The organism is uncultured Marinobacter sp., assembly GCF_913055835.1.
In the GTDB taxonomy this organism is placed as follows: Bacteria; Pseudomonadota; Gammaproteobacteria; order Pseudomonadales; family Oleiphilaceae; genus Marinobacter.
The window spans coordinates 1-49,115 of the sequence record NZ_CAJXKQ010000035.1 but is presented as its reverse complement, the minus strand read 5'-3'; the positions used below and the strand labels follow the sequence as shown (position 1 = coordinate 49,115).

35 protein-coding genes and 2 pseudogenes are annotated in these 49,115 nt (G+C 57.6%); 28 read left to right on the top strand and 9 right to left on the bottom strand.

The features are described 5' to 3' along the window. The 3 genes and pseudogenes from QZ534_RS16010 to recD form a co-directional block, all read left to right on the top strand. A pseudogene (locus tag QZ534_RS16010) lies at positions 1 to 1,467 on the top strand (exodeoxyribonuclease V subunit gamma); the annotation flags it as partial. Beyond that, complete coding sequence (gene recB, locus QZ534_RS16005; RefSeq protein WP_296935816.1) at positions 1,464 to 5,186, top strand: exodeoxyribonuclease V subunit beta; 3,723 nt, start codon at positions 1,464 to 1,466, stop codon at positions 5,184 to 5,186. The pseudogene QZ534_RS16010 and the gene recB, both read left to right, overlap by 4 nt. Continuing rightward, entirely contained in the window at positions 5,183 to 7,450 is a 2,268-nt protein-coding gene (gene recD, locus QZ534_RS16000; protein WP_296935814.1) for an exodeoxyribonuclease V subunit alpha, read from the top strand. The genes recB and recD overlap by 4 nt, the downstream gene beginning before the upstream one ends. On the opposite strand, the gene QZ534_RS15995 is transcribed toward recD, so the two are convergent. Beyond that, positions 7,447 to 9,270, bottom strand: coding sequence for an ABC transporter ATP-binding protein/permease (locus QZ534_RS15995; protein ID WP_296935812.1), 1,824 nt, complete (start codon positions 9,268 to 9,270; stop codon positions 7,447 to 7,449). The two genes, recD and QZ534_RS15995, sit on opposite strands and share 4 nt — an antisense overlap. A 300-nt stretch (positions 9,271 to 9,570) precedes the next feature. Between QZ534_RS15995 and QZ534_RS15990 the strand changes: the two genes are divergently transcribed. The 4 genes from QZ534_RS15990 to QZ534_RS15975 all read left to right on the top strand — a co-directional run bounded on the left by QZ534_RS15990 (position 9,571) and on the right by QZ534_RS15975 (position 15,539). After that, entirely contained in the window at positions 9,571 to 11,301 is a 1,731-nt protein-coding gene (locus tag QZ534_RS15990; RefSeq protein ID WP_296935821.1) for an ABC transporter transmembrane domain-containing protein, read from the top strand. 89 nt (positions 11,302 to 11,390) lie between these two features. Further along, positions 11,391 to 12,668, top strand: a complete 1,278-nt coding sequence (gabT, locus tag QZ534_RS15985; protein ID WP_296935811.1) for a 4-aminobutyrate--2-oxoglutarate transaminase — start codon at positions 11,391 to 11,393, stop codon at positions 12,666 to 12,668. A 279-nt stretch (positions 12,669 to 12,947) separates the two neighbouring features. Further along, the gene (locus QZ534_RS15980) at positions 12,948 to 14,678 is read left to right on the top strand and encodes a carbohydrate-binding module family 20 domain-containing protein (protein WP_296935810.1); all 1,731 of its coding nucleotides are present in this window, start codon (positions 12,948 to 12,950) and stop codon (positions 14,676 to 14,678) included. A 96-nt stretch (positions 14,679 to 14,774) separates the two neighbouring features. Next, the gene (locus QZ534_RS15975) at positions 14,775 to 15,539 is read left to right on the top strand and encodes a VC0807 family protein (protein ID WP_296935809.1); all 765 of its coding nucleotides are present in this window, start codon (positions 14,775 to 14,777) and stop codon (positions 15,537 to 15,539) included. A 95-nt stretch (positions 15,540 to 15,634) separates the two neighbouring features. On the opposite strand, the gene gyrB is transcribed toward QZ534_RS15975, so the two are convergent. The 5 genes from gyrB to dnaA all read right to left on the bottom strand — a co-directional run bounded on the left by gyrB (position 15,635) and on the right by dnaA (position 23,261). Continuing rightward, positions 15,635 to 18,049 carry a DNA topoisomerase (ATP-hydrolyzing) subunit B gene (gyrB, locus tag QZ534_RS15970; protein WP_296935808.1) on the bottom strand — a complete coding sequence of 805 codons (2,415 nt, stop codon included), beginning with the start codon at positions 18,047 to 18,049 and terminating at the stop codon, positions 15,635 to 15,637. Positions 18,050 to 18,106: 57 nt separating this feature from the next. Next, positions 18,107 to 19,234 carry a DNA replication/repair protein RecF gene (recF, locus tag QZ534_RS15965; protein WP_296935807.1) on the bottom strand — a complete coding sequence of 376 codons (1,128 nt, stop codon included), beginning with the start codon at positions 19,232 to 19,234 and terminating at the stop codon, positions 18,107 to 18,109. Positions 19,235 to 19,360: 126 nt separating this feature from the next. Further along, positions 19,361 to 20,632 (bottom strand): AarF/ABC1/UbiB kinase family protein, encoded by a 1,272-nt coding sequence (locus QZ534_RS15960; protein ID WP_296935806.1) that lies wholly within the window; start codon positions 20,630 to 20,632, stop codon positions 19,361 to 19,363. Between the two features lie 15 nt (positions 20,633 to 20,647). After that, entirely contained in the window at positions 20,648 to 21,751 is a 1,104-nt protein-coding gene (gene dnaN / locus QZ534_RS15955; protein WP_296935805.1) for a DNA polymerase III subunit beta, read from the bottom strand. A 55-nt stretch (positions 21,752 to 21,806) separates the two neighbouring features. Next, on the bottom strand, positions 21,807 to 23,261 hold the full coding sequence (dnaA, locus tag QZ534_RS15950) for a chromosomal replication initiator protein DnaA (protein WP_296935804.1): 1,455 nt from the start codon (positions 23,259 to 23,261) through the stop codon (positions 21,807 to 21,809). A gap of 645 nt (positions 23,262 to 23,906) precedes the next feature. On the opposite strand from dnaA, the gene rpmH reads away from it, so the two are divergent. The 5 genes from rpmH (at position 23,907) to mnmE (ending at position 27,920) form a co-directional block, all read left to right on the top strand. Beyond that, entirely contained in the window at positions 23,907 to 24,041 is a 135-nt protein-coding gene (rpmH, locus tag QZ534_RS15945) for a 50S ribosomal protein L34 (RefSeq protein ID WP_008172542.1), read from the top strand. A gap of 14 nt (positions 24,042 to 24,055) precedes the next feature. Next, positions 24,056 to 24,463 carry a ribonuclease P protein component gene (gene rnpA / locus QZ534_RS15940; RefSeq protein ID WP_296935803.1) on the top strand — a complete coding sequence of 136 codons (408 nt, stop codon included), beginning with the start codon at positions 24,056 to 24,058 and terminating at the stop codon, positions 24,461 to 24,463. Further along, positions 24,463 to 24,756, top strand: coding sequence for a membrane protein insertion efficiency factor YidD (gene yidD / locus QZ534_RS15935; protein WP_296935801.1), 294 nt, complete (start codon positions 24,463 to 24,465; stop codon positions 24,754 to 24,756). Before rnpA ends, yidD begins: the two co-directional genes overlap by 1 nt. Positions 24,757 to 24,760: 4 nt before the next feature. Continuing rightward, positions 24,761 to 26,479, top strand: coding sequence for a membrane protein insertase YidC (gene yidC / locus QZ534_RS15930; RefSeq protein ID WP_296935799.1), 1,719 nt, complete (start codon positions 24,761 to 24,763; stop codon positions 26,477 to 26,479). A 70-nt stretch (positions 26,480 to 26,549) separates the two neighbouring features. After that, on the top strand, positions 26,550 to 27,920 hold the full coding sequence (mnmE, locus tag QZ534_RS15925; protein ID WP_296935797.1) for a tRNA uridine-5-carboxymethylaminomethyl(34) synthesis GTPase MnmE: 1,371 nt from the start codon (positions 26,550 to 26,552) through the stop codon (positions 27,918 to 27,920). Positions 27,921 to 27,922: 2 nt separating this feature from the next. Here the strand turns inward: mnmE and thpD are convergent, their stop codons facing one another. Continuing rightward, the gene (thpD, locus tag QZ534_RS15920) at positions 27,923 to 28,858 is read right to left on the bottom strand and encodes an ectoine hydroxylase (RefSeq protein ID WP_296935796.1); all 936 of its coding nucleotides are present in this window, start codon (positions 28,856 to 28,858) and stop codon (positions 27,923 to 27,925) included. Positions 28,859 to 29,022: 164 nt separating this feature from the next. Then, positions 29,023 to 30,843, bottom strand: a complete 1,821-nt coding sequence (locus QZ534_RS15915) for an acyl-CoA dehydrogenase C-terminal domain-containing protein (RefSeq protein ID WP_296935795.1) — start codon at positions 30,841 to 30,843, stop codon at positions 29,023 to 29,025. A 246-nt stretch (positions 30,844 to 31,089) separates the two neighbouring features. Between QZ534_RS15915 and QZ534_RS15910 the strand changes: the two genes are divergently transcribed. The 3 genes from QZ534_RS15910 to QZ534_RS15900 are packed head-to-tail and all read left to right on the top strand — an operon-like array spanning position 31,090 to position 35,934. Continuing rightward, positions 31,090 to 31,650 (top strand): DUF3833 domain-containing protein, encoded by a 561-nt coding sequence (locus tag QZ534_RS15910; protein ID WP_296935793.1) that lies wholly within the window; start codon positions 31,090 to 31,092, stop codon positions 31,648 to 31,650. A gap of 39 nt (positions 31,651 to 31,689) precedes the next feature. Further along, positions 31,690 to 32,784, top strand: coding sequence for an efflux RND transporter periplasmic adaptor subunit (locus QZ534_RS15905; protein WP_296935792.1), 1,095 nt, complete (start codon positions 31,690 to 31,692; stop codon positions 32,782 to 32,784). A gap of 3 nt (positions 32,785 to 32,787) precedes the next feature. Beyond that, complete coding sequence (locus QZ534_RS15900) at positions 32,788 to 35,934, top strand: efflux RND transporter permease subunit (protein ID WP_296935790.1); 3,147 nt, start codon at positions 32,788 to 32,790, stop codon at positions 35,932 to 35,934. Positions 35,935 to 35,946: 12 nt separating this feature from the next. Here QZ534_RS15900 and QZ534_RS15895 read toward each other — a convergent pair whose 3' ends face one another. Then, positions 35,947 to 37,212: an EAL domain-containing protein gene (locus tag QZ534_RS15895; protein ID WP_296935789.1), complete on the bottom strand. Its 1,266-nt coding sequence runs from the start codon at positions 37,210 to 37,212 to the stop codon at positions 35,947 to 35,949. 231 nt (positions 37,213 to 37,443) lie between these two features. Between QZ534_RS15895 and QZ534_RS15890 the strand changes: the two genes are divergently transcribed. The 13 genes and pseudogenes from QZ534_RS15890 to QZ534_RS15830 all read left to right on the top strand — a co-directional run. Next, the gene (locus tag QZ534_RS15890) at positions 37,444 to 38,742 is read left to right on the top strand and encodes an MFS transporter (RefSeq protein ID WP_296935787.1); all 1,299 of its coding nucleotides are present in this window, start codon (positions 37,444 to 37,446) and stop codon (positions 38,740 to 38,742) included. A gap of 339 nt (positions 38,743 to 39,081) precedes the next feature. Further along, a complete protein-coding gene (gene mnmG / locus QZ534_RS15885; RefSeq protein ID WP_296935785.1) occupies positions 39,082 to 40,968 on the top strand; it encodes a tRNA uridine-5-carboxymethylaminomethyl(34) synthesis enzyme MnmG in 1,887 nt (628 codons plus the stop codon). Positions 40,969 to 40,977: 9 nt separating this feature from the next. Then, complete coding sequence (gene rsmG, locus QZ534_RS15880) at positions 40,978 to 41,622, top strand: 16S rRNA (guanine(527)-N(7))-methyltransferase RsmG (RefSeq protein WP_296935784.1); 645 nt, start codon at positions 40,978 to 40,980, stop codon at positions 41,620 to 41,622. Between the two features lie 50 nt (positions 41,623 to 41,672). After that, on the top strand, positions 41,673 to 42,467 hold the full coding sequence (locus QZ534_RS15875) for an AAA family ATPase (protein WP_008172572.1): 795 nt from the start codon (positions 41,673 to 41,675) through the stop codon (positions 42,465 to 42,467). 60 nt (positions 42,468 to 42,527) lie between these two features. Then, positions 42,528 to 43,403 (top strand): ParB/RepB/Spo0J family partition protein, encoded by an 876-nt coding sequence (locus QZ534_RS15870; RefSeq protein ID WP_296935819.1) that lies wholly within the window; start codon positions 42,528 to 42,530, stop codon positions 43,401 to 43,403. Between the two features lie 271 nt (positions 43,404 to 43,674). Next, positions 43,675 to 44,073 (top strand): F0F1 ATP synthase subunit I, encoded by a 399-nt coding sequence (locus QZ534_RS15865; RefSeq protein WP_136630339.1) that lies wholly within the window; start codon positions 43,675 to 43,677, stop codon positions 44,071 to 44,073. Between the two features lie 19 nt (positions 44,074 to 44,092). Continuing rightward, complete coding sequence (gene atpB, locus QZ534_RS15860) at positions 44,093 to 44,965, top strand: F0F1 ATP synthase subunit A (RefSeq protein WP_069182395.1); 873 nt, start codon at positions 44,093 to 44,095, stop codon at positions 44,963 to 44,965. A gap of 75 nt (positions 44,966 to 45,040) precedes the next feature. Continuing rightward, positions 45,041 to 45,298 (top strand): F0F1 ATP synthase subunit C, encoded by a 258-nt coding sequence (atpE, locus tag QZ534_RS15855; protein WP_012138088.1) that lies wholly within the window; start codon positions 45,041 to 45,043, stop codon positions 45,296 to 45,298. 69 nt (positions 45,299 to 45,367) lie between these two features. Beyond that, a complete protein-coding gene (locus QZ534_RS15850; protein WP_174805021.1) occupies positions 45,368 to 45,838 on the top strand; it encodes a F0F1 ATP synthase subunit B in 471 nt (156 codons plus the stop codon). A 15-nt stretch (positions 45,839 to 45,853) separates the two neighbouring features. Then, a complete protein-coding gene (locus QZ534_RS15845) occupies positions 45,854 to 46,390 on the top strand; it encodes a F0F1 ATP synthase subunit delta (RefSeq protein WP_296935779.1) in 537 nt (178 codons plus the stop codon). A 28-nt stretch (positions 46,391 to 46,418) separates the two neighbouring features. After that, positions 46,419 to 47,963 carry a F0F1 ATP synthase subunit alpha gene (gene atpA, locus QZ534_RS15840; RefSeq protein WP_136630338.1) on the top strand — a complete coding sequence of 515 codons (1,545 nt, stop codon included), beginning with the start codon at positions 46,419 to 46,421 and terminating at the stop codon, positions 47,961 to 47,963. A gap of 75 nt (positions 47,964 to 48,038) precedes the next feature. Further along, the gene (gene atpG / locus QZ534_RS15835; RefSeq protein ID WP_008172593.1) at positions 48,039 to 48,902 is read left to right on the top strand and encodes a F0F1 ATP synthase subunit gamma; all 864 of its coding nucleotides are present in this window, start codon (positions 48,039 to 48,041) and stop codon (positions 48,900 to 48,902) included. 55 nt (positions 48,903 to 48,957) lie between these two features. After that, positions 48,958 to 49,115 (top strand): annotated as a pseudogene (locus tag QZ534_RS15830) (F0F1 ATP synthase subunit beta); the annotation flags it as partial.

Genomic DNA, 49,115 nt, shown 5'->3' with positions numbered 1-49,115 from the left:
CGCTCCCGGCCGCCGGTGGATTTCGACCTGATGGCCCAGGATTACCGCCCGGGGGACCGCTCCCGCCGGGAAGACGATCGCTACCTGTTCCTGGAAGCCCTGTTATCCGCCCGGGAGCAGCTCTACATCAGCTGGGTAGGCCGCAGCATCAAGGATGATTCGGAACGGCCGCCGTCGGTTCTGGTGGGGCAGCTTCAGGATCATCTGGACAGTCTCTGGTCTGTGGCAGGGCAACCCGAAACCAAGGTCATCGAGGCACTCACTACCCAACACCCGTTGCAGCCGTTCAGCCGGAGCTATTTCCCGAAAGCCAACGGGCTGGAAGCGGGTGGAGAGGGGGAAAACAGTTCACCCCGTCCCCTGGCCGAGGTGTTGGAGGCACGCCGGTTGTTCACCTACGAGCGGGAATGGCGCAGTGCTCACGGTGTTGAGACTAACCAAGACGTGCAATCTGCACTTTCGTACCAGACACCCGAAGAACCCATCAGCCTGAACGATCTGGCGGCTTTCCTGAAAAAGCCCATCGACACCTTTTACCAGCGTCGACTGCAGGTACGCTTCGAGGATGTCGAGGACGACGATACCGACAACGAGAATTTCGAGCTGGACGGCCTGGACCGCTGGCGTCTGGACAACGAGCTGATCCAGGACGGGCTGTTGAAAGCCAGCAGCGAAGAGGAACTGCACGATCGGTTGCAGGCAACCCTGGACCGCATGGCCCGACGCGGGGACCTGGGTATGGGCGTGACCGAACACCGCCTGCGCTCCGAGCTGGCCGGGCGATTGCCCGATCTGTTCGAGCGTTACCAGAGCGCACTGGTTGACTGGCCGGAGGCGGTTGCTGAACCGCTATCCTTTGACTACCGGTTTGAAAACGCCCTGGGTTCGGTGGAAGTCGCGGATCTGATCGACAATGTGCGCTGCAATGCCGGGGGCGAGCTATGCCGTCTGGTAGTCGCCAGCTCCAGCCTGCTCACCGGCTCCGGGTCGAGCAAGAAGGTGCGATACGCCAACCTGATGCGGGACTGGCTGATCCATCTGGCAGGCCAGCTCGGCGGTCAACCTTTTGAGACCCTGGTTCTGGGCAAGGAGGAGGGACGGAAATTCCGCTTTGCTCCATTGCATCCAGAGCAGGCCAGGCCGCTGTTCGAAGCGGTGCTCAGCGGATGGATGGACGCCACCACCCGGGCGCTGCCTATTCACTGCGAGGCCGGCTTTGCCTGGATCACCAGTTTCTACGGCAGCAAAAAGTACGTCGGTGACCATGAGCGAGCCATATCAGAGGCGCAGCAGGCCTATACCATTGCCCTGGAGCGGGACACCGGTTACCTGAGAGGAGCCTATGAAACACCGGAGCTGCTGATGGCCAGCGGTGAATTCGAAGCCCTGCTGCATCAGCTCTACGTGCCGGTTTGGGAAGCCGAGCAGGACAAATCGGCTGCAGATCAGATCGGAGGCCTGGAATGACCGAGCAGATGACCAACCGGAATCCGAACCTGGATCCCCTGGCACTGGCCCTCAACGGCAGTGCCCTGATCGAGGCCAGTGCCGGCACCGGAAAAACCTTTACCATTGCCATTCTGTACGTGCGCCTGGTGCTTGGCCACGGCCAGTCGCCCGACAGCCCGCTGCAGAACCTGCTGCCTCCCAACCTGCTGGTGGTCACTTTTACCGAGGCCGCCACCAAAGAACTGCGTGACCGTATCCGCACCCGACTGACCCAGGCCGCCGAGGTGTTTTCCGACGCGCCCGACGAGCCCAATCCACCCGCGGAAACGGCACTGATCTACCAGCTACGGGATGAAAGCTACCCGGATCCGGCCAGCTGGCCGGAATGCCGCAAGAAACTGCTGCTGGCGGCAGAGTGGATGGACGAAGCGGCGGTATCGACCATCCACAGTTTCTGCAACCGCATGCTTAGCGAGCACGCCTTCGACAGCGGCAGCCTGTTCAAGCTCACCCTCGAAACCGACCAGAGCGAATTGCTGGACGAGGTCGCCCGGGATTACTGGCGCACCTTTGTCTATCCGTTGCCCCCGGCGCTGATGGACGAGGCCCTGAGCCACTGGAAAACTCCCGGGGACCTGCGCCAGGGGGTTCGCAACCTGATTGACGATCCCCAGAGCCTGGGCACACCGCCGGACAGCGTTCACCAGGCCATTGATCAGGTGGTCAGGCGGCGTCTGGAGCAGTCACAGGCCCTGAAAGCCCACCCCTGGCGCCAGTGGCGCGATGACGTCATCGAGCTGCTGAACGATCTGAACAAGAGCAAGCGACTTCATGGCGCCAGCAAGAATGCCATGATCAAGGTCTGGGATTTGCTGGTTGCCTGGGCGGAATCCGATGACCTGCTACCCGAAAAAATCGACAGCGCTGCGGGCTTTAAGAATCAGACCCCCGAGGGGCTCGACAAGATTCTAAAAGGCGATGAGTCCGCCCCCCATCATCCTGCCTTCGACGCCATCGAAGCGCTGCTGGATTTCAGCCAGAACCAGCCCAGCGCCAAATCCGACATTCTGCGCCACGCCAGCCACTGGATAGCCGAACGGCTGGAGTCAGAAAAGCAGAAACGCTCGGAAATGGGCTTTGACGATCTGCTCACCCGGCTGGACGATGCCCTGCACGGGCCGCGGGGCGACCAGCTGGCGGCCACCATCCGTCGGCAGTTTCCGGTGGCCCTGATCGACGAATTCCAGGACACCGACCCGGTGCAGTACCGTATCTTCGACCGCATCTACAACGTGGCGGGCAGTGACCACGGTACCTGCCTGCTGATGATCGGCGATCCCAAGCAGGCCATATACGGTTTCCGGGGTGCCGATATCTACACTTACCTGCAGGCCCGGCAGGGCGTGAAAGAACGCACCTACACACTGGGTAAGAACTTCCGCTCCGCCAAATCCATGGTGGCAGGGGTTAACCGGGTCTTTGAACACAGCGACCAGCACAGCCGGGACGGCGCCTTCCTGTTCGGCAGGGGCGATACTTCACCGCTGCCGTTCCAGGGTGTGGACGCCAATGGCACCAAACGGGTCTGGGCGATCAACGGGGAAGAACAGCCCAGCCTGGTGTTCTGGACCCACGAATCCGGGGAAGAGGACAGGGACGGCAATCCAAAAGGTATGGCCAAGGGCACTGCCACGGCCGATGTGGCGGAAACCTGTGCCAGCGAGATCGCCCGTTTGCTGACTCTGGGCCAGGCCGGGCAGGCCGGATTTGCCTTGCCGGATAATCCGGAGGACCTGGAGCCGGTTGCCCCGAAAGATATCGCAATACTGGTCAACAACCGCAATGAGGCCAGCGCAGTGCGGGACGCCCTGGGCCAGCGGCGTATCAAGAGTGTGTACCTGTCAGACCGCGATTCGGTGCTGACCTCCCGGGAATCACAGGAAATGCTCTGCTGGCTTCGGGCATTTGCCGAGCCCCGACAGCTGGCCTATATCCGCGCAGCCCTGGCCACACCCACCCTCGGTCAGTCCTGGCATGCCATGAATCAGCTGCTCACCGACGAGCTCGTGCTGGAACGGGAAATCGAGCGCTTTATTGGTTACCAGCAGCAATGGCAGAAGCAGGGTGTGCTACCCATGCTGCGAACCTTCCTGATGGATTTCGAGGTGCCGGGCCGGTTACTGCAACGCCCTGACGGCGAACGGCGGTTGACCGACATTCTGCACATTGCCGAGTTGCTGCAGCAGGACAGCCTGCAACTGGACGGCGAGCATGCCCTGGTGCACCACTATACCCAGATTCTGCGGGCAGCCGACGAGGAAGACGAACACCGTACCCTGCGGCTGGAAAGTGATGCCGGCCTGGTGAAGGTGATCACCGTGCACAAGTCCAAGGGCCTGGAGTACCCGCTGGTGTTTCTGCCCTTTGGCACAGCTTTTCGCGCCCAGAGTGAAAAGCAGGCCTTCGTGCGCTATCACAATGAGCAGGGCAGGCTGGTCACGGTATTCGACCCGTCGCCGGACGACGTGGCCAGGGCTGACCGGGAGCGCCTCGGCGAGGATATCCGCAAGCTCTACGTGGCCCTGACCCGGGCCCGCTTCGCCACCTGGGTCGGCACGGCGGCCCTGGACAACTGGCAGCAAAGCGGACTGGGCTACCTGATTGCCGGCGAAGGGCACAGCCGTATCAGCGACTGCCTGGGGAAACTGGCAGAGGGCAGAGCAGAGATCCGGATAACCCCTTTACCGGATCCGGACGATACGCACTACCACGAACCGGCGCCCGAAGCTCTTGGCCCGGCCATGGTCTCTTCCCGCGAGGCCAGAGAGGACTGGTGGATTGCCAGCTACTCCTCCATCGAATACACCGGCATGACCGGCACCGGGATCGCGTTTACCGGTGAGGTGGAAGATGCCCAGACCCAGAACCTGCTGGAAGAAAGCACCCTGGACGAAGAGGAAAACCCGACTCAAATGGCCAACCAGCGCAACCAGCATAACTTTCCGAAAGGCGCCGGACCCGGCACCTTCCTGCACGAACTGCTGGAATGGTGCACACAGCAGGGGTTCCAGCGGGTTGTGGATAACCCGCCGCTGCTTCATGAGCAGCTGACCCGGCGCTGCGGCACTCGTGGCTGGAACGAATGGGTGAAGCCGCTGGAGCGCTGGTTGCTGGCATTGATCAGCAAACCATTGAGCCTCGACCGGGCCGGTGCAGAAACCGTCTGCCTGGCGGACCTGATCACCCTGCGCCCGGAACTGGAGTTCTGGTTTGAAAGCCGCAACGTCAGTATCCGCAAACTCGACGAGCTGGTAACCGCGCACACCCTGAATCGCGCGGACCGGCCCCAAGTCGAGGAGACGCGATTCAACGGGATGCTCAAGGGGTTTATCGATCTGGTGTTCGAACACAACGGGCGCTATTACGTGCTGGACTACAAATCCAATACCCTGGGCGAAGACGACAGCGCCTATACCGATCAGGCAATGGGCAACGCCATCCTGGATAAACGCTATGATCTGCAATACGTGCTCTATCTGCTGGCCCTGCACCGGCTACTGAAAGCCCGTTTGCCGGATTACGACTACGACCGACACATTGGCGGCGCGGTTTACCTGTTCCTTCGGGGCATTGATTCCGGCACGGGTGGCGCCTTTACCGACAAACCGCCCAGGGCCCTGATTGAACAACTATATGCCCTGTTTGATGGCGAGTCCGTCGGGGAGGTGGCCGCATGAGCCGTTCTCGCTCCCACACCGGAAAGACCGACCACCAGATTGATCTGTTTGCGGAGGAGACCGCTGCGGAAACGCCGACCGTACCGGCTGCCGGTGATACCACCGTCGATATCAACGATCTGTTCTCCAGCCCGGATAAAATCGAAACCCTGCTGCTGCACTGGCAACAGGCGGAGTGGATCCGACCGCTGGATGTGGGTTTTGCCCGGCTGATCCGGGAGCTGTCGGAAGAGCAGGGCGAACGCCCACACCCGCTGGTTCTGCTGTTGGCGGCACTGGTATCCCACCAGGTGGGCCGTGGCCATGTCTGCGTTGATCTGGGCAATCTCCTAGCCGATGTCGAGCACACCCTGTCACTGCCGCCGGAGGAGTCAGTTCACGAGCCGCTCACCGATGCCGGCACCAACGAGCCGGACCGGTCCAAGCCCTCCGACGTGCTTGCACTTGTAACGCTTCCGGATTGTCTGAGCATACTGGAAAGCGCCTGCGCCGTAAGTGATGGCTCACATACAACACCTCTGGTGCTGAACGGGACCCGGCTGTACCTGCGCAGATTCTGGCGCTACGAACAACGCATTGCGGAGGGCATCCGGCACCGCCTGGCTTTGCCATCGCCCCTGGCAGATCCGGAATCCGGTCCGGCCCGCACCCTGTCTCTCGCTCTGGATACGCTGTTCCAGTCCTCAGAACCGGTGGATTACCAGAAACTGGCCTGTGCCCTGGCGGCCCGAAACCGTTTCGCCGTGATCACCGGCGGGCCTGGCACCGGCAAGACCACCACCGTGGTCAACCTTCTGGCGGCACTTCAGGCCGTCGCCGGGGAATCACCCGAGCGGGCCGGTCGCAAATACCGGATCCGACTGGCAGCCCCCACCGGCAAGGCGGCCGCCCGCTTGAACGAATCCATTGGTGGTGCGGTCAGCCGCTTGCCTCTTGCCAAGCTGCCGGGCAACGTGGAGCTTGCTGATATTCCCACCCGCGTCACCACCTTGCATCGGTTGCTGGGCAGCCGGCCGGATACCCGCAAATTCCGCCATAACCGGGACAACCCGTTGCTGGTGGATATCCTGGTGATCGACGAGGCCTCGATGGTGGACGTGGATCTGATGGCGTCGGTGTTCGATGCCCTGCCCGCCAATGCCCAGCTGATCCTGCTGGGCGACAAGGACCAGCTGGCCTCGGTGGATGCCGGTGCGATACTGGGTGAGCTCTGCCAGCGGGCCTTACAGGCCCACTACACACCGGCAACGTCGCAGTGGCTGGCCGCCATAACCGACAGTGAAATACCAGCGTCGCTGGTGGACCAAACCGGCCAACCCATGGATCAGGCCGTGGCCATGTTGCGAAAGAGTTACCGGTTCCAGCAAGACAGCGGCATCCGTGCGTTTGCGGAAGCCGTGAACACCAGTGCCCTTGATAGCGCCATGCTGCGCCAGATCCGGGAAGCGGCTTTCGACGATGTCATTCTGCTCAACGGCCAATCCGGAAAACCGGATCCGGAAGACACCCTGGATCTGGTGTGCCGCCATGCCATCACCGGCTCGCCCGAAGCATACCGTAATGCCGGGCAGGGTCGGCAGTTGAAGGGCCACCCCCTGCCGCCACCGGTTGGCTATCGCCATTATCTGGAGCAGTTACAGAATCACGGCCTGACCGTGGACAGCTCCCGCGAAGACTGGGATGCGATGGCGGCGCAACTGCTTGAAGCCTTCAGTGACTTCCAGGTGCTCTGTGCCCTGCGCAAGGGCCCCTGGGGCGTGGAAGGCCTGAACGACCGGATCGCGCGGCAGCTATTGGCTGAAAAGCTGATCCCACGGGCCGAAGGCTGGTACCCGGGCAGGCCGGTGCTGATTACCGGCAACGACTACAACCTGGGCCTGATGAACGGCGACATTGGCATTACGGTCAGTGTGCCCTGGGACCGGAGTGAATCCGGTGAACCCCGATACACCCTGCGCGTGGCGTTTCCAGATAGTGACACCGCTGGCGGTATCCGCTGGATCTCCCCCAGCCGTCTGCAGCAGCTGGAAACCGTGTACGCCATGACAGTACACAAGTCCCAGGGCTCGGAGTTCAACCACACCTGCCTGGTGCTGCCAGACCGGCTCAGCCCGGTCCTTACGAAAGAACTGGTCTACACGGGCATTACCCGGGCCAGAAACTGGTTCAGCCTGATTGCCGGCAACGTGCATGTTCTCGAAGACGCAGTCGGGCAGCAGATGGTTCGTGCCTCGGGCCTTGCCGAAAGGCTCAGGGCAGACTAGCTGCCAGCGTCCTCCTGGCCATCCTTGCTGTTGTCGTTACTGCTGTGCTGCTGCGCCCACAGATGGGCGTAGTGGCCGCCGTCGGCCAGCAATTCGCCATGACTGCCGCTTTCGACAATACGCCCGCCATCCATCACCAGGATGGTGTTGGCATCCCGGATGGTCGATAGCCGGTGAGCAATCACCAGCGTGGTCCGCTGCTGGCTGACTTCGTTCAGCGCCCCAAGGATGGCCTGCTCCGAGAGTGAATCCAGGGAGGATGTGGCCTCATCCAGGATCAGCAACGGCGGGTTCTTCAGAATCACCCGGGCAATGGCCACCCGCTGCTTTTCACCGCCGGAAAGCTTCAGGCCGCGTTCGCCCACCTTGGTTTCGTAACCCTCCGGCAGGCTGTGGATAAAGTCTTCCAGGTGGGCCATCCGGGCGGCCCGATAGACCTCTTCCTCGCTGGCTTCCGGCCGGCCATAGGCCAGGTTTCGGTACAGGGTATCGTTGAACAGCACGGTGTCCTGGGGCACCACGCCAATCGCCGAGCGCAGGCTGTCCTGGGTCACGGTCCGGATATCCTGGCCATCAATACGGATGGCACCCTGATCGACCTCGTAAAAACGGAACAGCAGGCGGGCCAGGGTGGATTTGCCGGCACCACTGGCCCCCACCACCGCCACCTTATGACCGGCCGGGATGGTGAAATTCACATCCCGCAGGATCGGCCGGTCCGGGCGATAGGCAAAGTGGATATGCTCGAACCGCACTTCGCCTTTTTCCACCGCCAGCTCGGTAGCGTCCGGGGCATCTTCAATGGCCGGTTTGTCCCCCAGCAGTTTGAACAGGCGCTCGACATTCACCAGTGCCTGCCGGATTTCCCGGTAGACAAAGCCCAGAGCGTTCAGGGGAATGAACAGCTGGAGCAAATAGGCGTTGATCATGGTGAAGTCACCCAGGGTGATCTCACCGCTGGCCACTTCCCGGACCGCCATGGCCATGATCACGATCATCGCCAAACCGATAATCAATGCCTGACCGGAATTAAGCGCGGCCAGGGACAGGCGATTCTTCAGCCGGGCCTGCTCCCAGTCGTCCAGATCAACATCGTAAAGCTGCGCCTCATAACGTTCATTGTTGAAGTACTTGACGGTTTCATAGTTCAACAGACTGTCGATGGCCCGCGAATTGGACTGGTTATCCCGGGCGTTGGCTTCGCGGACGAATTTGGTCCGCCATTCGGTGATCTTGATGGAGAAGACCACATACACCACCACCGCCACCAAAATGGCCACCACATAACCCACGTTGAACACCACAAACAGGATGCCGACCACCAGCAGGATTTCCAGCAGGGTAGGGACAATGTTGAACAGGGTAAAACGCAGCAGAAAGCTGATGCCGTTGGTGCCCCGCTCGATATCCCGGGCCAGGCCGCCGGTCTTGCGGTCCAGGTGGAAGGCCAGTTCCCGCTGGTGCAGGTGCTGGAACACCCGCAGGGACACCCGCCGCATGGCCCGTTCCGCCACCCGGGCGAAGACGGCATCCCTGAGCTCATTGAACAGGGTGGCGCCAAAGCGCAACGCGCCGTAGGCCACCACCAGGATCACAGGAATCCACAGGAGCATGTCCGCACCCCGGTTCTGGTCCAGATAGTCGACGATGTATTTCAGGGCGATGGGCGTGGCTACCGTCGCCAGCTTGGCCAGCACCAGCAAGACGAGGGACAGGACCACCCGACCTCGGAATTCGGCGAGGTAGGGCCAGAGGCCTGAAATGATTTTCCAGTCCGGTTTATGATCTGCCGGGTAGTCGTTGTCAGCGTAGGCGCGCACTGTGGGAGTATCCTTTGGCAATGTTGTCGGATTACGCTGGGCTAATCCGACCTACGGTTTATGGTCTGACTCGGGCCTCGGGCGCTACTGGCTTCGGGTAGGTCGGATTAGCGCAGCGTAATCCGACAGTGCTCTCCACACCAACAACAGTTGATGCTCTACAACAGGAGTTCCTGCCAGTGAAGACCCGGGGAGCTCAGGTATGATGAGTCCTGTTCCAAGAGAAAACCGTATTGAAGCTGGAGTCTACAGTAGTCCACACCATGGAGGCACATCATTAACGCTCGTCACCGCAAGGCCCTGAAACTGGTCATCGAGTTTATCAGCCCTTATCGCCGGGCTGTCGCGGGTGCTCTGGTAGCTCTGGTTTTCACGGCCGGAATTACGCTCGGGTTAGGGCAGGGTTTACGTATCCTGGTGGATCAGGGATTGGCCACCGAGTCGCCGGAAAACCTGGCCAGGGCCATCGGGCTGTTTTTCATACTGGTGCTGGGCCTGGCGTTCGGGTCGTTTGCCCGGTTCTACCTGGTGTCCTGGATCGGCGAGCGGGTAGTAGCGGACATTCGTAAGAAGGTGTTCAACCACCTGATTGATCTCCATCCCGGGTTTTTCGAGCAGAACCGGGCCCTGGAAATCCAGTCGCGGTTTACCGCCGATACCACGGTTCTCCAGTCAGTGATTGGCTCCACGGTGTCCATCGCCCTGCGCAACGCCCTGATGCTGGTCGGTGGTTTGCTTCTGCTGTTCATTACCAACGCCAAGCTCGCCAGTATCATCCTGCTGGGCTTTCCTCTGGTTATTGCCCCCATCCTGTTCTTTGGCCGGCGAGTCCGGGCGCTGTCCCGGCTCAGTCAGGACCGGGTGGCCGACGTGGGCAGTTACGTGGGCGAGAACCTTACCCAGATCAAAACGGTTCAGGCCTTCAACCATCAGCCGCATGATCGCCGTTATTTCTCTGAGGTCTCTGAACGGGCCTTCGATATTGCCCGGCAACGTATCCGTCAGCGCGCCTGGCTGACCACGCTGGCCATTTCCCTGGTTATGGGTGCTGTTGGCATCGTTATCTGGATTGGCGGCCTGGATGTGATTAACGGCCGGATCAGTCCCGGGGAACTGGCCGCCTTCGTGTTTTACAGCCTGCTGGTGGGCGTCGCTGCCGGCGCCATCAGCGAGGTGATTGGGGAGTTGCAGAGGGCGGCGGGTTCCGCGGCTCGGCTGTTCGAGCTGTTGCAGACCGAGCCGGCCTTTGAGCGCAAAGATCCCACGCTGGAACTGCCAGAATCCGTTCAGGGGGCCATCCGCATTGATCATCTGAGCTTCAGCTATCCCGGGCGCCCGGAACAGCCTGCGCTGAGGGAGCTGACCCTCGAGGTCAAAGCTGGCGAGACTTTGGCATTGGTGGGGCCGTCCGGGGCTGGGAAATCCACGCTATTCGATTTGCTACTGCACTTCTATCAGCCGACAGAGGGCCGAATTCTGGTCGACGGCCTCGACACTTCCGACCTATCGCTCCAGGCACTGCGGCGGTGTTTTTCCCTGGTGCCGCAGACCCCCGCCCTGTTTCATGGCACTGTGGCCGATAACATCCGCTACGCGAGACCCAATGCCAGCCAGCAAGACGTTGAGCAGGCCGCCAGGATTGCCCATGCCCATGATTTTATCCAGGCTCTTCCGGAAGGCTACGAAACCCGGCTTGGGGATGCCGGCCTGGGCCTGTCCGGTGGCCAGAAGCAGCGTCTTGCCATTGCCCGGGCGCTGCTGGCGAATGCCCCGATCCTGCTTCTGGATGAAGCGACCAGCGCCCTCGATGCGGAAAGTGAAAACCTGATCCAGCAGGCTATGCCGGCACTCACAGCCGGGCGAACCACCCTGGTGATAGCGCACCGTCTGGCGACTGTCCGGGACGCTGACCGGATCGCCGTTCTGGACAAGGGACGACTACTGGCAGTAGGCACCCACGATGAACTGATGCGTCAAAACGCCCTCTATCAGCGCCTGGCAAAGCTCCAGTTTCGCGACGATGCCGCCTGAGGGCGACAATAGTCGGTTTGTTTCCTGGGACCGTACTACTTACACTGTTAGATGAAACTTTCGAACCTGAACCCAGGGAGAATGGCAAAGTGAGCAATAAAGAATTGCAGGCACTCAAAGAACGCTACGTTGCAGCGGGCGCGGCAAGTCCCAATGAACAGTTTGCCGACCACGCAACGAATGCGGAATTATGGGATGCAGACGGCAAACGCATGATCGATTTTGCCGGCGGCATCGGCGTACTCAATATTGGCCATCGCCACCCGAAGGTGGTGGAAGCGGTCAAGGCGCAGCTCGACAAGCTGATGCATACCTGCCAGACGGTGATGCCCTATGAGGGCTACGTCAAACTGGCGCAGAAGCTGAGCGAAGTGGTACCCGTGAAAGGCCATGGCAAGGTAATGCTGGCCAACTCCGGTGCCGAGGCCCTGGAAAACGCCATGAAGATTGCTCGTGCAGCAACGGGCAAGACCAACGTGATCTGCTTTGACGGCGGTTATCACGGACGGACCTTCTACACCATGGCGATGAACGGCAAGGCAGCACCCTACCAGACCGACTTCGGCCCCATGCCGGGTACCGTGTACCGTGCACCTTATCCCGTTCCCTATCACGGTGTTTCCGAAGAGGAAGCGCTTCGCGGGCTGAAGATGGCCATGAAAGCCGATTCCCCCGCTCACAACACCGCGGCCATCGTGATCGAGCCGGTTCTGGGTGAGGGCGGTTTCTACGCTGCACCCACCAGCTTCCTGAAGGAAATCCGCAAGATTTGTGACGAGAACAACATCATGATGGTAGTGGACGAGGTCCAGAGTGGCTTCGGCCGGACTGGCAAGATGTTTGCCATCGAGCACAGCGGCATTGAGCCGGACATCATGACTATGGCCAAGAGTATGGCCGACGGCATGCCGATCTCTGCGATCGTGGGTACCGACAAGGTCATGGATTCTTCCGGCCCCAATTCCCTGGGCGGCACCTACACTGGTAGCCCGACCGCCTGTGCGGCAGCTCTGGCGGTGTTCGACGTGTTCAAGGAAGAGGATATCCTTGGCAAATCCCAGGCCTTGGGCGAGAAACTGAAGCAGCGCTTCAGCCAGTGGCAGGAACAGTTTGCCCACGTCGACAACGTCCGCAATCTCGGTCCCATGGCAGCCTTCGAACTGGTCGAGAGCAAGGAAAGCCGCACACCCAAGCCGGAACTCGCCGCTGCAGTGACCAAAAAGGCGAAGGAGAAGGGACTGATTCTTCTGAGCTGTGGTATGTACGGCAACACATTGCGCTTCCTGATGCCGGTCACCATCGAAGACGATGTGCTGGAAGAAGGTCTGGCAATTGTGGAAGAAAGCCTCAAGGAGGTAGGTGCCTGACGGCACTCATTTTGTTGAGGAACAAAAAGCCGGGCTTCATGCCCGGCTTTTTATTGCCCGAACCCGGATTGTAGATAGAAGCCTGTTCTGCCGGCGACCGGTCCACTGAGTGTGACCTCTAACTATACCCTTCCTGGCACTACGCCCCTTTTAATCGTTACGGGGATGTTTTGGCCAATTGTTGATCACTGCATGTTGTCTTTGGGCAGGTAGAAACCAGCGAATGCTGCACTTTTTCCTGCTCAATGCACCACAACAAAGACAATACAGGAGCATGCAATGATTCAATTACCCCGAGTTATCACCGGCGCCGCTCTCGGCGCGATAATAGCTGCTCTGCCCATGCACCAGGCCCAGGCAGGGGCATTTGTTCATCTCTTCGAGTGGAAGTGGAGTGATGTTGCTCAGGAGTGTGAAAATTTTCTGGGGCCAAAGGGGTTCAGTGCCGTTCAGGTATCGCCGCCTCAGGAGCATATTCAGGGTGGCGCCTGGTGGACCCGTTACCAGCCTGTCAGTTATCAACTTAAAAGTCGAAGTGGCGATGCCAGCGAGTTTGCAGACATGGTACAGCGGTGTAATGCTGCTGGGGTTGATGTGTACGCCGATGCGGTAATCAATCATATGGCCAATGGTTCCGGGACCGGGACGGCTGGTTCTTACTACGATTCCGGTTCGTTCAGTTTTCCGATCTACAGCGGCAACGATTTCCATTCACCCTGTGGCATCGATCCCGAGGATTATGGAACCGACGCCTGGCGGGTTCGGAACTGTCAGCTGGTGGGCCTCCCGGACCTGGATACCGATGCAGCCTATGTTCAGAACACCATCGCAGGCTATCTTAATCAGCTGACCTCTCTCGGTGTCAAAGGCATCCGGATCGATGCAGCAAAACACATGGCGCCGGGAGACATCAGCGGGATCCTTACGAGAGTGAACGATCCTTTGTATGTGTTCCAGGAAGTGATTGACCTGGGAGGGGAGGCAGTGAGTGCTACGGAGTACACCGGCACCTCCGATGTTACCGAGTTCCGCTACAGCTCTTCTATCGGCAATGTGTTTAAAAATCAAAAGCTTGCCTATCTCAGTAGTTTTGGAGAGAGCTGGGGCTTTCTGGCCGGAGGTAACGCGGTAGTGTTTACCGACAACCACGACAACCAGCGGGGCCACGGTGCCGGTGGGAGTAACGTGGTGACCTACAAGGATGGCAGTCTTTATAACCTGGCCAATGTGTTCATGCTGGCGTGGCCTTACGGCTATCCGAAAGTGATGTCCAGCTATGGGTTTTCCAATGGTGATCAGGGCCCGCCTTCCCAATCGGTCTACCAGAATGGCAGCGCTGAATGCGGTGGCGCCTGGATTTGTGAACACCGCTGGGATTCCATTGCCAATATGGTGGATTTCCGTAATGTCACCGATGGGACTGGCGTCTCGGGATGGTGGGACAACGGCAACAATCAGATAGCCTTCAACCGTGGCGATAAAGGCTTTGTGGCCATTAACCGCGAAGGGGGCAACCTCGCCCGCACGTTTAGCACTTTCCTGCCCGATGGCAACTACCGGAACGTTGCCGGTGATGGCAGTTGTGTTACTGTCCAGGGCGGCGAAGTGAGTCTGGATATCCCGGCAATGCAGGCTGCAGCCCTACATGTTGGGGCTGATTGCACCGGCGACAACAACTCGGGCACCGACGACGCTGGGGATACTGGCAAGGTATCCGTGGCCTTCCAATGCGCCAACGGGATTACCAGTTGGGGACAAAGCGTCTATATAACCGGCAATATTGGTGCCCTCGGCAACTGGTCACCGGCCGGCGCTCTGAAACTTGATGCCGGGAACTATCCTACATGGGCCGGCACTTTCGACATACCCGCCAACAGCAGTGTTGAATGGAAGTGTATCAAACGCAGTGAATCCGATCCTTCAGCGCAACTGGTCTGGCAGTCCGGAGCAGACAACCGTCTGCAAACCGGTGGTGCGGGCTCTTCCATGACCGCCCAGGGAGGCTTCTGACAGCGGTTACGTCCGAGCTTGGATTCGTCGTATACTGCCGGGAGTTTTCCGGCAGTGCCGTTCGGCCTGCTACAGTTTCAACAACCAGGCTAGAACATGACGTCTCCGAGCTCCGCCAACGTTCCGGACCACAAGCCAAGACCCTGGGTCGATTTGCTGGTCAGCATTATCATTCCCTCCGTGATCCTGATGAAGTTCAGTGGCGAGGAGCACCTGGGCAACGTCAACGCGCTGCTCATCGGCCTCGCATTCCCCCTGGGCTGGGGCCTGTTTGAACTGATCAAATACCGGAAGAAAAACTTCATTGCAGTGCTCGGTCTGGTCAGCGTGGGCTTGACCGGCGGCATTGGTCTTCTGGAACTGGATGCCGGCTGGCTGGCCATCAAGGAAGCCGCGATTCCAGCCATCATTGGTTTGGCGGTACTGGCTTCCACTAGAACGAAATACCCACTGGTACGCACGCTGCTGTATAACCCGAGTGTTCTGGATGTGGATAAGATCCACAAGACGCTTGAAGAACACAACCGGGTTGAGGAATTCGAGGAGCGTCTGCTAAAGGCCAGCTACTTCTTTGCCGGCACGTTTCTCTTTTCCTCGATCATGAACTACATACTTGCCAAGTGGATCGTGGTCAGTCCCTCGGGTACCCAGGCGTTCAATGAGGAGCTGGGCCGGATGACCCTGGTCAGCTACCCGATGATCGCGATTCCGTCGATGATCATGATGATGCTGATTTTCTATTATCTCTGGCGGACCATTCGCCGGCTGACCGGGTATACGCTGGAAGAAGTCATGGCGCCTCATCTGGCCGAGAAAGAGAAGGAGAGGAACAAGTCCTCGGAATCAACCACCGGGAAATAGCAGTCCAAGGGTTTTCCGATAAAGCCCGACATAAAAAAGCGGCGGAGGTTTTAAAAGCCTCCGCCGCTTTTTTAGTTGCACCTGACGCCTGTTGATCAGATATCCAGGTTGGTCACTTCCAGAGCATTGGTCTGGATGAAGTCGCGACGGGGCTCTACGTCGTCGCCCATCAGAGTGGTAAAGATCTGGTCTGCCGCAATGGCGTCTTCGATCGTTACTTTCATCATCCGACGGGTCTCCGGATCCATGGTGGTTTCCCACAGCTGCTCCGGGTTCATCTCGCCCAGGCCCTTGTAGCGCTGAATGTTCAGGCCACGCTGGGCCTCTTTCATCAGCCAATCCAAAGCGCCCTCGAAAGACAGAACCGCCTGTTTGCGTTCACCACGCTGGACATACGCGCCTTCTTCAATAAGACCATCCAGAGTCTCACCCATACGGGCAATCGCCGCGTAGGAGGACGATTCGAAGAACTCGTGATTGAAGACGTGATCGTAGGGAATGCCGTGAACATAAATGGTCACTTTCGGGAGATACAGGCCCCGTTCAGTATCCTTGGTCACCGAGAAGGTGTATTTGGTACCGGTACGAGTATCCAGGTCCAGACCATCGCCCAGGCGCCCGACCCAACGAGCCACTTCCGCTTCTTCTTTCAGGTGTTCAGGCTTGAGCGTCACGTTCTGAAGCATCTGTTCCAGGACCTTTGCCGGGTACGCGCGGGACAGTCGGCCAATCATGTTCATCACGGCCTGGTAGTCCTTGACCATGGTCTCCAGCGCGGAATCCTTGATGGCGGGAGCTTCGGGATTCACATAGAGCTGGGCACCTTCCAGGGCGGTCTGGGTGAGATAGGCTTCCTTGGCTTTCTCGTCCTTCAGATACTGCTCCTGCTTGCCACGCTTGACCTTGTAAAGCGGTGGCATGGCGATAAACACGTGGCCACGCTCGATGATTTCGCGCATCTGGCGGAACAGGAAGGTCAGCAGCAGCGTCCGGATGTGGGAACCGTCCACGTCCGCATCGGTCATGATAATAATGGAATGGTAGCGCAGCTTGTCCGGGTTGAATTCTTCCCGGCCGATACCGCAGCCCAGCGCCGTAATCAGGGTGCCCACTTCCGCAGAAGAGAGCATCTTGTCGAAGCGGGCTTTTTCGACGTTCAGAATCTTGCCCTTCAACGGCAGGATAGCCTGGGTCTTGCGGTCACGGCCCTGTTTGGCACTGCCACCGGCGGAGTCACCCTCCACGATGTACAGTTCGGAGAGTGCCGGATCCTTCTCCTGGCAATCAGCCAGTTTTCCGGGCAGGCCGGCAATGTCCAGGGCGCCTTTTCGGCGAGTCATGTCCCGGGCTTTCCGGGCGGCTTCACGGGCCCGCGCGGCCTCGATCATCTTGTTAACGATGAGCTTGGCTTCGTTGGGCTGCTCCTGCAGGTATTCCGCAAAACTCTGGTACAGCTCCTGCTCGACTGCGGTCTTCACCTCGGAGGAAACCAGTTTGTCCTTGGTCTGGGAGGAGAACTTGGGGTCCGGAACCTTGACGCTGATGATGGCCGTCAGACCTTCACGGGCGTCGTCACCGGAAGTCGCGACCTTTGCTTTCTTGCCCAGACCTTCCTGCTCAATGTAGTTGTTGAGGGAGCGGGTCAGGGCGGCGCGGAAGCCAGCCAGGTGCGTACCACCATCCCGCTGGGGAATGTTGTTGGTGAAGCAGTAGATATTCTCCTGGAAGGCATCGTTCCACTGCATGGACACTTCCACGGCAATTCCATCTTCGCGCTCGCGGTTGAAGTGGAACACCCGGTTGATCGGCGTCTTGTTGGTATTCAGATGCTCAACAAAGGCTCGCAGGCCACCTTCGTATTCAAAGACTTCTTCCTTGCCGGAGCGTTCGTCGGTCAGACGGATGCGAACGCCACTGTTCAGAAACGCCAGCTCACGAAGGCGCTTGGCGAGAATGTCGTAGTGGAACTCAATGTGGGTGAAGGTTTCCGGCGACGGAATAAAATGCACCTTGGTGCCCGAGGCATCGGTTTCACCAACAGCCGCAAGTGGTGCATTGGGAACACCGTGCGTGTAGGTCTGCTCATAAACCTTGTTATCACGACGGATAGTCAGGGTGAGGGTAGAGGAGAGCGCGTTTACTACGGAAACGCCCACACCATGGAGGCCACCGGACACCTTGTAGGAGTTATCGTCGAACTTACCACCGGCGTGCAAAACGGTCATGATAACTTCCGCGGCGGAAACTCCTTCCTCTTCGTGCAAATCTACTGGGATACCACGGCCGTTATCTTTTACAGTCACCGATTCATCCGGGTGGATAATCACACCGATCTCTGAGCAGTAGCCTGCCAGTGCTTCGTCGATGGAGTTATCCACCAATTCAAAGACCATGTGGTGCAGGCCGGTGCCATCATCGGTATCCCCGATGTACATACCCGGCCGCTTTCGCACCGCATCCAGTCCTTTCAAGACTTTGATACTGGAGGAATTGTAGTTCGATTCACTCATTCGGAAACTCCTGAAGCGTGATAGGCCGGGGCATAAAATTCGCTCTTCGCACCGGTCTTATTCTTCCGTCAATTTGCCATGTTCCACGTGGAACAATCTGTAATCCGGTGCCTTATCCCCGGGCCAGAGCTGCTCCACCTTGGGCCGCTCTATCGATGTAATGAACACCTGACAACGTAATGCCTGCAGTCTGCTGGCCAGCATGGCACGATGCCCTTCATCGAGCTCGGCGTTAATATCGTCAAGCAAAAAGGTCACCTGCTTGCCCATGTCACTCAAAACCATGCCTTGGGCAATCTTCATCAAAATAACCAGGGTTTTCTGCTGGCCCCGGGAGAAGGTTTCGGCAACAGGCCTGCCCTGGAACTTCAACCGGATGTCCGCCCGGTTCGGCCCATAAAGCGTGTGCCCAACCTTGCGCTCCTGCTCCCGATGATCTGCAAGCAGCTCCACCAGTGGGCGACTTACATCCCAGCCCGGGTAGTACTCCAGCTTCAGACCCTCGGTCCAGGGTACTTCCACTTCTTGAACCAGCGTTTCAAAAGCCGCCTTGAACCGGCCAAACGTGCCGTCCCGAGCCTCAGTAATGCGCTCACTCAGGGTGGTGTACTGGTGGTCCCAGACCCGCATTAAAGCTTCGTCTAGTCTACCATTTCTGAGCGTTTGATTCCGCTGTGATGTGACTCGCTGGCATTGTTGCCATAACGATCCGAAAGAAGGTTCCACGTGGAACACTAGCCAATCGAGAAACTGTCGTCGTTTCCCCGGCCCGCCGGCGACCACATCGAACACCCCAGGGTCTATCACCGATACCGGAAGGTGTTTCGCCAGACCGGACAAGCTGCGCACCGCTTCCCCGTCCACTCGCAAAACGGTTTCCTTCTGTCCCACGTCCCTGGATATTCCCAGCCGATGTACGAGCTCCCTATCATGAGCGCGATCAGTTTCATCCAGCCCGTGGTCAAGCCCACCGAATACGGTCAGCCTTTGTTGACCATGGCTCACCACCGCCTGGTGCCGATTCACCCGAAAGGACCGACCAAGACCCAGGTAACCGATCGCCTCCAGGACGCTGGTTTTCCCACTGCCATTTTCTCCATACAACAAATTAAAGGAAGGCGAAAAACTGACTGGCGCAGAAGACAGGTTGCGAAAGTTTTCAGTCTGGAATTTTACAAGCGCCATAGAAAAGCAAACTCGAGGGCAACGGAGGAAGGCAGCGAAAAAACCAATAAAACGAAAAAGGCAGCGTTACCTTCGCACGATAACGCTGCCTTAGTGTACAAAAGCCGATCGCCCAAGGCGACAGCCTCAGTGAAGCATATTCAACCGTTCGTCCATAAACACATCCATCTCGGGAGCCAGGATGTGAACGTACCGATCAAAATACAGGAACTGCTTGAGCAGCAGGGCAAATTCCCTCGGGAAATGCAGACCGTGGCTTTCCCCGATCTTAACCATATCCATCAGAATGTGATTAACATCGTCCTCGGCCTGCTCCGCTTCATAAGGCACTTCATCAGGCACCATCTTGTCCATCTGCTGGTACAACCTTCTCAGGTCACCGGCGAGATCCTCAGCCCGAACCGTTTGACGGGTAATCCCGATACGGATCATGGCATCGGCCATACCCTCGAAGTTGCCAACCATCACCGCTGAAATAAAATCACTGACTGCCTGCCAGGTATCCGGCTTTATCCGGCCGACAATGCCAAAGTCGATAAAGCCAACCCGGCCATCCTTCAGCACCATCAGGTTGCCCGCATGCACATCTGCGTGGAAGAACTCGCATTGGGTCAAACTGGCAAACCAGGTGTTCATGGCGGTAATCAGTGTGCGTTCCGGATCGCGGGCGTAGCCGCGAATACTCTCCAGATCCGTCAGTGATACTCCGTGGAAACGCTCCATGGTGAGGATTCGGCGGGTGCTGCAGTGCTCAAACACCCTCGGCACGGCTGCGTCTTCATTATGGGTATCGTGCAGAAAATCCCGGAACACCTTCAGGTTGTTGGCTTCCTTGATAAAGTCGCACTCTTCCATCATGGTGCGCTGGATTTCCTCAACGATACCGGACATAGACGTCCAGGACAGTTTCGGCGCCAGGGTTTCAAGAATTCTGGCGGACAGGTAAAGGAAGTTCAGGTCGGTCAGCAGAATGTTCTCAACCCCCGGTTTCTGAACCTTGATAACCACTTCTTCACCGGACACCAACCGGGCAGCGTGAACCTGGGCAATGGAAGCCGAAGCCAGGGCTACCGGATCGATGTCCGCGTAGACTTCCTCCAGCGGCCGGCCCAGCTCTTCCCGGATGATCTTCTTGATCACACCAAAGGGCAGGTTGGGGGTCTTATCAAGGCAATACTGAAACTCCTCCACATATTCCTTGGGGAAAAACGTGGGGGAGCTGGCAATAAACTGACCCAGCTTGATGTAGGTCGCACCGAGGGATTCAAAAGTCTGCCTCAGCAGCCTGGGCGTCGGCGGACGATCTCCCCGCAGCCAGTTGATCCCGGTGCGCCCGAGTACCGACACAGTCTGGCCAATCCGGAAGGCGCCTTTGATTCCATTCGTTACGGTACTCATCAATCGATTCTCCTCCTACAGCCTCATGGGCATGACAACATAGAGGCAACGGTTATCATTCTGCGCCTCTATCAACGCACTGCTGTTCGGATTGGACAGGGTGATTTTTACCTGGTCCTCATCCAGCGCGTTCATTACATCCACTAAATAGCCTACATTAAAACCGATCTGCAGGGATTCGCCCTGATAGTCCACCGGCAGTGCGTCTTCGGCCTGTTCCTGGTCCGGGTTGTTGGCGAACACCTGGAGTTCATTGGATGCCAGGTTAAGTCGCACACCCCGGATATTCTCGTGAGACAGAATACCCGCCCGTTGCAGGGTATTCTTTAGTGTCGCGCGATCGGCCAGTACCACCTTGTCGCCACCACGCGGAATCACCCGGTTGTAGTCCGGGAACTTGCCTTCTATGAGTTTCGAGGTGAAGGTGTAAGAACCCACCGTCGCCCGGAGGTGGTTGTCACCGATAACCAGCGTGACCGGTGTTTCCACATCGTCAAGCAGTCGGGAAAGTTCCAGAACCCCTTTCCGGGGAACAATCACCTGCCGCAACTCGGGGCAATTGGTCGTCAGTTCCAGATGTGCCATGGCCAGTCGGTGACCATCGGTCGCCACGGTCCGTACATGATCCTTGTCCACTTCCAGCAACAGTCCGTTCAGGTAATAACGAACGTCCTGCTGAGCCATGGCGAAAGCCGTCGCATCCAGCATCCGGCCCAGCTCCTTTTGGGGCAGTTCCAGACGGAAGCTCTCGGCCTCGTCTTCCACATTCGGAAAGTGTTCCGCCGGCAGTGTGGACAAGGTGAAGTGGCTGGCGCCACACCGCAAATGCAGACGATCACCCTCCAGGGAAAGCTCAATCGGCGCTTCATCGCCAAGGGCCCGGGCGATATCGGACAGTTTTCGGGCCGGAACGGTAATCCGGCCAGGCTGATCCACATGCACCGGCGTTATTCGTGCCACCAGCTCCACTTCCATATTGGTACCGGTCAGGGTCAGGGTATTGTCCTCGGCCACCAGCAAAACGTTGGAGAGCACGGGCATGGTCTGTTTCTTTTCCACCACGCCAGCAATACTTTGCAGCGGGGTAAGCAGGGATTCACGGCTGATCGTCAGTTTCATGGCACTCAGCTTTCTTTATGTTGGAAGGGTGAATGTTATTCGCCAACGCCCGGCATCAGGTGGTCAGCAGTCTCATAAAATTCTGATAATCCTCGCGGATGCCCGGATCGGTCTCCTGCAATTCCACGATTTTCTTGCACGCATGCAATACAGTGGTGTGGTCACGACCACCAAAGGCGTCACCAATCTCCGGCAAGCTGTGATTGGTCAGTTCCTTGGACAGCGCCATGGCAACCTGCCGGGGTCGGGTGACTGTTCGGGTTCGCCGTTTGGAGAGCAAGTCGGCCACCTTGATCTTGTAATACTCCGCCACAGTGCGCTGAATATTATCGATACTTACCTGTTTCTCATGCAGTGCCAACAGGTCTTTCAGACTCTCCCGGATAAAGGGCGGCGTGATTTCCGAGCCAGTGAAGTGAGCATTCGCTATCACCAGACGAAGCGCCCCCTCAAGCTCTCGAACATTGGAACGAATCTTCTGGGCAATAAAAAAAGCCGCTTCGCTACTGAGCTTTACGTTCGCCTGATCGGCTTTCTTCATCAAAATCGCCACCCGGGTTTCCAGTTCCGGTGGCTCAACCATCACCGTCAACCCCCAACCGAACCGGGATTTGAGCCGCTCCTCCATATCGACAATTTCTTTTGGGAACCGATCACAGGTGACGATGACCTGCTGACCGCCTTCCAGCAAGGCATTAAAAGTGTGGAAAAATTCTTCCTGGGAGCGCTCCTTGCGAGCAAAAAACTGGATGTCGTCGATCAGCAGCGCATCCACGGACCGGTAATAGCGCTTGAACTCATTAATGGCGTTCAGCTGTAGTGCCTTGACCATGTCGGCCACGAACCGTTCTGAGCGAAGGTAGGCCACTTTCGCCTTGGGATTGCGACGGACGATTTCGTTGCCTATCGCATGCATCAGGTGTGTTTTACCCAGACCAACCCCGCCGTAAAGGAACAAAGGATTGTAGGCACCGCCCGGATTCTCCGCCACCTGCATGGAGGCAGCACGGGCCAGCTGGTTGGATTTACCTTCAACAAAGGTCTCAAAGGTAAACCCTTCATTCAGAAAGCTCTGATGCTTGATGTCACCTTCAACCTGAACCGGTCGCCGCTCGCTGCCACTTTTCGGGCGAACCGAAGGCGAGCCGACCACCGTGGCCGCCACGCCTTTCTCTTCTTCGGTAACCCGGCTACCTGTTTCTTCGTGAACCTGGCCATTCACGCGGGCAGGTGCTTCCGAGCGCTTGACCGGTTCATCTTCGCGGGGCGCCGACCCCACTTTCATATTGACCCGGGGAGCCTGCCCGCCGTTCAAATCCTTCAGTACCTCTTCAATACGCCGCAGGTACTTTTCATTCACCCAATCCATAACAAAGCGGTTGGGCGCGAAGAGCATCAGCTGCCCCTCCCGGTGATCGGATTGCAGGGGCCTGAGCCAGGTATTGAACTGTTGTGCGGGAAACTCGTCCCGGAGTACTTCAAGACATTGATGCCACATACTGTTTGGCACGACAGCCTGCTCCCGATAACCCTGAAATGTCTCTGAACGGACGAGGGACATCCTGTCCAGTGAGATGACCCCGAATTCTAACCCGACCGGCCTTCCAGTGAAAGAGCCACAGGCAATTCATGAACAGCCTGTGGAAATTTATTTCTTTACATTTCAATTTTTTACGAACTTACCTACAACCTTGTGTACAGAAAATAACTACTTTCAGACTTACCCACAGCCCTGTGTGTATAGCCAGGGTCTAACCCTGTGAGGAACCGCGGGACACACCCGGGGATAACCTCGATTCATCGTACGAATACGATTTACCCACATTTCGCCCTGCCACCGTCCACAGAGCTCATCCCGCCTTATCAATACCCTTATAAACCGCTCAGGAATCTGTTTTTACAAGCTTTTCTACGTTTATCCACAAGAACATCCGGTACTAATAACAGTAATAATTAATCCTTAAAAGAATTCTAAAAAGACTTACTGAATTTATTAGCTCACCAGGACATTCCAGAATTTCCGGCATGCGCATAACCCCCTAGCAATAAGCATTGAATTCCCACCGGTATTTGCATAGAATGCCGCTCCTGTTTTGGCTGTTCATTTTCCGGCCAGTTACTGAATTTCCAACTTACGAATTGTGAGATCATCACCATGAAAAGAACGTTTCAACCAAGCGTCCTGAAGCGTAAGCGCGTTCACGGTTTCCGTGCCCGTATGGCCACTGCCAACGGTCGCAAGGTTATTTCCCGTCGTCGTGCCAAGGGCCGCGCACGTCTGTCCGCGTAAGCTCCGATTGCCTGATGAAGGCTTTGAGTTTCCCGAAATCACATCGTCTCCTGCGATCTGCTGATTACGGCAAAGTCTTCAACGACGTGCAGCTGAAAGTTCCGCACCGGAATTTTCTGATCCTGGCAACGCCGAATGACCTCGGTCACGCCAGGATCGGTCTGATCTTCTCCAAGAAGAATCTGAAGCTAGCCGTCCAGAGAAACCGGGTAAAACGCCAGGTCAGAGAAAGCTTCCGGCACCAGACGGATCTGCCCGGTCTCGACCTTGTGGTTCTGGGGCGTCAGGGGCTGGTTTCCCTGGATAACCAGTCGGTACGGGCATCCATGGACGATCTCTGGCGACGTCTCAGGAAAAAATACGCTCAATCTCAGCCATCCCGGACAGTAGCATCGAAAACTGCCGGTCGAGGAACGGGTTAATGCGCAAGCTCCTGCTTCTGCCCATCCGCTTCTACCAGTACGCAATCAGTCCCCTGATGGCCAGTCACTGCCGCCACTACCCCACCTGTTCACAATACGCCGTTGAAGCCATAACCCACCATGGCGCACTTAAAGGATTATTTCTCGCAATCCGGCGTCTTTTAAGGTGTCATCCCTGGGCGGAAGGCGGTTATGATCCTGTACCGGGAACAACACAGACCCCGGTTCAGCAAACCGTAACAGCCTGCGTACACGCTGATCATTCCCATACAACAACCCAGACCAGACAGTAACTCTATGGATATTCAACGCATCGTATTATTTGCCGGCCTGGCTATTGTCAGTTATCTGATGGTGCTTGCCTGGAATGAGGATTACCATCAGCAGCCGCAGACGGCTCAAGTTGCTGAATCCCAGCAGCCTTCCCAGTCCAACGGCAGCACGGGCAATTCAGACGATATGGTGCTTCCGGAAGAGGGCTCCGCCCAGGTTGACGGTGATGGCGAGTTTACAACCCCGGAAACCGGTCAGGCGGTCGTCAGTTCAACGGAAAACAACACCACAGTCAGTGATCAGTTCATCACCGTCCGCACCGACGTTTACGACCTGCAGATTGATCGGGTTAGCGGCAACCTGGTAAAAGCCCAGCTGCTTAACTACGACAAGTCGCTCAATAGCAAAGAGCCACTGACTCTTCTGAACAACACCCAGAACCGTCTATACGTTCTAGAAAGCGGTCTGATTGGCCGAGACGGCCCTGATAGTCGCAAGAACGGATCCGCTCCCGTATACAACGCCGACGCTTCCAGCTATGAGCTGGCTGAAGGTGACAACCAGCTTCAGGTAGACCTCACCTACACCACTGATAGCGGTGTCCAGATCACCAAACGTTACCAGTTCGAGCGCGACAGCTATGAGATTGACGTTAAGTATCTGGTAAATAACCAGTCCAGTAACGACTGGCAGGCCAATTTCACCGGCAAGATCGTCCGTGACCAGTCCCCGGACCCTACCTCCCAGACCAGCATGGGTATCCAGGCATTCCTTGGTCTGGTGATCAGTTCGCCGGAGGATCCCTACGAGAAGTTTGATTTCGGCGACCTGCAGGAAACCCAGATCAACCAGTCCGTTACCAACGGTTGGCTGGCATTCCTCCAGCATTACTTCCTGTCAGCCTGGGTGCCAGAACGTGATCTCCCAGCCCAGTTCCAGACCACCCGTCGTGGTAACAACTATGTGATGGGCTTTGTCTATCCGGCAACCAACGTGGCGCCGGGTGAGACCTCCGAGATCGGCGCGCGGGCCTACGTCGGGCCGAAGATCATTGAGCGCCTGGAAGAAATGGCTCCGAACATGGACCGTACGGTGGATTTCGGCTGGCTGTTCTTTATTTCCCTGCCGCTGTTCATCATTCTGGACTGGTTCCACAGCCTGGTAGGCAACTGGGGTGTTTCCATTATCCTGCTGACCGTGCTGGTCAAGGCGGTGTTCTTCCATCTCTCCGCGACCAGTTACAAATCCATGGCCAAGATGCGGGCAGTAGCTCCTCAGCTGACCCGGTTGAAAGAACTGTACGGCGACGACCGACAGCGTATGTCCCAGGAAATGATGGCGCTGTACAAGCGGGAAAAGATCAATCCGCTTGGAGGCTGTCTGCCGATCCTCGTTCAGATGCCGGTGTTCATCTCTCTTTACTGGGTACTGTTCGAGAGTGTTCAGCTACGCCATGCGCCGTTCATCCTGTGGATTCAGGATCTGTCGGTCATGGACCCGTACTTCATTCTGCCGATCCTGATGGGCGCCAGTATGTTCCTGCAGATGAGTCTGAACCCGACCCCGCCGGACCCCATGCAGGCGAAGATCATGAAGATGATGCCGTTGATCTTCACCGTGTTCTTCCTGTGGTTCCCGGCCGGTCTGGTTCTGTACTGGCTGGTAAACAACATTCTGTCCATTGCCCAGCAGTGGTACATTACCCGCAAGATCGAAGCAGAAATGGCCGGCAAGAAGCACTGACCGGTGCCCGAACCGACCCGGCAAAGGCTCCTGTGTGGAGCCTTTGTTGTTTTCAGCCTGTGGATAAAACATGAGCCAGAGTTCTGACACCATTGCAGCCATAGCCACCGCGCCCGGACAGGCCGGGGTCGGTATCGTTCGCGTGTCCGGTCCCAAGGCTCGGGCTATTGCCCAACAGATGCTGGGGTTCGAGCCCAAACCACGTTATGCCCATTACGGCCCGTTTCATGACAATCAGGGCGAACTGATCGATGAGGGCATCGGGCTGTTTTTCCCCAACCCCCATTCGTTCACCGGTGAGGATGTCTTCGAGCTCCAGGGCCACGGGGGCACCGTGATTCTCGATCTTTTGCTTCGGGAAGTTTGCAGCCAGGGGGCAAGACTGGCCCGCCCCGGTGAGTTTTCCGAGCGGGCGTTTCTGAACGACAAACTGGATCTGGCCCAGGCCGAGGCCATTGCCGATCTGATTGAAAGCAGCTCGGAACAGGCCGCCCGCTGTGCCGTTCGCTCCATGCAGGGGGTGTTCTCCCGGCAGATAGAAGATCTGGTGGATGCGGTAACACACCTGCGGATCTACGTTGAGGCAGCCATCGATTTTCCCGAGGAGGAGATCGATTTCCTGGCCGATGGCAAGGTGGCCAGCGATCTTCAGAATCTGCTGGACCGGCTGGAGAAAATCCTGGCCGAGGCCCAGCAGGGAACCATTCTGCGCGATGGCATGAAAGTGGTCATCGCCGGCAGGCCCAATGCCGGCAAATCCAGCCTGCTTAATGCCCTGGCCGGTCGCGAGGCTGCGATTGTAACCGCCATTGAGGGAACCACCCGCGATGTCCTGAGGGAGCATATCCACATCGATGGCATGCCGCTGCACATTATCGATACCGCAGGTCTGCGGGACAGTCCGGATGAAGTGGAGCAGATAGGAATCGCCCGGGCCTGGGATGAAATCCGACAGGCCGACCGCATTCTTCTGATGGTGGATGCCACCACTACCGACAAAACCAGTCCCCATGAAATCTGGCCGGACTTTATTGACCAGTTACCGGCCAACGCGCCGGTGACGGTGATTCGCAACAAAGTGGATCTGTCCGGCGAAACGGTCGGGATCAGTGCCGAAGACCACCAGAGAGCACCGGTTATCCGTTTGGCGGCAAAGTCTGCCGAAGGTTTGGAGATTCTCCGGGACCATCTCAAACAGTGCATGGGGTTTGCCAGTACCACCGAAGGCGGATTTCTGGCCCGCCGTCGCCACCTGGACGCCCTGGAGCGGGCCCAGGCCCTGCTGATTCAGGGCCAGAGCCAGCTGGAAGGGTTTGGAGCCGGTGAGTTACTGGCTGAAGATCTGCGGGCAGCCCAGGATAGCCTGGGCGAGATCACCGGGCACCTTACCCCGGATGAGCTTCTCGGCAAGATTTTCAGCAGCTTCTGCATCGGTAAGTAGCGTTAACCGGTTTTCCGGCGTTCGTCCTCTGAAACTGGCACCAGAGCCTCGGTGTTACTGCGATTGCCCAGGAAATCCGGCCGTGGTTTGTTGCCGCAGAATGGGGCCTGGAGCTGGTTTTCCACACTGTTATAGACAAAGAACAGGTTGCTGCGGGGCCAGGGCGACATATTGGCGTTCGAGGCATGCAGTGTATTGCACTCGAAGATGATCAAAGAGCCTGCGGCACCTGTGGGCGCCTTGATTCCGTATTGGTCCGCCATGGCGGCCAGGTCACGATCGTTGGGAACGCCCAGTTCCTGCTTTTTCAGGGACGACTGGTAATTGTCTTCTGGCGTGCGTCCGACACAGGGCACAAAGGTCTTGTGGGAGCCGGGAATCAGCATCAACGGGCCATTGAAAGGCGTGTTGTCGGTAAGGGCGATAGAAAAACTGACAGCACGCATACGGGGCATCCCATCCTCGGCATGCCAGGTCTCGAAATCGGAGTGCCAGTCAAAGCCTTTGCCGTGGAAGCCGGGTTTGAAGTTAATCCGGGACTGGTGGATATAGGCTTCACTGCCCAGAAGCTGGCGTACCATTGCCAGAATCTTCGGATCCCGGGTCAGCCGGTCGAATCGATCCGAGAGTTCGTGAATGCCGAAAATCGAGCGTATTTCCTGCTTGCCGGGCTCGGTGATGGTGCCCTCAGAACGAAGGATGCTTTCATCGTCTTCGTAGGCCCGGAGATCCTCCCGGAACTGACGAACAGTGTTTTGGTCGAGGAAGCTGTTGAACACCAGAAAGCCGTCGCGTTCATACTGCGCCAGCTCGGCTTCACTCAGCGGTCCGTCGGTTCGGTGCGAACCGCTGCTGTGTACCACGGGGTCCTTGCGCTCAAAGCTCTTGGTCGGACGTTCCAGGCGGGTTGGATAAAAGTCGTCAGCACGAGTGTCCATATTCGAACCTCCTTCTTTTATTCACGAATTCAAAGGTTTTTCATTTAATTCAGTAAGTTATTAACTCCGAAGCGGAAGTGCACCTGTGAGGTGGGGTCGGGCGGGAGTATTTCAAGGGCAAAAAAATCCCGGGCGAGGCCCGGGAGCAGGAGAGACCGGATAGCTTATCCGGTAAAGGCCAGATCCTCGGCATCCAGTTGCATCAGATTCTTGCTCGGGCTGAGCATGCTGGCAGCGTGGCTCTGGGCGCGGGGCAGCAAGCGCTCAAAATAGAATTCGGTAGTTCCGAGTTTGGCCCGGTAGAATCCCTCCGACTCCTCACCACCGTTATCGAGTTTATCCACAGCCACGGCAGCCTGGCGCAGCCAGATATAAGCCATGGTGACGTAGCCGCTGTACATCAGGAAATCATAGGCTGCAGAGCTCACCACGTCCCGGTCCTTGCGGGCCGCCAGCATGATCCGGACCGTCAACAGGTTCCACTGCCCGGTCAGCTTTAGCAGCTCAAGGGCCCAGGGTCGCAGCCGCTTGTCGGCGAGATGCTTGCGGGCAAAATTGGCAATCTTCAGGGTGAATTCGCGGACTGCGCCGCCCTGGGTCATCAGCAAGACCTTTCGCCCCAACAGGTCCAGTGCCTGTATACCGGTAGTGCCCTCGTACAGGGTGGCGATGCGGGTATCCCGGACAATCTGCTCCATCCCGTGCTCGCGGATGTAACCGTGGCCGCCAAAAACCTGAACCCCCAGGTTGGCCGCCTCGCACCCGAGTTCGGTGAGAAAGCCCTTCAGTATCGGTGTCAGGAAGCCGAGCTTGTCGTCGTATTTCTCCGCCTTTTTCTTGTCGCCTTCGGTGAATCCCTCGACCATGTGATCGGCCAGCCGGGCCGCGTAATAAAGCATGGCCCGGCCGCCTTCGGCGATGGCCTTTTGGGTCAGCAGCATCCGGCGCACATCGGCATGATGAATCAGGCTGTCGGCCACCTGGTCCGGTTCTTTCTTGCCAGACAGAGCCCGCATGGAGCGCCTGTCCTTGGCATAGGCCAGCGCCCATTGATAGGACAGCTCTGCCGGCCCGACACCCTGGATGGCGGTGCCGATCCGGGCGGTGTTCATGAAGGTGAACATGCAGTTGAGGCCTTCATTCTCGGGCCCGATCAGATAACCGGTGGCCCCGTCGAAATTCAGCACACAGGTGGCCGAGGCCTTGATGCCCATTTTCTTTTCCAGGCTGCCGCAGACCACCGCGTTGCGTTCGCCCACGCCGCCCTGGCTGTCCGGCAGGAATTTGGGCACGATGAACAGGCTGATGCCCCGGGTGCCCTTGGGAGCATCCGGCAGACGGGCCAGCACGATGTGGACAATGTTTTCGGTCAGATCGTGGTCGCCGGAGGAGATGAAAATCTTGGTGCCCGTCAGACGGTAACTGCCGTCGGCCTGGGGTTCGGCCTTGGTCTTTACCTGGCCCAGATCGGTGCCGCACTGGGGTTCGGTCAGGCACATGGTGCCGGCCCAGCGGCCTTCTGTCAGTGGTGCGAGGTAGGTCTGTTTCTGGTCCTCGGAACCGTGCAGGAAAATGGTGTTCATGGCACCCAGGGACAAACCAGGGTACATGGAGAAGGGCCAGTTGGCGGTGCCCATCATTTCCTGCTTCAGCAGCCCCATGGAGGCGGGGAGGCCCTGGCCGCCATATTCTTCCGGTGCGGAAAGTCCCTGCCAGCCACCCATGGCGTATTGCTGGTAGGCGTCGCGGTAACCGGCAGGTGTGGTGACCTCACCGTTATCGAGTCTGCAGCCTTCCTCGTCTCCGGAGAGGTAGAGGGGGCTCAGCACTTCCTCACAGAATTTCGCGCATTCTCCCAGAATCGCATCCACGATGTCGGGCGTGGCGTTTTCCCCACTGGCCAGGGTGGCGTAATGGCCCGGGTAGTCGAACACCTCGTTCAACAGGAATTTCATGTCGCGCAGGGGCGCTTTATAGACCGGCATAGCGGAGTCCTCAGTGTCTATCCAGAAATCTCAGCAGGGCAATCGACGCCCAATACCGGTCGTTTTACGCCAATAGCCGGGCACTGCCATTGACGAAAAGCGCCGGGCACACTGTCAGAATGGACAATTGGCCGAGATGACGTAGCAGAGACTGTTGATTCCGGGTAATGATCGTTAAAACCGGTAGCGGCGTATTTCCTTGCGCCAAAGGTTCCCAAATATTCCCGTTCAGAGAGTGTAAAAGTCATGCAAAGCCTGTTAACCGAGATATCGAAACGCCTGTCGACGCCTATACTCTGGGTACTGACTTCGGCACTGGTGCTCAGTGGCTGTGCCAGTCCCTCCCTCGAGGATTACGCAGACCGCACGCCTGAGCTGGTTCCCGAAGAGTTCTTTACCGGCGAACTTTCTGCCCGGGGTGTGGTCAAGAATTTTTCCGGTGAGGTGATTCGTACCTTTGATGCGGATATTTCCGCGTCATGGGATGATGAAGGGGTGGGCACCCTGGATGAAGTGTTCCGCTTCAACGACGGCGAGGTCCAGACCCGGGTGTGGACCCTGACGCCCGCGGAAGACGGATACCACGCCGATGCTGGCGATGTGGTTGAACCTGGAACCATGCGCTGGCGCGGGAACGCCATTCACATGAATTATGTCCTTCGTGTGTCATACGGTGACGGTACGCTGGATGTGCGGATGGACGACTGGATGTACCTGATCACGCCCGACACGCTGATTAACCAGACCACCATGAGCAAGTGGGGAATCGACGTGGGTGAGGTGGTACTGGTGATCCAGAAGAAGTAACAGACGACAAACCGAGAACTGGAAAAATCTGGAAGTCCTATGTGGAAACAGTGGTTGATTGCGTTGGTACTGGTGGCAGTGGCTATGGGCGGTGCCTTTGTGTACCAGAATCTGGATGAGGGCACTGCCGCTCAGAGCGGTGGTGAGCGTCCTGCCAGTGCCGTCAACACGCTTCTTCCGAAGATGGAGATGGTGCGGGATGTGGTCAACGCCGTTGGCAGTCTGAAGGCCCTGAATGCGGTGGAGTTGACCACGGAAGTCAGTGGCCGGGTGGTGGAACTGAATCTGGAAACCGGCCGCCGGGTCGAGCAGGGTGATGTGCTTTTACGACTTGACGATCGCCAGGCCAGGGCGGATCTGCAGGTGATCGAAGCTCAATTGGCGGATGCACGCAGGCAGCTCGAAAGAGCACAGCGGTTGCGTTCCAATAACAGTATTTCCCAGTCTCAGGTGGACGAGCTGAGAACGGCCGTCGATGTGGCGGAGGCACAGAGACAGTCGGCAAGGGTCCGTCTGGAAAACCACCGCATTGAGGCGCCGTTCACCGGCGTGGTTGGGCTCAGTGATATCAGCGTTGGTGCCTATATCACTGCCGGAACCTCGGTGACCACTCTGGATACCACTGACCGTATGGAACTTGGTTTTTCCATTCCGGAACGTTTTCTCGGGCAGGTAAGTCTCGGACAACAGGTTCGTGGGGTGTCGCCCGCCTATCCGGACCAGGCGTTTTCCGGCCAGCTGGTTGAACTCGGTTCGCGCGTCAGTGAACTGAGCAGATCATTGCCGGTGCGGGCATTGATCGATAATCCGGATGGCCTGCTCCGGCCGGGGCAGTTTATGTCCGCCACCCTGACGCTCCGGGAACGGGAAGCCCTGGTGATCCCGGAACAGGCGGTGATGATCCGAGGTGACGAACAGTATGTGTTTGTGGCTGAAGACGGCGTCGCCCGGCGGGTTTCAGTCAACTTGGGTTCGCGCATGCCGGGTTTTGTGGAAGTGTCGACGGGGTTGAGTCTGGAAGACCCGGTGATTGTGACCGGTCAGGACAGGCTCAGCAGCGGGGACCGGGTTCGGGTACTGGAGAGTGACAAAGCCATTCCGGAGAACCGATTTATCAGCGCCAGGGAGTCGTAACCGGTGGTCCTCTCAGACGTTTCCATCAAGCGGCCGGTGTTCGCCACGGTCCTCAGTCTCCTGATCGTGGTATTCGGGCTGGCAGCCCTGTTGGGCCTGCCGGTGCGCGAATATCCGGACATTGACCCACCCGTGGTTTCCATTTCTACCGATTACACCGGCGCTGCCGCCGAGGTGGTGGATACCCAGATCACCCAGGTGATCGAGGGTGCGATTAGTGGCATCGAGGGTATTCGTTCCATCGAATCTTCCACCGAGCAGGGCGAATCCCGCACCAGTATTGAATTTACCACGGCCCGGGATGTGGATATTGCTGCCAATGATGTCCGTGATGCGGTGTCCCGGGTAGCCAACCAGCTGCCGGATGAAGCCGATCCGCCCGTGGTGCGTAAAGCCGATTCCGACGCCCGCCCGATGATGTGGGTGACCCTGCGCAGTGATGTCTGGGACAGTGCCGAGCTGAGTGATTTTGCCGACCGGGTTCTGGCGGACCGATTGTCGGTGCTCGACGGTGTCGCCGACGTGCGTATCGGTGGCGAACGGCGCTACGCCATCCGGGTGTGGCTGGATCGGGAGCGGCTTGCCGCCCGTGATATCACCGTGGCGGAAGTTGAACGGGCCCTGCGCGCCAACAACGTGGAGTTGCCGGCCGGATCGGTGGATTCGTCCACCCGAAATTTCACAGTTCGTGCCGAGGGGCGGTTGTCGAATGTGGAACAGTTCCGGGAGCTGGTCATTCGTCGCGACGGCAATGATCTGTTGCGACTCGGGGAAGTGGCCAATGTCCAGATGGGCGTGGAATCGGATGTCAGCCGCCTGCGCGCCAACGGCCAGACGGCTATCGGCATGGGGGTTATCCGGCAGTCCAAGGCCAACACCGTAGCCGTTTCCGATGCGGTTCGCGCTGAACTGGAGAAGATTCGCGAGACCCTGCCGCCGGAAGTCACCATCGCGGAAAGCTACGACGAATCCATTTTTATCCGGGCTTCGATCAAGGAAGTGGTCACCACGCTCGCCATCGCGGTGTCTCTGGTTATCCTGGTGATTTTCCTGTTTCTGCGTTCCTGGCGAGCCACCCTGATTCCTGCGGTGACCATTCCGGTGGCGGTTATTGGTGCCTTTATCGGCCTGGGTTTTCTGGGTTTTTCCATCAACGTACTGACCCTCTTGGCGGTGATTCTGGCCATCGGACTGGTGGTGGACGACGCCATCGTGATGCTGGAAAACATCCAGCGTCGGATTGATGAAGGTGAGCCGCCATTGCTTGCCGCCTACAGGGGCGCAAAACAGGTCGCCTTTGCGGTCATCGCCACCACCCTGACCCTGGTGGCCGTGTTCGTACCTATTTCGTTCATGGGCGGCAATATCGGCCGGTTGTTTGCCGAATTCGGGTTCACCCTGGCTGCGGCGGTGGTGTTTTCCAGTCTCGTTGCCCTGACGCTGGCACCGATGCTGTGCTCCAAGTGGCTCAGACACAGCCCGGAATCGGCGGAGGGACATCGTCTCTGGGCGGCCAGCGAGAAGGTCCTGAATGGCCTGACCAATGGTTACCGCAGGCTGTTGCAGTTTTCCCTGAGGCAACCGGGGCTGTTGCTTGGCCTGGGTCTGGTTGGGCTGGTCATTGCGGCCGTGGTCTACCCCAAACTGCCCCAGGAACTGGCGCCGACCGAAGACCGGGCCGTGATCATCATGCCCACCAGCGCACCCCGCGGTTCAACGGTGGAGTACACCGATCACTACGTCCGCCAGGTGGAGGAGTCTTTACTGCCCTATCTGGATGAGGGCATCGCCAATCGCCTGCTCTCCATCGTCGGGTTCCGTGGTGAGGAGGACAATGCGTTCCTGATCATGGGTCTCGTGCCCTGGGAAGACCGGGACATCAAGCAGCAGGAAGTAACCAGCGAGATCCGCAGGAAACTGGCCGATGTGTCTGGCATCCGGACGGTGGCCGTGAATCCGCCGGGTTTGGGCCAACGGGGTTTCAGCCAGGCAGTCGAGTTTGTGGTAGCGGGTCCGGACTATGAATCGGTGCAGGCCTGGAGTCAGGAGATCATGGAGCGGGCCAAGGAAAATCCGAACCTGCAGAACCTGGATACCGACTTCGAACTGACCCGGCCTGAGCTGCGGGTCAATATTGACCGGGAGCGGGCGGCGGATCTGGACATCACGGTGGAAGATGTCGGTCTTACGCTGCAGACCATGCTGGCCTCCCGGCAAGTCACCACTTACATTGATCGGGGCCGGGAATATGATGTGATCATCCAGGCCGAGGATGCCAACCGGGCAACGCCGGCCGACCTCGGGCAGATTTTCCTGCGGCCCCGTGAGGGCGGCAACCTGATCCCGTTGCAGTCACTGGTTTCGGTGCAGGAAATCGGCGCCAACCCGGACCTTCGCCGTATCGATCGGCTCCCCGCCGTGGTCATCAGTGCTTCCCTGGCTGATGGCTATGATCTTGGTTCGGCATTGACCTATCTGAACAACCTGGCTGTGGATAACCTGCCGCCGGAAGCCCGGGTCAGTTACAAGGGCCTTAGCCGGGAATTCCAGGAATCCTCGGCGGCCATCTACGTTACCTTTGCGCTGGCCTTCGTCATCGTGTTCCTGGTGCTTGCGGCCCAGTTTGAAAGCTGGATCCATCCGCTGATCATCATGTTATCGGTGCCGCTGGCGGTAACCGGGGCTCTGCTGGCGCTCTGGTGGACCGGAATCAGTCTCAATATATACAGCCAGATAGGCATCATCATGTTGCTGGGGTTGATGGCCAAGAACGGCATACTGATTGTGGAGTTCGCTAACCAGCTTCGGGACAAGGGCTATGAGGTGCGAGATGCCATTCTGGAGGGCGCCTGCCTGCGCTTTCGGCCGGTACTGATGACCACCATATCGACCATTTTCGGTGCCGTTCCCCTGGTGATCGCAACCGGCGCTGGCGCAGAGAGTCGGGCGGCCATTGGCATGGTGATCCTCGGTGGGCTGATTTTCGCCACAACTCTCACTCTGTTTATCATCCCGGTGCTCTACAACCTGTTGGCCCGCTTCGCCAAATCCTCTAACGCCGTCGAGAAGGAACTCGAGCGGCAGGCTTCGGGCCAGGCGGGTGGTTCAGGGCTGGCAGCGGCGCCCCAGAAACGCGCGGATGACTTCTGATCAGTTATTTGATCACAGGGTGGCCGGGAACTCGAGCTGGCCACCGAATAGTTCATCCGGATGGATATCAACGCAGAACACCCGCTGCCCCGGCAACATGGTTGAGAGGGTTACCGTGCGTTTTGCATCCGGCAGGCCAACGTAAGGTCGACAACTGCTGATATGCTGGGGCCGCTCCAGGGCATTGCGGAAGTATTCCCTATGGGTCCATCGGGCGCCGGCGGAATGATATAACGGGTTGAACTTACCGCGATGGATGTCCGGATTGGCCCGGGCAAGATTACCCTGTTGTATGCCCTGGGCGTTGAGCAGGAAACAGCGTTTGACACCGTCCACGTCCAACAGCTTTTCACAGGCTGTATTGAAAGGTAGCTCCCGGCTCAGGGAGTGGCAGGCTTCCAGAATTTCGAAGCGAAGCAGTCGAAAATAGCTCTCCTGGTCCCGGATATCCTGGGCCGAAGATTCACTGGAATCGGCAATAACTCCCTTCAAGGCGAGCTCAATCAGTTCAGGCTCATGCTCTTGAAGACTGGTTGGCCGGGCAAACAGAAAACCCTGCAGCAGGTCCGCTTCCGTTTGCAGGGCGATATGAGCTTGCGTGCTGTTCTCGATGCCTTCCAGAAGCACCAGGCTGCCGCTCTCGCGAATCATCTTAACCAGGCTTTCCAGCAGCATTCGGGCTCGGCTGTGGTTCTCCGCGTTTACCAACAGACTCCGGTCGAGCTTCACGATGAGCGGGTTAATGCGCCACAGGCGCTCAAAATTGGAATCACCCATACCAAAATCGTCGATCGCGATCTGGAAACCATGGGCCTTGGCCTTCAGAATGAATTCCAGCAGTGCCTCGGGATTGTCGGATGCCGTCTCCACCAGTTCCAGAACCACTTTTTCCGGATCGATTCCGCTGCTCTGGCACTGGAGCGCCAGTTTTTCCAGGGAGGCTTCCGGGTGAATGCAGGTGCCGGGATTAATATTCAGGAAGAGCCAAACGGGTTGTGAGCCTGCGGCAAAGTTATCCAGATGAATCTGCAACAGATGTCTGTCCAGTTCGGCCGTCAGGTCTTTGGCTTCCGCCTGTTCGAACAGCGCAAACGGGGAGACGCTCTCGTTGTTTTTCCTTACCCTTACCAGGGCTTCGTAGCCTACCAATTTCCGGTGGGTCGGGCTCAGGATAGGCTGGTAAACCGAACTGAAATCATAGTCATTGATCATATCTGGAGCCCGGGTTATTTCGGCTCCACGATAGATGCGTCGGGGAAGTCGGACTACGCTGCTCATGGTCAGGAACCTTTATACTGCCAATGTTCTGGCCATCCTGGCCTGATGATTTATGAGTGTCTGAACATGCAGGTAAAGCGAATTCCGTACCAGAGAGCCAAAAATCAAGCATTTAAGTTAAATTAACTCCGTCAAAAAAATGAACGGCGCTATCAATTTGCGGATATTTGCACCAGATGCGGGCAGTTTCCGATCACAAAGGTTGGTCATGCCCCAAAACAGGATTTCGTGATGCCATCAAAAAGTCAGTTCCGTCTGCTTGGTCAACGCCGCTTCCTGCCGTTCTACCTGACCCAGTTCTCCGGCGCCTTCAACGACAACCTGTTCAAGAACGCGTTGCTGCTGCTGATCACCTACAGTGCTGGCGGTTTGATGGGTCTGTCGGTGAATGTGGTGGTCAACCTGGCGGCCTTCCTGTTTATCCTGCCGTTCTTCCTGTTTTCCGGCATTGCCGGCGAAATGGCGGACCGCTATGAAAAATCCAGAATCATCCGGAATGTGAAGCTGGCAGAGATCGTGATCATGTCTGTTGCGGCGGTTGGGCTATGGTTCGGCTGGTATGAGTTGTTACTGTTACTGTTGTTTCTGATGGGCACCCAGTCCACCTTCTTCGGTCCGGTCAAATACGCCATCCTGCCCCAGGTGCTGGCGGATGATGAACTGGTGGGCGGCAACGGTCTGGTCGGTATGGGCACCTTTGTTGCCATTCTGTTGGGCACCATTGCCGCGGGCCTGCTGATGGGGTTCGAAACCGCTGCGCGCCTGACGGCGATTGCTGTAGTGGTGATGGCGGTGCTTGGTTATCTGGCGGCACGCCAGGTGCCGGCCACCGAACCCGACGGTTCCGGTGTCACGGTGCGTTTCCGGCCGGTGGTGGAAACCTGGCGGCTGATGGCCCTGGCGGCCGAGCGTCGCCAGGTGTTGCTGGCGGTGTTGACCATCTCCTGGTTCTGGTTTCTTGGCGCTGCCTACCTGACCCAGTTTCCCAACTTTGCCCGCACCAATCTGCTGGGCGATGAAACCGTTGTCACCCTGTTGCTCGCCATGTTCACCATCGGTATCTCCATCGGCGCCATGATGTGTGAGCGGCTCACCAAACACCGGATTACCCTGGCACCGGTGCCCTGGGGCGCTCTGGGGCTGAGTCTGTTTGGTATTGATCTGTACTTTGCGGTGCCCGACGATCCCGTGGCCTCAACCTGGCTGACCCTGTTGACCGATCCCGTCTACCTCAGGGTGTTGGTGGATCTGGTGGGCATCGGTATCTGTGGCGGTCTGTTCATAGTGCCTTTGTATGCCTTCATCCAGCACGAAACCCCACATGCGAAACGTGCCCGTATCATCGCTGCGCTGAATGTCATCAACGCGTTGTTCATGGTGGTGAGTGCCCTGGCCGGAATTGTGGTGCTGGGTGTGTTGCAGTTCAGCATTCCCGGGTTTTTCCTGCTGCTGTCCCTCCTGAATGGTGCGGTTTTACTGGTGGTCTGGCGGCTTCGGCGAAAAACGGCAGCACAATCTGTGGATAATTAATTGGAAAACCTGCGGAAACACGCCGGATGAATTATAAAATAATCATATAAAACAAAAGCTTAATTAATAAATTAGGGTGTTTAATAAGTAGTCCTTCATGTGGATAACTTTCTTGAAAACTTTTCTGAGAAGAGTGATCCAAGCGTCTGAAAAGCCATAAATTTCGGTTTTCCACTATGCCTTTTGGCTCGTAAAAACCTCTTGCCAGGCCGGTGTGCCGGCCATGCCGCTTTTAACCGGGATTGTCTCTGGTTAAAATTTGCACATCCTGACTGCAATTTTCCGGGTGAGGCGTTATACTCGCCGCCCTATTTATCCCCCCGATTTCCGAGGTGAGCTGTGGATTTTCCGACCCGTTTCGATGTCATTGTCATTGGTGGTGGCCATGCCGGTACCGAGGCTGCGCTTGCGGCCGCACGCATGGGTTCCCAGACCCTGCTGCTGACCCACAACATTGAGACCCTGGGCCAGATGTCCTGCAACCCGGCCATTGGCGGCATTGGCAAAAGCCATCTGGTGAAAGAGATTGATGCCCTCGGTGGCGCCATGGCTGAGGCCACGGACAAGGCCGGTATACAGTTCCGGGTCCTTAACAGCCGCAAGGGACCGGCCGTGCGTGCTACCCGTGCCCAGGCGGATCGCGTTCTCTACAAGGCCGCCATTCGCCATACTCTGGAAAGCCAGCCGAACCTGACCCTGTTCCAGCAGGCGGCGGACGACCTGATTGTGGAAAACGACCAGGTGACCGGTGTCGTTACTCAAACCGGTATCCGCTTCAACGCCAGGACCGTGGTGCTCACCACCGGTACTTTCCTGGGCGGCGTTATTCACATTGGTATGCAACACCATGCCGGCGGTCGTGCCGGAGATGCGCCGGCCAATGCCCTGGCCCAGCGCCTGCGGGAACTGCCGTTCAACGTTGGTCGCCTGAAAACCGGCACACCGCCGCGCATCGACGCCCGGTCTGTGGATTTCTCGGTGATGCAGGAGCAGTGGGGGGATGACCCCACCCCGGTGATGTCCTTCATCGGCAGCCGTAGCCAGCATCCGGAACAGGTGTGCTGCTACGTGACCCGGACCACCGAACAGACCCACGATATTATTCGCAGCGGCTTCGACCGCTCGCCTATGTTTGCCGGCAGCATCGAAGGCGTGGGCCCCCGCTACTGCCCGTCGATCGAGGACAAGGTAAATCGCTTTGCCGACAAGGATTCCCACCAGATCTTTGTGGAGCCGGAAGGCCTGACCACCAACGAGCTGTACCCGAACGGGATTTCCACCAGCCTGCCCTTCGATATCCAGCTGGCAGCGGTGCGTTCGATTCCCGGGTTTGAGAATGCCCATATCACGCGGCCGGGTTACGCCATCGAATACGACTACCTGAATCCGCAGGACCTGCGCCACACTCTGGAGACCAAGTTTATCCAGGGCCTGTACTTTGCCGGCCAGATCAATGGCACCACCGGCTATGAAGAAGCGGGCGCCCAGGGCCTGCTGGCCGGAATCAACGCGGCTTTGCGCTCCCAGGAAAAAGACCAGTGGTATCCGCGCCGGGACGAGGCTTACCTGGGTGTGCTGGTGGATGACCTGATTACCATGGGCACATCCGAGCCCTATCGCATGTTTACCAGCCGCGCCGAGTACCGTCTGATCCTGCGCGAGGACAACGCCGATCTGCGCCTGACAGAAACCGGCCGCAAACTGGGCCTGGTAAATGACGAGCGCTGGCAGAAGTTCAATGACAAGCGCGAGGCGATTGCTACCGAGCGCAGCCGCCTGGAATCCACCCGGATTCATCCGAATACCGAGGCCGGTGAGCGTGCCAACGGCTTTCTCAAGCAGCCCATGACCCGGGATCAGTCCCTGGCCGAACTGCTGCGTCGCCCCGAGATTGTCTACAGCCATATCGCCGAGATCGGTGCCGAGCAGGCTGACGACCCGGTGGTTGCCGACCAGGTGGAAATCGAGATCAAGTACGAGGGCTACATTTCCCGTCAGACCGACGAGATCGAACGGCTCCGTAAAAACGAGAACACCGCCCTGCCGGTGGATCTGGACTATGACGTGATTGGTGGTCTCTCCAACGAGATCAAACAGAAGCTCAAGACCGTGCGGCCGGAAACCGTCGCCCAGGCCTCCCGTATTCAGGGCGTTACTCCGGCGGCAGTCAGCCAGATCCTGGTGCATCTGAAAAAGCGCGACTTGCTGCGCAAGCAGTCGGCCTGACCTGCGCCCATGACCAATTCACTGTGGCATGGCCAGCTCCGGGATGGACTGGCCGCGATGGGCCTGTCCCTGGCCGAGGATCGCCAGGAAAAGCTGCTGGCGTTCCTCGGCCTGCTCAACAAATGGAACCGGGCCTACAATCTCACCGCCGTGCGTGACGAGCGGGAGATGGTGTCCCGGCAATTGCTCGATAGCCTGAGTATTCTGCCCTGGGTCACCACGGAGCATCTGCTGGATGTTGGTGCAGGCGGCGGTCTGCCCGGCATCCCCCTGGCGATCGCCCTGCCGGAAAAACGCTTTACCCTGCTCGACAGCAACGGCAAGAAAACCCGCTTTCTCAATCAGTGTGTACTGGAGTTGGGCCTGAAAAACGTCGAGGTGATTCATGGCCGGGCGGAAGATTGCAGCCCCGCAGAACCCTTCGTCCAGATCAGCAGCCGCGCCTTTACCGCGTTGGAGAACCTGGTGAACTGGTGCGGCGATCTGTTGGCAAATGAGGGCGAGTTCCTTGCCATGAAAGGTCAGTTTCCGGATGATGAAGTGGCTGCCCTCCCGGCTGGCTGGCAGGTAAAATCCAGCCATTCCCTGGACGTTCCCGGTGCCGATGGCGAACGCCATCTGCTGGTGGTCGCCCGGGCCGCGAATTCCCGGTAGTACGGCAGTCGAAGTTCAACATCGCTAACCCAGAAACAAGGAGGCAGGACATGGCGCGCGTGATTGCAGTGACCAATCAGAAAGGCGGTGTGGGCAAAACCACCACCTGCGTCAACCTTGCCGCCTCCCTGGCCGCCACCAAACGCCGGGTGCTGCTGGTGGATATGGATCCTCAGGGCAACGCTACCATGGGCAGCGGTGTGGATAAGAATGCACTGGAACTGTCCGGCTACGACATGCTGACCAAGCGTGCCAGCGCCGCAGAGGTGATCATTCCCGCGGAAGCCTCGGGTTTCGATATCCTGCCGGCCAACGGCGACCTGACCGCCGCCGAAGTCGAGCTGATGAACGAGATTGGTCGTGAACATCGCCTGCGACTGGCGTTGAACACGGTTCGCGACAACTATGATTACATCCTGATTGATTGCCCGCCATCACTCAGCCTGTTGACGGTGAATGCCCTCTCGGCGGCCGACTCGGTACTGATTCCCATGCAGTGTGAGTACTACGCATTGGAAGGACTGGCCGCGCTGATGAACACCGTTGAGCAAATTCAGGAAACCGTGAACCCGAATCTGCAGGTGGAGGGGATTCTGCGCACCATGTATGACCCCCGGAACAGCCTGACGCTCGATGTGTCCGGCCAGTTGAGCGAGTACTTTGGCGATAAGGTCTACCGTGCGGTGATTCCCCGCAATGTCCGCCTGGCCGAGGCGCCCAGCTACGGCGTGCCGGCCCTGAAGTACGACCGGGCGTCCAAGGGTGCCATCGCCTACCTGGCCCTGGCCGGCGAGATGGTGCGTCGCCATGGTTCAAAAAAGACATCCGCGCCGGTTGCGGTGTAACATACCGCCCTGTCACTCACTTAAGTACAACGATTTTCAACGGGAAGAATGACTGACACCATGGCGGCGAAGAAACGAGGATTGGGTGAGCGTGGACTGGGCGCCCTGCTGGCAGGCTCCAAGGTCAACCTTGACCAGGAGCTGAAAGACCACGATGGTGAGCTCCGCGAAGTTCCCATTGATCTGATCCAGCGTGGCCGGTATCAACCCAGGCGTGATATGGACCCTGCAGCCCTGCAGGAACTGGCCGATTCCATTCGCCAGCAAGGGGTGATGCAACCGGTCGTGGTGCGTCCCATTGCGGAAGGTCGCTATGAACTGATTGCCGGTGAACGTCGCTGGCGCGCCACCCAGATGGCCGAGCTGGACAGCATCCCTGCCATCATCCGGGATGTCCCCGATGAAGCCGCCATCGCCATGGCGCTGATCGAGAACATCCAGCGCGAAAACCTCAATCCCATTGAAGAAGCCTTCGCTCTCCAGCGCCTGCAGGATGAGTTTGGCCTGACCCAGGCCCAGGTGGCCGAAGCCGTAGGAAAGTCCCGCACCACCATCACCAACCTGCTGCGACTGATCGGTTTGTCTGAAGATGTTCGTATCATGCTCGAGCATGGTGATCTGGAAATGGGCCATGGCCGGGCGATGCTGACCCTGGCCCCGGAACTGCAGATGCAGGTAGCCAAACAGGTGGTCGCCAAATCCCTCTCGGTCCGCCAGACCGAGGCCCTGGTTCGGCGTGTGCAACAGGAAACTCCGGACAGCAAATCCCGGAAAAAAGGCACCGTGGATCCCAATATTCGCGCCCTGCAGGACGATCTGGCAGAACGACTGGGGGCTCGCGTGTCCATCGATCATGGCCAGCGTGGCAAAGGCAAGTTAGTGATCGAATACAGCTCTCTGGACGAGCTCGATGGCATTCTGGGCCATATCAAATAAAACGTCGGGGTTTCATCGGCCTTCCGGCCCCCCTACGAAAGTTCGTACCTGGCTATGCACACAACATGTAGTGGTGAAAAACTGAACGGCTGTCTATTTATGACTGAAATTGCCAAAACCCAGTCATTCCGCTGCGTTTCACGGATCAGCCCGCGCCCGGTTTTGTTGATTCGTGCACATTGAACACATATAATCTGCGGCGCTCGTATCGGTGTATTTGCTTACTTTTTAAACGACATCGACCGAAAAGCACCGTACTTCCGGAACGAACATGACGAAGGCAGTTTCAGGCGGTATTCGCCGCCCGCCCATCGCACGATGGTTTGTAATAGAAAGTGTGGTACTTGTCTTCGTTAGTCTGGCGTTTCTCTTGCGAGGCCAGGTTTCCGGTTATTCAGCGCTGTTGGGCGGACTTATCTTTCTGATCCCCCATGGTTATTTTGCGCTCAAGGCATTCCGCTACTCCGGCGCGCGGTCTGCCAAGAAGATCATGACTTCTTTTTACCAGGGTGAGGCCGGCAAGCTCATCCTGTGCGCCATCCTCTTCACGATGGTGTTCAAATGGATTCAGCCGCTTGATATAGCGGCACTTTTTTTAACATTTGCGATCATGCTGGTCACCAACTGGTTGACACCGCTACTTGCGGGCAGCAATACGCAGCAAAGCTAACTGGACCTGGGAAACCGTTATGGCAGGAAGTGCATCCGAATATATCCAGCATCACCTCCAGAACCTCACCTACGGTAAGCTGCCGGCAGGCTATGAGCGTGCCGACGGAACCGTGCTTCAAGATGCTACCTGGACGCTGGCTCACACCGGCAAGGAAGCATCCGACATGGGCTTCTGGGCATTGCACATTGACTCACTGGGCTGGGCGGTAGCGCTCGGTGCCCTGTTCCTGTTCATTTTCCGAATGGCAGCCAAGCGTGCTACCTCGGACCAGCCCGGTGGCCTCCAGAACTTCGTTGAAGTGATGGTCGAGTTTGTCGACCAGAGCGTGAAAGAAACCTTCCACGGAAAGAACAAGGTCATTGCTCCGTTGTCACTGACCATTTTCTGCTGGGTATTCCTGATGAACCTGATGGACCTCGTTCCGGTGGATTTCCTGCCGCAGCTGTTCCACCTGATGGGTCTGGAATACATGAAGGTGGTTCCGACCACGGATGTGAACGTGACCCTGGGCATGTCCCTGTCTGTCTTTGCGCTGATCATTTATTACAGTCTGAAGGTGAAAGGAGTTGGTGGCTTCGTGGGTGAACTGACCCTGCACCCCTTCTCTTCCGACAATATGTTCCTGAAGATCCTTCTGGTTCCGGTTAACCTGCTGCTGGAAGGCGTGAGCCTGATTGCCAAGCCGATCTCGCTGGCACTGCGTCTGTTCGGTAACCTGTACGCCGGCGAGCTGATCTTCATCCTGATTGCGCTGCTTCCCTTCTGGGCGCAGTGGGCACTGTCTGTTCCCTGGGCGATTTTCCACATCCTGGTTATCACCCTGCAGGCATTTATCTTTATGATGTTGACGATCGTGTACCTGAGCATGGCTCACGAAGACAGTCACTGATCGGACACCATTAAGCCGTAGTTCTAAACCCTAAACCCTTAAACTGAAAAACCTAACTGAAAACTGGGAGTTATCATGGAAACTGTAGTTGGAATGACCGCTATTGCCGTTGCACTGCTGATTGGCCTGGGTGCCCTGGGTACTGCGATTGGCTTTGGTATCCTCGGTGGCAAGTTCCTGGAAGGCGCTGCGCGTCAGCCGGAAATGACCCCGATGCTGCAGGTTAAAATGTTCATCGTTGCAGGTCTGCTGGACGCCGTAACCATGATCGGTGTTGGTATCGCACTGTTCTTCACTTTCGCCAACCCGTTTGTCGGCCAGATCGCCGGTTAATCGAGTCGCCAGAGCCGGGGTTTTGCCCCGGTCAGATGATTCTTAACAAAACAGGCGAGAGGTGAAGACGTGAACATTAATTTGACGATGATTGGTCAAGCCATCGCGTTCTTTATCTTTGTCGTCTTCTGCATGAAATACGTGTGGCCGCCAATCATGGCCGCACTGCAGGAGCGTCAAAAGAAGATCGCTGACGGACTGGCTGCCTCAGACCGCGCTGCGCGCGATCTGGAACTGGCTCAGGAAAAGTCAGCTCAGGAACTGCGTGAAGCCAAGCAGCAAGCTGCTGGTCTGATTGAACAGGCCAACAAGCGCGCGGCCCAGATTGTGGAAGCATCCAAGGATGACGCCCGCAAGGAAGGCCAGAAGCTGATTGAGCAGGCCAAGGCCGAAATTGAACAGGAGCGTAATCAGGCTCGTGACGCATTGCGTGCAGAAATTGCCACCATTGCCGTTGCCGGTGCTGAGAAGATCCTGGAAACCTCTGTCGATGCCTCCAAGCACAACGAGATGTTGGAAAAACTGGCGGCAGAACTTTAAACGACGAGGTTCATCATGGCAGAACTGAGAACGCTGGCCCGTCCCTACGCAAAGGCAGCATTTACTGCCGCTCAGGAGCATGAACAGCTGGCTGAGTGGTCCCAGGTGCTGACAATTGCCGGGCAGGTCACCGCGAACAAAGACATTCGACAGCTTCTCGCGAATCCGGGTCTGGAAGAGCAGAAGAAGGCAGAACTGATTCTGGAGGTCGCTGAAGACGGCGTCACCGATCAGGTCCGCAACTTTTTCGCTGTACTGGCTGAAAACCGCCGGCTGACTCTTCTTCCTGAGATTGCAGCGCTCTTCAACACGTACCGGGCTGATCTGGAGCGCACTGTTGATATCGAAGTTACCGCGGCTTTCGAGCTGACGGACGAACACCAACAGAAGCTCGCCCAGGCACTTTCGAAGAAACTCGAGCGGCAAGTGTCACTCGCAGCGTCACTGGACAAGTCTCTGATTGGCGGCGTGATTATTCGCACCGGCGATCTGGTCATTGACGCATCTGTACGCGGAAAGCTGACCAAGCTGGCCGACGCTCTGGGCTCCTGATTTCAGCACAAGGTTTGAGGATATTGGCATGCAGCAACTGAATCCATCCGAGATCAGTGACATCATCAAGAAGAGAATCGAAAAACTCGATATCTCTTCCGAAGCAAAGAACGAAGGTACGATCCTGTCGGTTTCCGACGGTATCGTGCTGATCCACGGTCTTGCCGACGTTATGTACGGTGAGATGATTGAATTTGCCAACGGCACTTTCGGTATGGCTCTGAACCTGGAGCGTGATTCCGTTGGTGCGGTTGTGCTGGGTGATTACGAAGATCTGGCCGAAGGCCAGAAAGTTCGTTGCACCGGCCGCATCCTGGAAGTACCGGTTGGTCCGGAACTGATGGGCCGCGTTGTTGACGCTCTGGGTAACCCCATCGACGGCAAGGGCGACCTTGGTACCGACCTGACCTCTCCGGTTGAGAAGGTTGCACCGGGCGTTATCGCGCGTCAGTCCGTTGATGAGCCGGTTCAGACTGGTCTGAAGGCAATCGACACCATGGTGCCGATCGGTCGCGGCCAGCGTGAGCTGATCATCGGTGACCGTCAGATCGGTAAGACCGCTGTCGCCATCGACGCGATCATCAACCAGAAAGACACCGGCATCAAGTGTATCTATGTTGCCGTCGGTCAGAAGCAGTCTTCCATCGCTGCCGTTGTGCGCAAGCTGGAAGAGCACGGTGCGATGGATCACACCATCGTGGTTGCCGCCGGTGCCGCCGATCCTGCAGCGATGCAGTTCCTGGCTCCGTACTCCGGTACTTCCATGGGTGAATACTTCCGTGACCGTGGCGAAGACGCCCTGATCATCTATGATGATCTGTCCAAGCAGGCCGTGGCTTACCGCCAGATCTCCCTGCTGCTGCGTCGTCCGCCAGGCCGTGAAGCATATCCGGGTGACGTATTCTACCTGCACTCCCGTCTGCTGGAACGTGCGTCCCGTGTAAACGCTGATTACGTTGAGCAGCTGACCAATGGTGAAGTGAAAGGCAAGACCGGTTCCCTGACCGCCCTGCCGATCATTGAAACCCAGGCTGGTGACGTGTCCGCGTTCGTACCGACCAACGTAATCTCCATTACCGACGGTCAGATCTTCCTGGAAACCAACCTGTTCAACTCCGGTATCCGTCCGGCGATGAACGCCGGTATCTCCGTATCCAGGGTAGGTGGTTCGGCCCAGACCAAGATCATGAAGAAGCTCGGCGGTAACATCCGTCTGGCTCTGGCCCAGTATCGTGAACTGGCCGCTTTCGCACAGTTTGCTTCCGACCTCGACGAAGCAACCCGTCAGCAGCTTGAGCACGGTCAGCGTGTAACGGAACTCATGAAGCAGAACCAGTACAGCCCGATGTCTGTGGCTGAAATGGGTACGGTTCTGTTTGCAGCCAACGAAGGCTTCCTGGACGACGTTGATGTCGACAAGGTAGTGAAGTTTGAAGCGCAGATGCTCGACTGGATGCGCTCCGAGCAGAAAGACCTCCTCGACAAGATCAACGAGAAAGGCGATTACAACGACGAAATCGCTGCCGGCCTCAAAGCTGCACTTGAGAAATTCAAGACCACTCAGAGCTGGTAAGAAAACGGGCCTGCGGCAACTGTCGCGGGCCGCTTTTCGTAGCAACGAGTGTCTAACTTGAGAAGGCAGTGAGTTATGGCCGTCGGCAAAGAAATACGTAACCAGATATCAAGCATCAAGAGCACGCAGAAAATCACCAGCGCCATGGAAATGGTGGCTGCGAGTAAAATGCGTAAGGCTCAGGAGCGCATGCAGGCAACCCGCCCGTATGCCGACAAGATGCGTCAGGTGATCGGGCACATTGCCAAGGCGAATGCTCAGTACAAGCACCCGTTCATGGTCGAGCGCGAGGTCAAGCGCGTGGGCTATATCGTGGTGTCAACTGATCGTGGCCTCTGCGGTGGTCTGAACATTAACCTGTTCAAAGCGCTTGTCCGTGAAATGAAAGCGTGGAAAGAAAAAGGAGTGGAAACCGATCTGTGCGCCATCGGGCAGAAAGGGGCTTCCTTTTTCCGGAGCTACGGCGGCAATGTCGTCGCGGCGCTGACCCATCTGGGGGACAGCCCGAGCTCTGAAAAACTCATCGGCAACGTCAAGGTTATGCTGGATGCGTTCTCGGAAGGAAAGATTGATCGCTTGTACGTGGTCAGTAACGAGTTCGTTAACACCATGACCCAAAGCCCGAAGGTGGAGCAGCTTCTGCCCCTGCCGGAGAGCGAAGACGAAGAAGAGATCAAGAACCAGTGGGATTATCTCTACGAGCCCGATGCCAGGCAGATCCTCGATGGCCTTCTGCCACGTTTTATTGAATCCCAGGTGTACCAGGGTGTGGTAGAAAATCTGGCATGTGAACAGGCAGCCCGGATGATCGCCATGAAGAGCGCAACTGACAACGCCGGTAGCATTATCGACGAGCTTCAGCTGGCTTATAACAAGGCGCGTCAGGCAGCCATTACCCAAGAGATATCGGAGATTGTGAGCGGCGCCGCTTCGGTCTGATCCAGCCCACAATCCAACTGGTTTTATTGACTATCAAGATAACGAGGAACCGAGCATGAGTAGCGGACAAATCGTTCAGATCATTGGCGCGGTTATCGACGTGGAATTCCCACGTGACTCCGTACCCAAAGTATATGACGCACTGCTGCTTGAAGGTGGCGAAACAACTCTGGAAGTCCAGCAGCAGCTGGGTGACGGCATTGTTCGTACCAT

What these genes read in the sequence shown, in the direction of transcription:
- recB (WP_296935816.1), top strand. Translation starts at nt 1,464, where the DNA reads ATGACCGAGCAGATGACCAACCGGAATCCGAACCTGGATCCCCTGGCA.
- recD (WP_296935814.1), top strand. Translation starts at nt 5,183, where the DNA reads ATGAGCCGTTCTCGCTCCCACACCGGAAAGACCGACCACCAGATTGAT.
- QZ534_RS15980 (WP_296935810.1), top strand. Translation starts at nt 12,948, where the DNA reads ATGATTCAATTACCCCGAGTTATCACCGGCGCCGCTCTCGGCGCGATA.
- QZ534_RS15975 (WP_296935809.1), top strand. Translation starts at nt 14,775, where the DNA reads ATGACGTCTCCGAGCTCCGCCAACGTTCCGGACCACAAGCCAAGACCC.
- gyrB (WP_296935808.1), bottom strand. Translation starts at nt 18,049, where the DNA reads ATGAGTGAATCGAACTACAATTCCTCCAGTATCAAAGTCTTGAAAGGA.
- recF (WP_296935807.1), bottom strand. Translation starts at nt 19,234, where the DNA reads ATGGCGCTTGTAAAATTCCAGACTGAAAACTTTCGCAACCTGTCTTCT.
- QZ534_RS15960 (WP_296935806.1), bottom strand. Translation starts at nt 20,632, where the DNA reads ATGAGTACCGTAACGAATGGAATCAAAGGCGCCTTCCGGATTGGCCAG.
- dnaN (WP_296935805.1), bottom strand. Translation starts at nt 21,751, where the DNA reads ATGAAACTGACGATCAGCCGTGAATCCCTGCTTACCCCGCTGCAAAGT.
- rpmH (WP_008172542.1), top strand. Translation starts at nt 23,907, where the DNA reads ATGAAAAGAACGTTTCAACCAAGCGTCCTGAAGCGTAAGCGCGTTCAC.
- rnpA (WP_296935803.1), top strand. Translation starts at nt 24,056, where the DNA reads ATGAAGGCTTTGAGTTTCCCGAAATCACATCGTCTCCTGCGATCTGCT.
- yidD (WP_296935801.1), top strand. Translation starts at nt 24,463, where the DNA reads ATGCGCAAGCTCCTGCTTCTGCCCATCCGCTTCTACCAGTACGCAATC.
- yidC (WP_296935799.1), top strand. Translation starts at nt 24,761, where the DNA reads ATGGATATTCAACGCATCGTATTATTTGCCGGCCTGGCTATTGTCAGT.
- mnmE (WP_296935797.1), top strand. Translation starts at nt 26,550, where the DNA reads ATGAGCCAGAGTTCTGACACCATTGCAGCCATAGCCACCGCGCCCGGA.
- thpD (WP_296935796.1), bottom strand. Translation starts at nt 28,858, where the DNA reads ATGGACACTCGTGCTGACGACTTTTATCCAACCCGCCTGGAACGTCCG.
- QZ534_RS15915 (WP_296935795.1), bottom strand. Translation starts at nt 30,843, where the DNA reads ATGCCGGTCTATAAAGCGCCCCTGCGCGACATGAAATTCCTGTTGAAC.
- QZ534_RS15910 (WP_296935793.1), top strand. Translation starts at nt 31,090, where the DNA reads ATGCAAAGCCTGTTAACCGAGATATCGAAACGCCTGTCGACGCCTATA.
- QZ534_RS15905 (WP_296935792.1), top strand. Translation starts at nt 31,690, where the DNA reads ATGTGGAAACAGTGGTTGATTGCGTTGGTACTGGTGGCAGTGGCTATG.
- QZ534_RS15895 (WP_296935789.1), bottom strand. Translation starts at nt 37,212, where the DNA reads ATGAGCAGCGTAGTCCGACTTCCCCGACGCATCTATCGTGGAGCCGAA.
- QZ534_RS15890 (WP_296935787.1), top strand. Translation starts at nt 37,444, where the DNA reads ATGCCATCAAAAAGTCAGTTCCGTCTGCTTGGTCAACGCCGCTTCCTG.
- rsmG (WP_296935784.1), top strand. Translation starts at nt 40,978, where the DNA reads ATGACCAATTCACTGTGGCATGGCCAGCTCCGGGATGGACTGGCCGCG.
- QZ534_RS15875 (WP_008172572.1), top strand. Translation starts at nt 41,673, where the DNA reads ATGGCGCGCGTGATTGCAGTGACCAATCAGAAAGGCGGTGTGGGCAAA.
- QZ534_RS15870 (WP_296935819.1), top strand. Translation starts at nt 42,528, where the DNA reads ATGGCGGCGAAGAAACGAGGATTGGGTGAGCGTGGACTGGGCGCCCTG.
- QZ534_RS15865 (WP_136630339.1), top strand. Translation starts at nt 43,675, where the DNA reads ATGACGAAGGCAGTTTCAGGCGGTATTCGCCGCCCGCCCATCGCACGA.
- atpB (WP_069182395.1), top strand. Translation starts at nt 44,093, where the DNA reads ATGGCAGGAAGTGCATCCGAATATATCCAGCATCACCTCCAGAACCTC.
- atpE (WP_012138088.1), top strand. Translation starts at nt 45,041, where the DNA reads ATGGAAACTGTAGTTGGAATGACCGCTATTGCCGTTGCACTGCTGATT.
- QZ534_RS15845 (WP_296935779.1), top strand. Translation starts at nt 45,854, where the DNA reads ATGGCAGAACTGAGAACGCTGGCCCGTCCCTACGCAAAGGCAGCATTT.
- atpA (WP_136630338.1), top strand. Translation starts at nt 46,419, where the DNA reads ATGCAGCAACTGAATCCATCCGAGATCAGTGACATCATCAAGAAGAGA.
- atpG (WP_008172593.1), top strand. Translation starts at nt 48,039, where the DNA reads ATGGCCGTCGGCAAAGAAATACGTAACCAGATATCAAGCATCAAGAGC.